Origin of the sequence: Xenorhabdus kozodoii (assembly GCF_002632875.1) — a bacterium.
Classification (GTDB): Bacteria; Pseudomonadota; Gammaproteobacteria; order Enterobacterales; family Enterobacteriaceae; genus Xenorhabdus; species Xenorhabdus kozodoii.
The window spans coordinates 1-57,671 of record NZ_NJCX01000023.1 but is presented as its reverse complement, the minus strand read 5'-3'; the positions used below and the strand labels follow the sequence as shown (position 1 = coordinate 57,671).

49 protein-coding genes, 6 tRNA genes, 1 rRNA gene and 4 pseudogenes (1 of these 60 running past the window's edge) are annotated in these 57,671 nt (G+C 44.8%); 47 read left to right on the top strand and 13 right to left on the bottom strand.

Annotated features, from left to right (window positions below; all coding sequences use genetic code 11):
- The 10 genes and pseudogenes from nagA to Xkoz_RS15055 all read left to right on the top strand — a co-directional run.
- Positions 1-70 carry the end of an N-acetylglucosamine-6-phosphate deacetylase gene (gene nagA, locus Xkoz_RS15100; RefSeq protein WP_099141536.1) on the top strand. Its footprint begins 1,088 nt before the window's first position, so 70 of the gene's 1,158 nt are visible here — the last part of the coding sequence; the start codon falls outside the window, past its left edge; its stop codon occupies positions 68-70.
- 13 nt (positions 71-83) lie between these two features.
- The gene (gene nagC / locus Xkoz_RS15095; RefSeq protein WP_099141535.1) at positions 84-1,307 is read left to right on the top strand and encodes a DNA-binding transcriptional regulator NagC; all 1,224 of its coding nucleotides are present in this window, start codon (positions 84-86) and stop codon (positions 1,305-1,307) included.
- 155 nt (positions 1,308-1,462) lie between these two features.
- A tRNA-Met gene (locus Xkoz_RS15090) sits at positions 1,463-1,539 on the top strand.
- A gap of 5 nt (positions 1,540-1,544) precedes the next feature.
- Positions 1,545-1,629, top strand: a tRNA-Leu gene (locus tag Xkoz_RS15085).
- Positions 1,630-1,698: 69 nt separating this feature from the next.
- Positions 1,699-1,773: transfer RNA gene (locus Xkoz_RS15080), tRNA-Gln, on the top strand.
- Positions 1,774-1,856: 83 nt separating this feature from the next.
- Positions 1,857-1,931 (top strand) — tRNA-Gln (locus tag Xkoz_RS15075).
- Positions 1,932-1,972: 41 nt separating this feature from the next.
- Positions 1,973-2,049: transfer RNA gene (locus Xkoz_RS15070), tRNA-Met, on the top strand.
- Between the two features lie 14 nt (positions 2,050-2,063).
- Positions 2,064-2,138, top strand: a tRNA-Gln gene (locus Xkoz_RS15065).
- Between the two features lie 249 nt (positions 2,139-2,387).
- A pseudogene (locus Xkoz_RS15060) lies at positions 2,388-2,694 on the top strand (type II toxin-antitoxin system HigB family toxin).
- A gap of 3 nt (positions 2,695-2,697) precedes the next feature.
- A complete protein-coding gene (locus tag Xkoz_RS15055) occupies positions 2,698-3,072 on the top strand; it encodes a helix-turn-helix domain-containing protein (RefSeq protein ID WP_099141534.1) in 375 nt (124 codons plus the stop codon).
- A gap of 37 nt (positions 3,073-3,109) precedes the next feature.
- Here Xkoz_RS15055 and ubiF read toward each other — a convergent pair whose 3' ends face one another.
- The gene (gene ubiF, locus Xkoz_RS15050) at positions 3,110-4,291 is read right to left on the bottom strand and encodes a 3-demethoxyubiquinol 3-hydroxylase (RefSeq protein ID WP_099141533.1); all 1,182 of its coding nucleotides are present in this window, start codon (positions 4,289-4,291) and stop codon (positions 3,110-3,112) included.
- A gap of 214 nt (positions 4,292-4,505) precedes the next feature.
- On the opposite strand from ubiF, the gene miaB reads away from it, so the two are divergent.
- The 18 genes from miaB to rlpA all read left to right on the top strand — a co-directional run bounded on the left by miaB (position 4,506) and on the right by rlpA (position 23,598).
- On the top strand, positions 4,506-5,936 hold the full coding sequence (gene miaB, locus Xkoz_RS15045) for a tRNA (N6-isopentenyl adenosine(37)-C2)-methylthiotransferase MiaB (RefSeq protein WP_099141532.1): 1,431 nt from the start codon (positions 4,506-4,508) through the stop codon (positions 5,934-5,936).
- A gap of 93 nt (positions 5,937-6,029) precedes the next feature.
- On the top strand, positions 6,030-7,007 hold the full coding sequence (locus Xkoz_RS15040) for a PhoH family protein (RefSeq protein ID WP_422646065.1): 978 nt from the start codon (positions 6,030-6,032) through the stop codon (positions 7,005-7,007).
- The gene (gene ybeY / locus Xkoz_RS15035; RefSeq protein ID WP_099141530.1) at positions 7,004-7,471 is read left to right on the top strand and encodes an rRNA maturation RNase YbeY; all 468 of its coding nucleotides are present in this window, start codon (positions 7,004-7,006) and stop codon (positions 7,469-7,471) included. Before Xkoz_RS15040 ends, ybeY begins: the two co-directional genes overlap by 4 nt.
- Positions 7,472-7,540: 69 nt before the next feature.
- The gene (corC, locus tag Xkoz_RS15030) at positions 7,541-8,419 is read left to right on the top strand and encodes a CNNM family magnesium/cobalt transport protein CorC (RefSeq protein ID WP_099141529.1); all 879 of its coding nucleotides are present in this window, start codon (positions 7,541-7,543) and stop codon (positions 8,417-8,419) included.
- Between the two features lie 10 nt (positions 8,420-8,429).
- Entirely contained in the window at positions 8,430-9,959 is a 1,530-nt protein-coding gene (gene lnt, locus Xkoz_RS15025; protein WP_099141528.1) for an apolipoprotein N-acyltransferase, read from the top strand.
- Positions 9,960-10,383: 424 nt separating this feature from the next.
- The gene (locus Xkoz_RS15020) at positions 10,384-11,271 is read left to right on the top strand and encodes an amino acid ABC transporter substrate-binding protein (RefSeq protein ID WP_141554399.1); all 888 of its coding nucleotides are present in this window, start codon (positions 10,384-10,386) and stop codon (positions 11,269-11,271) included.
- Positions 11,272-11,391: 120 nt separating this feature from the next.
- Positions 11,392-12,132, top strand: a complete 741-nt coding sequence (locus Xkoz_RS15015) for an amino acid ABC transporter permease (protein ID WP_099141526.1) — start codon at positions 11,392-11,394, stop codon at positions 12,130-12,132.
- A gap of 4 nt (positions 12,133-12,136) precedes the next feature.
- Positions 12,137-12,811 (top strand): glutamate/aspartate ABC transporter permease GltK, encoded by a 675-nt coding sequence (gene gltK / locus Xkoz_RS15010; protein WP_099141525.1) that lies wholly within the window; start codon positions 12,137-12,139, stop codon positions 12,809-12,811.
- Complete coding sequence (locus Xkoz_RS15005; RefSeq protein WP_099141524.1) at positions 12,811-13,536, top strand: amino acid ABC transporter ATP-binding protein; 726 nt, start codon at positions 12,811-12,813, stop codon at positions 13,534-13,536. The genes gltK and Xkoz_RS15005 overlap by 1 nt, the downstream gene beginning before the upstream one ends.
- 198 nt (positions 13,537-13,734) lie before the next feature.
- Positions 13,735-16,317, top strand: coding sequence for a leucine--tRNA ligase (gene leuS, locus Xkoz_RS15000; RefSeq protein ID WP_099141523.1), 2,583 nt, complete (start codon positions 13,735-13,737; stop codon positions 16,315-16,317).
- A gap of 17 nt (positions 16,318-16,334) precedes the next feature.
- A complete protein-coding gene (lptE, locus tag Xkoz_RS14995) occupies positions 16,335-16,895 on the top strand; it encodes an LPS assembly lipoprotein LptE (protein WP_244183423.1) in 561 nt (186 codons plus the stop codon).
- Positions 16,892-17,923, top strand: a complete 1,032-nt coding sequence (gene holA / locus Xkoz_RS14990) for a DNA polymerase III subunit delta (RefSeq protein WP_099141521.1) — start codon at positions 16,892-16,894, stop codon at positions 17,921-17,923. Before lptE ends, holA begins: the two co-directional genes overlap by 4 nt.
- A 28-nt stretch (positions 17,924-17,951) precedes the next feature.
- The gene (gene nadD, locus Xkoz_RS14985) at positions 17,952-18,644 is read left to right on the top strand and encodes a nicotinate-nucleotide adenylyltransferase (RefSeq protein ID WP_244183426.1); all 693 of its coding nucleotides are present in this window, start codon (positions 17,952-17,954) and stop codon (positions 18,642-18,644) included.
- A 95-nt stretch (positions 18,645-18,739) separates the two neighbouring features.
- Positions 18,740-19,066: a ribosome silencing factor gene (gene rsfS / locus Xkoz_RS14980; protein ID WP_099141549.1), complete on the top strand. Its 327-nt coding sequence runs from the start codon at positions 18,740-18,742 to the stop codon at positions 19,064-19,066.
- A gap of 2 nt (positions 19,067-19,068) precedes the next feature.
- The gene (gene rlmH / locus Xkoz_RS14975; RefSeq protein WP_099141519.1) at positions 19,069-19,539 is read left to right on the top strand and encodes a 23S rRNA (pseudouridine(1915)-N(3))-methyltransferase RlmH; all 471 of its coding nucleotides are present in this window, start codon (positions 19,069-19,071) and stop codon (positions 19,537-19,539) included.
- A 36-nt stretch (positions 19,540-19,575) separates the two neighbouring features.
- Complete coding sequence (gene mrdA, locus Xkoz_RS14970) at positions 19,576-21,498, top strand: peptidoglycan DD-transpeptidase MrdA (RefSeq protein WP_099141518.1); 1,923 nt, start codon at positions 19,576-19,578, stop codon at positions 21,496-21,498.
- 12 nt (positions 21,499-21,510) lie between these two features.
- Positions 21,511-22,623 carry a peptidoglycan glycosyltransferase MrdB gene (gene mrdB / locus Xkoz_RS14965; protein ID WP_099141517.1) on the top strand — a complete coding sequence of 371 codons (1,113 nt, stop codon included), beginning with the start codon at positions 21,511-21,513 and terminating at the stop codon, positions 22,621-22,623.
- A 12-nt stretch (positions 22,624-22,635) separates the two neighbouring features.
- A complete protein-coding gene (gene rlpA / locus Xkoz_RS14960) occupies positions 22,636-23,598 on the top strand; it encodes an endolytic peptidoglycan transglycosylase RlpA (RefSeq protein ID WP_099141516.1) in 963 nt (320 codons plus the stop codon).
- Here rlpA and Xkoz_RS24105 read toward each other — a convergent pair.
- Positions 23,582-23,716: a hypothetical protein gene (locus tag Xkoz_RS24105; protein ID WP_279627394.1), complete on the bottom strand. Its 135-nt coding sequence runs from the start codon at positions 23,714-23,716 to the stop codon at positions 23,582-23,584. The genes rlpA and Xkoz_RS24105 overlap by 17 nt on opposite strands.
- Positions 23,717-23,772: 56 nt before the next feature.
- Between Xkoz_RS24105 and dacA the strand changes: the two genes are divergently transcribed.
- Positions 23,773-24,981, top strand: a complete 1,209-nt coding sequence (gene dacA, locus Xkoz_RS14955; protein WP_099141515.1) for a D-alanyl-D-alanine carboxypeptidase DacA — start codon at positions 23,773-23,775, stop codon at positions 24,979-24,981.
- A 110-nt stretch (positions 24,982-25,091) separates the two neighbouring features.
- Positions 25,092-25,355: a DUF493 family protein YbeD gene (gene ybeD, locus Xkoz_RS14950; RefSeq protein ID WP_099141514.1), complete on the top strand. Its 264-nt coding sequence runs from the start codon at positions 25,092-25,094 to the stop codon at positions 25,353-25,355.
- 135 nt (positions 25,356-25,490) lie between these two features.
- Here ybeD and Xkoz_RS14945 read toward each other — a convergent pair whose 3' ends face one another.
- Positions 25,491-26,951, bottom strand: coding sequence for a TrkH family potassium uptake protein (locus Xkoz_RS14945; RefSeq protein WP_099141513.1), 1,461 nt, complete (start codon positions 26,949-26,951; stop codon positions 25,491-25,493).
- A 170-nt stretch (positions 26,952-27,121) separates the two neighbouring features.
- On the opposite strand from Xkoz_RS14945, the gene lipB reads away from it, so the two are divergent.
- The 3 genes from lipB to crcB all read left to right on the top strand — a co-directional run bounded on the left by lipB (position 27,122) and on the right by crcB (position 29,242).
- A complete protein-coding gene (gene lipB / locus Xkoz_RS14940; protein WP_208615222.1) occupies positions 27,122-27,769 on the top strand; it encodes a lipoyl(octanoyl) transferase LipB in 648 nt (215 codons plus the stop codon).
- Positions 27,770-27,886: 117 nt separating this feature from the next.
- Positions 27,887-28,852 (top strand): lipoyl synthase, encoded by a 966-nt coding sequence (lipA, locus tag Xkoz_RS14935; protein ID WP_099141512.1) that lies wholly within the window; start codon positions 27,887-27,889, stop codon positions 28,850-28,852.
- Positions 28,853-28,867: 15 nt separating this feature from the next.
- Positions 28,868-29,242, top strand: coding sequence for a fluoride efflux transporter CrcB (gene crcB / locus Xkoz_RS14930; protein ID WP_099141547.1), 375 nt, complete (start codon positions 28,868-28,870; stop codon positions 29,240-29,242).
- Positions 29,243-29,321: 79 nt separating this feature from the next.
- Here crcB and cspE read toward each other — a convergent pair whose 3' ends face one another.
- A complete protein-coding gene (cspE, locus tag Xkoz_RS14925; RefSeq protein ID WP_045969514.1) occupies positions 29,322-29,531 on the bottom strand; it encodes a transcription antiterminator/RNA stability regulator CspE in 210 nt (69 codons plus the stop codon).
- 179 nt (positions 29,532-29,710) lie between these two features.
- Positions 29,711-29,905: pseudogene (locus Xkoz_RS14920) on the bottom strand (methylated-DNA--[protein]-cysteine S-methyltransferase); the annotation flags it as partial.
- 703 nt (positions 29,906-30,608) lie between these two features.
- Between Xkoz_RS14920 and Xkoz_RS14915 the strand changes: the two are divergent.
- Together Xkoz_RS14915 and Xkoz_RS14905 are read left to right on the top strand one after the other, a co-directional pair.
- Positions 30,609-30,833 carry a hypothetical protein gene (locus Xkoz_RS14915; protein WP_099141511.1) on the top strand — a complete coding sequence of 75 codons (225 nt, stop codon included), beginning with the start codon at positions 30,609-30,611 and terminating at the stop codon, positions 30,831-30,833.
- A gap of 346 nt (positions 30,834-31,179) precedes the next feature.
- A complete protein-coding gene (locus Xkoz_RS14905) occupies positions 31,180-36,255 on the top strand; it encodes an RHS repeat domain-containing protein (protein WP_099141509.1) in 5,076 nt (1,691 codons plus the stop codon).
- Between the two features lie 136 nt (positions 36,256-36,391).
- Here Xkoz_RS14905 and Xkoz_RS14900 read toward each other — a convergent pair whose 3' ends face one another.
- On the bottom strand, positions 36,392-36,877 hold the full coding sequence (locus Xkoz_RS14900; RefSeq protein WP_099141508.1) for a methylated-DNA--[protein]-cysteine S-methyltransferase: 486 nt from the start codon (positions 36,875-36,877) through the stop codon (positions 36,392-36,394).
- A gap of 1,297 nt (positions 36,878-38,174) precedes the next feature.
- Here Xkoz_RS14900 and proV point away from each other — a divergent pair.
- The 8 genes from proV (at position 38,175) to emrB (ending at position 46,601) form a co-directional block, all read left to right on the top strand.
- Positions 38,175-39,377, top strand: a complete 1,203-nt coding sequence (proV, locus tag Xkoz_RS14895) for a glycine betaine/L-proline ABC transporter ATP-binding protein ProV (protein WP_099141507.1) — start codon at positions 38,175-38,177, stop codon at positions 39,375-39,377.
- Positions 39,367-40,464, top strand: coding sequence for a glycine betaine/L-proline ABC transporter permease ProW (gene proW, locus Xkoz_RS14890; RefSeq protein ID WP_099141506.1), 1,098 nt, complete (start codon positions 39,367-39,369; stop codon positions 40,462-40,464). Before proV ends, proW begins: the two co-directional genes overlap by 11 nt.
- A gap of 47 nt (positions 40,465-40,511) precedes the next feature.
- Positions 40,512-41,555, top strand: a complete 1,044-nt coding sequence (gene proX / locus Xkoz_RS14885; RefSeq protein ID WP_099141505.1) for a glycine betaine/L-proline ABC transporter substrate-binding protein ProX — start codon at positions 40,512-40,514, stop codon at positions 41,553-41,555.
- A gap of 214 nt (positions 41,556-41,769) precedes the next feature.
- On the top strand, positions 41,770-42,555 hold the full coding sequence (locus Xkoz_RS14880; RefSeq protein ID WP_099141546.1) for an AzlC family ABC transporter permease: 786 nt from the start codon (positions 41,770-41,772) through the stop codon (positions 42,553-42,555).
- Between the two features lie 24 nt (positions 42,556-42,579).
- Positions 42,580-42,915, top strand: a complete 336-nt coding sequence (gene ygaH / locus Xkoz_RS14875) for an L-valine transporter subunit YgaH (RefSeq protein ID WP_099141504.1) — start codon at positions 42,580-42,582, stop codon at positions 42,913-42,915.
- 129 nt (positions 42,916-43,044) lie between these two features.
- Entirely contained in the window at positions 43,045-43,560 is a 516-nt protein-coding gene (gene mprA / locus Xkoz_RS14870) for a transcriptional repressor MprA (RefSeq protein WP_099141503.1), read from the top strand.
- 254 nt (positions 43,561-43,814) lie between these two features.
- Positions 43,815-45,050, top strand: coding sequence for a multidrug efflux MFS transporter periplasmic adaptor subunit EmrA (emrA, locus tag Xkoz_RS14865; RefSeq protein WP_099141502.1), 1,236 nt, complete (start codon positions 43,815-43,817; stop codon positions 45,048-45,050).
- Between the two features lie 9 nt (positions 45,051-45,059).
- A complete protein-coding gene (gene emrB / locus Xkoz_RS14860; RefSeq protein WP_099141501.1) occupies positions 45,060-46,601 on the top strand; it encodes a multidrug efflux MFS transporter permease subunit EmrB in 1,542 nt (513 codons plus the stop codon).
- Positions 46,602-47,005: 404 nt separating this feature from the next.
- Here emrB and fhuF read toward each other — a convergent pair whose 3' ends face one another.
- The 6 genes and pseudogenes from fhuF to Xkoz_RS14825 form a co-directional block, all read right to left on the bottom strand.
- Positions 47,006-47,773: a siderophore-iron reductase FhuF gene (gene fhuF, locus Xkoz_RS14850; protein WP_099141500.1), complete on the bottom strand. Its 768-nt coding sequence runs from the start codon at positions 47,771-47,773 to the stop codon at positions 47,006-47,008.
- Between the two features lie 14 nt (positions 47,774-47,787).
- Complete coding sequence (locus Xkoz_RS14845; RefSeq protein ID WP_099141499.1) at positions 47,788-48,603, bottom strand: ABC transporter ATP-binding protein; 816 nt, start codon at positions 48,601-48,603, stop codon at positions 47,788-47,790.
- Positions 48,603-49,649, bottom strand: a complete 1,047-nt coding sequence (locus Xkoz_RS14840) for a FecCD family ABC transporter permease (RefSeq protein ID WP_099141545.1) — start codon at positions 49,647-49,649, stop codon at positions 48,603-48,605. The genes Xkoz_RS14845 and Xkoz_RS14840 overlap by 1 nt, the downstream gene beginning before the upstream one ends.
- Positions 49,650-49,652: 3 nt before the next feature.
- Positions 49,653-49,823: pseudogene (locus Xkoz_RS14835) on the bottom strand (iron chelate uptake ABC transporter family permease subunit); the annotation flags it as partial.
- Positions 49,824-49,907: 84 nt separating this feature from the next.
- Positions 49,908-50,150: pseudogene (locus tag Xkoz_RS14830) on the bottom strand (ferric iron reductase); the annotation flags it as partial.
- A gap of 708 nt (positions 50,151-50,858) precedes the next feature.
- Positions 50,859-51,893: a tRNA/rRNA methyltransferase gene (locus Xkoz_RS14825; protein WP_099141498.1), complete on the bottom strand. Its 1,035-nt coding sequence runs from the start codon at positions 51,891-51,893 to the stop codon at positions 50,859-50,861.
- Between the two features lie 134 nt (positions 51,894-52,027).
- Here Xkoz_RS14825 and Xkoz_RS14820 point away from each other — a divergent pair, with 134 nt between their 5' ends.
- The 4 genes from Xkoz_RS14820 (at position 52,028) to Xkoz_RS14805 (ending at position 57,513) form a co-directional block, all read left to right on the top strand.
- Entirely contained in the window at positions 52,028-52,699 is a 672-nt protein-coding gene (locus tag Xkoz_RS14820; protein WP_099141497.1) for a tRNA-uridine aminocarboxypropyltransferase, read from the top strand.
- 125 nt (positions 52,700-52,824) lie between these two features.
- A complete protein-coding gene (locus Xkoz_RS14815; protein ID WP_099141496.1) occupies positions 52,825-55,467 on the top strand; it encodes a bifunctional acetate--CoA ligase family protein/GNAT family N-acetyltransferase in 2,643 nt (880 codons plus the stop codon).
- Positions 55,468-55,673: 206 nt separating this feature from the next.
- Positions 55,674-57,029, top strand: coding sequence for a CDP-diacylglycerol--serine O-phosphatidyltransferase (pssA, locus tag Xkoz_RS14810; protein ID WP_167386566.1), 1,356 nt, complete (start codon positions 55,674-55,676; stop codon positions 57,027-57,029).
- A gap of 169 nt (positions 57,030-57,198) precedes the next feature.
- Positions 57,199-57,513, top strand: coding sequence for a YfiM family lipoprotein (locus Xkoz_RS14805; RefSeq protein WP_244183424.1), 315 nt, complete (start codon positions 57,199-57,201; stop codon positions 57,511-57,513).
- Positions 57,514-57,573: 60 nt separating this feature from the next.
- Here Xkoz_RS14805 and rrf read toward each other — a convergent pair.
- A 5S ribosomal RNA gene (gene rrf, locus Xkoz_RS14800) occupies positions 57,574-57,671 on the bottom strand; the annotation flags it as partial.

Genomic DNA, 57,671 nt, shown 5'->3' with positions numbered 1-57,671 from the left:
GACCGCATTTACTCATGATTTCAAAATCTGCAAAACCATTGTTAACGGCAATGAATTCAATCTACCGTGAGTATTAAAGACGAATGAGTAATGAAAACGCACAGAAGCAAATTGGTAATATTGATCTCGTCAAACAGTTAAACAGTGCGGTGGTCTATCGGCTGATTGATCAGCATGGGCCAATATCACGCATCCAAATTGCAGAAGAGAGCCAACTTGCTCCTGCTAGCGTAACAAAAATTACTCGCCAGTTGTTGGAGCGTGGACTGATCAAAGAAGTTGAGCATCAGGCTTCCACCGGCGGAAGGCGCGCTATCTCCATTATTACCGAAACACGCCATTTCCATACTATTGGCGTCCGGCTTGGGCGCCATGATGCAACCGTGGCGCTATTCGATCTGAGCGGCAAGATGTTAGTGGAAGCCCATTATCCTGTGCAGGAAAATAGTCAGCAAGAAGTCGAGAAACGGATTATTTGCGCCATTGAAAGTTTCATCGACAAAAACCAGCGCCGGATCCGTGAATTGATCGCCATTTCCGTGATCCTCCCTGGCTTGGTTGATCCTGAACAGGGTATCATCCGCTATATGCCACACATTAAGGTAGATAATTGGCCGCTGATTAATCATCTCAAAGCGCATTTTAAGACCTTCTGCTTTATCGGGCATGATATTCGCAGCCTTGCCTTGGCCGAAAACTATTTCGGGGCAACGCGCGATTGTGAGGATTCCATTTTAGTACGCATCCATCGCGGCACAGGCGCGGGGGTCATCGTTAACAACAACATCCTGCTCAACAAGCGCGGTAATCTGGGTGAAATAGGCCATATCCAAATCGATCCTCTGGGTGAACGCTGCCATTGCGGTAATTTTGGGTGTCTGGAGACTATCGCGTCCAATTCAGCAATAGAAGCCAAAGTGCAACATCAACTACGCCAAGGGTTCCCTAGCCAACTTTCCTTGAATAATTGTGATATCCATGCAATTTGCCTTGCAGCCAATGCGGGTGATCCTCTGGCAACAGAGGTCATCAGGCATGTCGGACTCTATTTGGGCAAGGCTATCTCTATCGCCATTAACTTGTTTAATCCCCAGAAAGTGGTCATTGCTGGAGAAATAACGCAAGCACAGCAGATATTGCTACCGACTATCAAGAGCAGCATTAATACCCAGGTATTAAAAGCATTCAGCGAAGACCTCCCGGTGGTGGTTTCTGAGCTAAATCATTGTTCAGCAATTGGTGCATTCGCATTAACAAAACGTGCAATGCTTAATGGGGTACTGTTACAACATCTTCTTGGGGGATAAATTTCACCGTTTTAGTCGACTTTGTCGACAAAATGTTTATAAGACAAACAAACAAACGATTTTGCGCATATTTCTTTAAAAAATCAGTTGACGCATTTGTCTGATATACGCATAATGCGCCCCGCACCGCCGATGAAGGCAAAGCGAAAAAAGATGGCTACGTAGCTCAGCTGGTTAGAGCACAGCACTCATAATGCTGGGGTCACAGGTTCGATTCCCGTCGTAGCCACCATCTTTGCGGGAGTGGCGAAATTGGTAGACGCACCAGATTTAGGTTCTGGCGCCGCAAGGTGTGCGAGTTCAAGTCTCGCCTCCCGCACCATTTTCTTCATTGGGTTGTACTTAGAATATGTTTTAGTGACGGTTTTAAGTTTTAGTATGTTGTTTCAGGTGGGGTATCGCCAAGCGGTAAGGCACCAGGTTTTGATCCTGGCATGCCCTGGTTCGAATCCAGGTACCCCAGCCATTTAACTGAAACAATAAGTTAAAACGATATAGTGTTGCCTAAACATTTCGAGAATAACAAAGGTTGCGTTGATAACATTCAGGTGGGGTATCGCCAAGCGGTAAGGCACCAGGTTTTGATCCTGGCATGCCCTGGTTCGAATCCAGGTACCCCAGCCATCTCTCTGGGCGTTATCATAACTCTTACGATTATCGTAAATGGCTACGTAGCTCAGCTGGTTAGAGCACAGCACTCATAATGCTGGGGTCACAGGTTCGATTCCCGTCGTAGCCACCATTTCTAAATTCTGTTGGGGTATCGCCAAGCGGTAAGGCACCGGATTCTGATTCCGGCATTCCCAGGTTCGAATCCTGGTACCCCAGCCAATATTTTCAATGTGTTACGTAAAATAACATATTGAAAAAATGCAAAAAAAGAATATACGATAAGGATATTCTTTAATGCAGAAACCACCAATCAAGGTGGTTTTTTTGTTTTATAGCCTTCAAAATTTCCTCATAAAAGCCATTTCAAAGAAAACCAAATAAATCTTCAACCCAATAGCATTAATTGGGTAAAAATAATACGCTTACTCGCCACTTGCATAAGTCCCGTATTGGGACTGGCATGACTTTATGAAAATAATATCCGTTGCATCATTAAAAACGTTTTGGGAAAAATATCCCGACGCAGAACAACCTTTAAAGGCCTGGTTTGACGAGGCAAAAAAAGCCTCTTGGAAAACACCTGCTGAAATTAAAACGCAATACCGCAATGCGAGTATTTTGAAAAACAATCGCGTAGTAAGTATTCAACATCAAGGGGAACGATTACCGCCTGATAGTTTCCATCTTTTACCCCGCAGGCTGGGTGTACATAAAATTCATCGGCACACACAAACAGTATGATGCCATAAATGCCAACATCATAGAGCCGGAGTGAACAATGAACATTAAACCTATTAGAACAGAAAGCGACTATCAAAAAGCATTAAAAGCTATTGCTCCACTGTTTGAAAATCAACCTGAAATTGGGACGCCTGAATTTGATTACATGGAAGTTATGGTGCTGCTAATTGAAGCTTATGAAGCGGAACATTACCCAATAGATCCACCAGATCCCATTGAAGCAATTAAATACAGAATGGAACAATCAGGATTAACCATTAAAGATTTAGAGTCAGCTATAGGTAAATCCAACCGTGTTTATGAAATTCTAAATCGTAAACGCAACCTGACATTACCTATGATCCGGAATCTGCACTGTATGTTCGGAATTCCTGCAGATATTCTTATAAAACCAACCAAACTAGCCCCATAAGGGGCTAGTTATTTTCAACCTAACAGGAATTAACCCATCACAGCCCCAATGCATATTTCAGTGCAAGATTTTTCACTACGCCTGAACGTTGCGCTGCCACCAATGCTAAATTTCGGACCGTTTTCAATCCCGGCAAATCATTGCTGAATGTGGTATGGAAAAAATCCATGCCCGCTTGCATCACCAAATTATCCGGCATCCTGCGACGCTGATAACGCATTAAGACCACCAAAGAATCCCATTCTTCCAACAATTCCTTAGCATCCGTCAATACCTTGAGTAAAACATCAACATCCCGATAGCCTAAATTTACTCCCTGCCCTGCCAATGGGTTGATGGTATGGGCCGCATCCCCCAGTAAAACCAACCCTTCTTGTACGTAACGACTGGCATGATGGCGGGTCAGTGGAAATGAACCCGCGGCGATCGGCGTGACTTTACCCACGCGAGGAGGAAAGGCCTGAAAAATTTCTCGTTCAAGCTGTGTCATCGTCATCGACTGTAACTGGCGAATACGGGCGGGAGAATCGTACCAAACTAATGAAGCCCATTGATCAAACAGTGGCAGGAACGCCCTGGGACCCGAAGGAAAAAATTGTTGCCATGTTATATCTTGTTGAGGCTGCTCACTCTTGACAGTGATCAGCATACACGACTGGCGATATTGCCACCCTTTACTGCCAATACCCGCCAGTTGACGAACCTGAGAACGGGCACCATCTGCGCCAATAATCAGCCGTGCATCAATTTCCGTGCCATCCACCAATGCCACCAACCACGTTTTATTCTGACGCTGCATAGATTTCAGCGCGGTGGGACAAAACAAGGTCAGATTCGGGTAACGCTCAAACTCCTGCCACAAGGCCAGTTGTAAGACATGATTTTCAACCATGTACCCTAACTCTGGCAGCCCCAAACTTTCAGCATCGAAAATAACGTTCGAATCATTTTGCTCCCATGTTTCCAGCTTCCGATAGGGGGCACTGCGCATTTGCAATACGTTTTCCCATGCTCCTAATTGTTTCAGTAAATCCACCGAAGCACAGCTAATTGCAGATATACGAACATCGGGTTCACTATCCGCATCGTAAGACGCAGGAGGTTGGTGCTCCAACAATGCAACACGCCAACCTTCCTGCGCTAATCCCAATGCTGTCGCAGCACCAATCATACCGGCGCCAACGACAACAACATCGAATTTTTGTTGTGGATTATTCATATTCATCACGTCATTAACTTATTGATTAAAATAGTGTACCGGAATTTTCCTTTTCTGGCCGTGAATATCCGTTGCAACAGTCTGGTCACTGGTGCCTCAAATGACTACAATAGCCAACAATATTATGCTAAATACACGACGTGCAATATTGTGCGATATATTGCACTTTTCAGTGTTAATGCATCATTCCACTGGAAACACCGGATACAACAAAATGTCGACGATAAAAAAACTGTATATCAAAACTTGGGGTTGTCAGATGAACGAATACGATTCATCCAAGATGGCCGACTTGCTGGAAACCACTCACGGTTATCAGTTAACCGATGTCGCCGAAGACGCAGATATCTTACTCCTGAATACTTGCTCAATCCGTGAAAAGGCTCAGGAAAAAGTCTTTCACCAACTCGGCCGCTGGAAGGGGCTGAAAGATAAAAACCCGGAAATCATTATCGGAGTGGGTGGTTGTGTTGCTTCCCAGGAAGGGGATTACATTCGCCAGCGCGCACCGAGTGTCGATATTATTTTTGGGCCACAAACCCTGCACCGCCTGCCTGAGATGATTAACCATGTAAAAGGGACTCGCAGCCCGGTCGTTGACATCAGTTTTCCTGAAATTGAAAAATTTGATCGTCTGCCAGAACCCCGTGCAGACGGCCCAACAGCTTTCGTTTCTATCATGGAAGGCTGCAATAAATACTGCACATTCTGTGTCGTGCCTTACACCCGTGGGGAAGAAGTCAGCCGTCCTAGTGATGATATTTTATTCGAAATTGCACAGCTTGCCGCGCAAGGTGTACGTGAAGTCAATCTGCTCGGCCAAAACGTTAATGCCTATCGAGGCGCTACGTTTGATGGCGATATCTGCACATTTGCGGAACTGTTACGTCTGGTTGCCGCTATTGACGGTATCGACCGCATTCGCTTCACCACCAGCCATCCTATTGAGTTTACCGACGACATCATTGCAGTCTACGAAGACACCCCTGAATTGGTGAGCTTCCTACACCTGCCCGTCCAGAGTGGTTCTGACCGTATTCTTACTTTAATGAAACGCGCCCATACTGCGCTAGAATACAAAGGTATTATTCGCCGTTTGCGTAAGGCGCGCCCTGACATTCTGATCAGCTCTGACTTCATCATCGGTTTCCCAGGTGAAACACAGGATGATTTTGAAAAAACGATGAAACTGATTGCCGATGTTAACTTCGACATGAGTTTTAGCTTTATCTATTCAGCGCGCCCAGGCACACCGGCAGCCGATTTGCCAGATGACGTCAGTGAGGAAGAGAAGAAACAGCGCTTGTACCTGCTCCAGCAGCGCATTAACCAACAAGCCATGAGCTACAGTCGCGCAATGCTTGGCAGTACACAGCGTATTCTGGTTGAAGGCCCATCACGCAAAAATATCATGGAACTCTCTGGCCGTACCGAGAATAACCGCGTGGTTAACTTTGAAGGAACGCCTGATATGATTGGTAAATTTGTCGATGTCGAAGTGGTTGACGTCTATGCCAATTCCCTGCGTGGTAAAGTCATCCGTACTGAAGATGAGATGGATCTGCGTATCCATGAGTCACCTGAATCAGTCATTGCCCGTACTCGCAAGGAAGATGAACTCGGCGTTAGCTTTTATCAGCCTTAACAGGCCCTAACATAGAGATAATCAGTGACACAAATCAACCCACAAGTAGCAACCCAAGAAATCTTTTTGGAACCCGTAGACAATCAACGTTTGATGAGTCTGTGTGGACCACTTGATGATAATCTGAAACAACTTGAGCGTCGTTTGGGCATTGAGATTAACCGCCGTGACAACCGTTTCAAACTGGTAGGTAAGCCGCTGTGTGTGAATGCAGCTGCAGAAATACTGCGTCACCTTTATGTCGAAACCGCTCCTGTACGCGGCCTGATACCCGATCTTGAGCCTGAACAGGTTCATCTTGCGATTACGGAAAGTCGGGTACTGGAACAAGCCGCAGACAGCGTTCCCGAATATGGTAAGTCCGTCAATATCAAAACTAAACGGGGTGTTGTAAAGCCCCGCACCCCTAATCAGGCACAATACATTGCTAACATCCTTGATCACGATATTACGTTCGGGGTTGGGCCTGCGGGTACAGGAAAAACGTATTTGGCTGTCGCCGCTGCCGTTGATGCACTGGAGCGTCAGGAAATCCGCCGTATCCTGTTGACTCGTCCTGCGGTTGAAGCTGGCGAAAAGTTGGGCTTTCTGCCGGGTGATCTAAGCCAGAAAGTCGACCCTTATCTGCGTCCGCTTTATGATGCCCTGTTTGAGATGATGGGATTTGAAAAAGTTGAGAAGCTGATCGAAAGAAACGTTATTGAAGTGGCGCCTCTGGCTTATATGCGTGGACGAACCCTCAATGATGCCTTTATTATTCTCGACGAGAGCCAAAACACCACCATCGAACAGATGAAAATGTTCCTGACCCGCATTGGTTTTAATTCCAAGGCAGTCATTACAGGTGATGTCACTCAGATTGACCTACCAAGAGGTCAAAAATCAGGACTGAGCCATGTAATAGAGGTTTTATCTGATGTTGATCAACTCAGTTTTAACTTTTTGCATAGCGAAGATGTTGTTCGCCATCCAGTGGTGGCAAAAGTTGTTATCGCCTATGAAGCATGGGAAGCGGCAGAGCAGGAGCGCAAAAAAGCGCTCAATGATAAACGCAAACAGGAAGCACAATGAGTTCGGTCATCTTAGATTTACAAATTGCATGTGAAAACCCCGAAGGGCTTCCCACGGAAGTCCTTTTCCAGCACTGGCTGGAAGGCGTTCTGCCACAATTTCAGGCAGAAAGTGAAGTCACTATTCGTCTGGTTGATGAGGCAGAAAGCCACGATCTAAACCTCACTTATCGTGGGAAAGATAAACCCACTAATGTGTTATCTTTCCCATTTGAAGCTCCGCCTGAAATTGAATTACCTTTACTCGGTGATTTAATTATCTGTCGTCAAGTTGTTGAAAAAGAGGCAGAGGAGCAACAAAAAACGGTCGAGGAGCACTGGGCACATATGGTGATTCACGGCAGCCTTCATCTTCTGGGATATGATCATATTGAAGATGATGAAGCGGAAGAAATGGAAGCTCTGGAAACAGAGATCCTAAAAAAAATGGGTTATCCTGATCCCTACCTCGCGGAAAAAGAATAACCCTTGCCAACATTTTTATGTTAAACATAACAGTCTATGATTTTATATGGGGATTTTTATTAAAACGCCATGAGCGACGACCATCCTTCAAGTAACGATACCCCTGACCCTAAGAAAGGCTTTTTTGCACTTCTTAATCAGCTTTTTCACGGTGAACCAAAAAACCGTGATGATTTGGTTGAACTGATCCGTGATTCTGAGCAGAACGACCTCATCGACCCCGACACCCGCGAGATGCTCGAGGGTGTCATGGATATTGCTGATCAACGCGTGCGTGACATTATGATCCCACGCTCACAGATCGTTACCTTAAAACGCAACCAATCTCTGGACGAATGTCTGGATGTTATTATCGACTCGGCCCATTCACGCTTTCCTGTGATCAGCGAAGACAAAGATCATATCGAAGGCATATTAATGGCGAAAGATCTGCTGCCTTTCATGCGTACAAATGCAGAACCTTTCAGCATTGATAAAGTCCTGCGCCAAGCTGTCGTAGTGCCGGAAAGTAAACGTGTTGACCGCCTGCTGAAAGAATTTCGTTCCCAACGCTACCATATGGCGATTGTGATCGATGAATTTGGCGGCGTTTCGGGGCTGGTCACCATTGAGGATATTCTTGAACTGATTGTCGGTGAAATAGAGGATGAATACGATGATGATGACGATAACGATATTCGTGCTTTAAGTCGCCATACCTATTCAGTGCGGGCATTGACTCAAATTGAGGATTTCAATGACGTTTTTGGCACCCATTTCAGCGATGAAGAAGTTGATACCATTGGTGGACTGGTCATGCAAGCATTTGGGCATCTGCCTTCACGTGGGGAATCCATCACCATTGATGGCTACCTGTTTAAAGTGGCAATGTCTGATAGCCGTAAGATCATTCAGGTTCATGTAAAAATACCGGATGATGCTGACGTTCCTAGCCTTGATAAACCATAATAGGATCTGGATGAACAAAGCCTCATTAATGAGTTGCCAGCGGCTACGTGCCGTTCTGGCACTTTTCTTAGGAGCCAGTGGAACGCTGGCTTTTTCACCTTTTGATTTCTGGCCTGCTGCACTTGTTTCCCTTTTCGGCCTGCAAATCCTTTCCTTGAACAGAACAACCCGTCAAGCCTGTTTTATTGGTTTATGTTGGGGGCTGGGCTTATTTGGCAGCGGCGCAAACTGGGTTTATGTCAGTATCGCTGACTTTGGTGGCATGCCAACCGCCGTCAATGTCTTTTTAGTGATCCTGCTATCTGCCTACCTTGCCCTTTATCCTGCTCTATTTGCCGGTTTATTGAACCGCTTTTTCCCGGCTGCCAATGGCATCAGGTTGGTTATAGCCAGCCCGGCGTTGTGGCAATTGACTGAATTCTTGCGTGGCTGGGTATTAACTGGGTTTCCGTGGCTACAATTTGGTTATAGCCAGATTGATGGCCCGATGAAGGCCATTGCGCCTGTCTTGGGTGTGGAAGGTATTACTTTCCTACTGATGATGATCAGCGGGTTACTGGTTTTTGCGGCCACTCAGAAAAAAATTTCCGCCGCGATCTTCGCTATTATCCTGCTGCTACTACCGTGGCCGATGAGACATTACCCGTGGTATACCCTACAGCCAGAAAAAGCCACTGATATTGCTTTGGTTCAAGGTAATATTCCCCAAGACATAAAATGGGACCCCAGCGTGCTTGGGAAGACACTGGATGTCTATTTAGATAACAGCCGCCCTTTCATTGGTAAAACGCCCATCATCATCTGGCCTGAATCTGCCATTCCTGATTATGAATATAACCAACGTGATTTCCTGACCAAATTGGATGCCGTACTGAGAAAGCACAATACCAGCTTGCTCACCGGCGTCGTAGATGCCCGTTCGACATTGGAAGGTTATAAATTTTATAACAGTATTATCGTATTGGGGGATAAAACGCCTTACCAATACCCAGCGCTAGCCCGTTACGACAAACATCACCTGGTGCCGTTTGGTGAATTTGTGCCATTGGAATCAATACTGCGTCCCCTGGCACCTTTATTCAATTTGCCTATGTCTTCCTTTAGCCGAGGTCATTACATCCAGCCCCAACTTTCTGTTGCTGGGCACAAGATTACTGCTGCGATCTGCTATGAAATTATCTTGGGTGAACAGGTGCGTGATAATTTCAAGCCTGATACAGAGTTCCTCCTGACCGTTTCTAATGATGCCTGGTTTGGACGCTCCATTGGCCCGTGGCAGCATTTTCAAATGGCTCGGATGCGTGCCCTTGAACTGGGCCGTCCTCTGCTAAGAGGAACGAATAATGGTGTTACAGCAGTCGTCAATCCAGATGGCTCCATTCAGGCTGAACTTCCACAATTTACCCGACAGGTACTGGAAGCTAACGTTACACCCGCCAACGGGGTAACACCTTATTTTCGCTTCGGGAATTGGCCAATATGGGGAGTAAGCGCCCTGTTTTTAGTCTTTTCTTTTATGAAAAAACGCCGAAAAACTTAATTTCCTATCTTTCTCATAATTGAAAATTAAAAAGAGTCCGGGCATATTATTTATGCCCGGATTTCATTTAATCATCGATTTCATCACTAAAATAGCAACAACCAATCACATATTTCACCACAAAGAACCAACCAAAACAGAATATTGCTTCAAATAGTGCAAAGTGTGAACAGCATTCAACATTATTTGCCTTTTAATCACGCATAAATGAAATTGTTCATTTATAGTGCGATGTGAGTCGCGAAACAGAAACATTATGGTTTCAAAAAAGTAACATTATGAATTATTTTTTTACGGTATATAAACAAAAAATCAGAAAATCGTTTCGACAGTCTTATTCATTTATGTAGAAACATGCAGAAACACAATTATCTGTGAGAGAGCCTCATTTCACGAAAAAAACAACCGGATATAGGAGTTGTATATGCGTAAGCTAATGTTAGCCATGATGTTACTTAGTACAGTTGGTGCTGCCCATGCCGAGGAATTGACTGGAACACTGAAAAAAATCAAAGATAATGGCGTTATCGTTGTTGGGCACCGAGAATCTTCTGTTCCGTTCTCTTACTACGATAATCAGCAAAACGTCGTGGGTTATTCCCAGGATTATTCCAACCTGATCGTTGATGCGGTCAAGAAAAAACTGGATATCCCTAATTTGCAAGTCAAGCTGCTCCCGATTACTTCCCAGAACCGCATTCCCCTACTACAAAACGGGACTTTCGATTTTGAATGCGGATCCACAACCAATAATTATGAACGGCAAAAACAAGCGGCATTCTCCAATACGATCTTTGTCGTCGGTACACGTCTGCTGACCAAAAAAGATTCAGGCGTCAAGGGATTTGATGATCTGGCAGGAAAAAATGTTGTTGTCACTTCTGGCACCACTTCTGAAATTTTGTTGAATAAGCTCAATGATGAAAAGCAAATGAAGATGCGGATCATCAGTGCCAAAGATCATGGTGATTCGTTTCGTACTCTGGAATCAGGCCGTGCTGTCGCCTTTATGATGGACGATGCCCTGCTCGCTGGTGAACGCGCCAAAGCGAAGAAACCCGATCAGTGGATTATTGTTGGCAAACCACAATCGGAAGAAGCGTACGGCTGTATGCTACGCAAAAATGATCCTCAATTTAAGCAATTGATTGATGACGTTATAGCCAAAACACAAACCTCCGGTGAAGCAGAAAAAATGTTTGATCGCTGGTTCAAAGAACCCATTCCACCTAAGAATCTGAATTTAAACTTCTCTATCTCAGATGAAATGAAAGACTTGTTTAAGGCTCCAAACGATAAAGCATTGAATTAGTTAAACAATAACCCCAATTTTATTGGCGGATCGGGTATGAGGTAGTCGTTCCCTACCTCATTTTTTCCCGAATTTAGATTTCGATGAATGACAGCTAACCCCATATCAGGGAGTTCGATTATGTCCGTTAATTGGGATTGGGGCATCTTTTTACAAGCTGCCCCTTTTGGTAATACCACCTATCTGGGGTGGCTTATTTCTGGTTTTCAGGTGACGGTGGCACTTTCCGCCTGCGCTTGGATCATTGCATTCGTTGTCGGTTCGTTGTTCGGTATTCTCCGTACAGTGCCGAATAAATTCCTTTCTGGGCTTGGAGCCTGTTATGTTGAGTTATTTCGCAACGTCCCTCTCATTGTCCAATTTTTTACCTGGTATCTGGTGGTCCCCGAATTTCTGCCCAAAAACCTAAGCGATTGGTTCAAAATGGATCTTGACCCCAATATCCAATTTTTTATCTCCTCAGTGGTTTGCTTAGGGTTATTCACGGCTGCCCGTGTCTGCGAACAAGTTCGTGCGGCAATCCAGTCACTCCCAAGAGGGCAAAAAGCCGCAGGGCTGGCAATGGGCTTAACGTTGCCACAAACCTATCGCTATGTTCTGTTGCCAAATGCCTACCGAGTGATCATTCCCCCAATGACCTCGGAAATGCTCAATTTGGTGAAGAACTCAGCCATTGCCTCCACAATCGGCTTAGTCGATATGGCAGCTCAGGCCAGTAAATTGCTGGATTATTCCGCACACGCCTATGAATCATTTACCGCGATCACATTGGCCTATGTCGGTATCAACCTCGTGATTATGCTTGCCATGAGCATATTGGAGAAAAAAGTACGTTTATCGGGCAACATAGGAGGGCAATAAAGCAATGTATCAATTTGACTGGAGTTCAATTATACCGAGTTTGCCCTTTCTTCTGAATGGGTTATTGATAACGGCAAAAATTACTGTGACCGCCATTATCATCGGTATTGTCTGGGGAACCATTCTGGCAATTATGCGCCTCTCATCCATCAAGGCATTGAGTTGGTTTGCCGCCCTCTATGTTAACCTTTTCCGCTCAGTACCACTGGTGATGGTATTACTGTGGTTTTATCTGATTGTGCCTAACTTATTACAAAATATTCTAGGCATATCGCCAAAAACTGATATCCGTTTAATTTCTGCAATGGTAGCGTTTTCGCTCTTTGAAGCAGCTTACTACTCCGAAATCATTCGGGCAGGCATCCAGAGCATTTCTCGCGGGCAATCTTCTGCGGCGCTGGCGTTGGGAATGACCCATATGCAAAGCATGCGGCTAGTCATACTGCCACAAGCCTTTCGGGCGATGATCCCATTGCTGCTGACACAAGGCATTGTATTATTCCAGGATACTTCTCTGGTATATGTATTGAGTCTGGCGGATTTTTTCCGTACAGCAACGAATATTGGTGAGCGTGATGGAACCCAAATTGAAATGGTTCTGTTTGCCGGCTTTGTTTATTTTGTGATTAGTTTTTCCGCTTCTATGCTGGTTAACTATTTGAAGAAAAGGACTGTTTGATGATTTCCCTGAAAAATATATCCAAGTGGTATGGCCAATTTCAGGTTCTTACTGACTGCTCGACTGAAGTCAAAAAAGGCGAAGTGGTCGTGGTCTGTGGGCCTTCCGGTTCCGGCAAATCCACACTGATAAAAACGGTCAATGGCCTTGAACCTGTCCAGCAAGGTGAAATTCGAGTAAACGACACAAAAGTCAATGACAAGAACACCAATCTGGCACAACTGCGTTCCAAAGTCGGCATGGTGTTTCAGCATTTTGAACTTTTTCCGCACCTGTCGATTATTGAAAACCTGACACTGGCCCAGATTAAAGTGTTAAAACGGGATAAGAAAGAAGCGACTGAAAAAGGATTAAAGCTGCTGGAGCGAGTTGGGTTAACCAGCCATGCAGATAAATTCCCATCACAACTCTCTGGTGGTCAGCAACAACGGGTTGCCATTGCCAGGGCGCTCTGTATGGATCCTATTGCGATGCTGTTTGATGAACCCACTTCCGCACTTGATCCTGAAATGATTAATGAAGTGCTGGATGTCATGGTGAAACTGGCAAACGAAGGTATGACTATGATGGTTGTCACCCATGAGATGGGATTTGCCAAAAAGGTAGCGCACCGTGTTATTTTCATGGATGAAGGCAAGATTGTCGAAGACAGTAAGAAAGAAGATTTCTTTGCCAACCCAAAATCAGAGCGTGCCCGCGATTTTCTGGCGAAAATTCTGCACTGATTTGTCCTTGTCGGCGGAGGGCAAAGCTGCCGCCGACCTTAAATTTCCCCTAAAAATAAGTCATTTTCCTCAATCCACCTTTAACAAGAGTTGTTGCCTCCATCCCTTATCAGCTATGCTATGGGATCTTAGATTTCATAAATAAACCAAACACGCTAAACGCGTCGCTTTATTACTCACCATAGGATTATCGGTGCCATGCAAGAACAATATCGTCCAGAAGACATAGAACAACAAGTCCAGCTTCATTGGCAAGAGAAGCAAACGTTCAAAGTGACAGAAGACAACAGCAAAGAAAAATATTATTGCCTGTCCATGCTACCTTACCCTTCTGGCCGACTACATATGGGCCATGTCCGTAATTACACTATTGGTGATGTCATTTCCCGTTATCAGCGCATGTTAGGTAAAAATGTACTGCAACCTATCGGTTGGGATGCCTTTGGCCTGCCAGCAGAAGGGGCTGCGGTCAAAAATAATACCGCTCCTGCCCCATGGACTTATTCCAACATTGAATACATGAAAAACCAGTTAAAAAAACTGGGTTTTGGCTATGACTGGGATCGTGAAGTGACGACCTGTACGCCAGAGTACTACCGTTGGGAACAGTGGTTCTTCACCCAATTGTACGAAAAGGGTCTGGTATACAAAAAAACGTCTGCCGTTAACTGGTGTCCACATGACCAGACAGTCCTCGCTAATGAGCAGGTTATTGATGGCTGTTGCTGGCGTTGTGATAGCCAGGTTGAGCGTAAAGAGATCCCGCAATGGTTCATTAAGATCACCGCTTACGCAGAAGAGCTGCTAAACGATCTGGATAAACTGGAAGATTGGCCTGAACAGGTCAAGACCATGCAACGCAACTGGATTGGTCGTTCTGAGGGTGTGGAAATCACATTTAATGTTGCTGACAGCCAGGAAAAACTCACCGTTTACACCACTCGCCCGGATACATTCATGGGTGCAACTTATGTTGCTGTCGCAGCGGCTCACCCTCTGGCAAAACAAGCGGCAGAAAATAATCCTGAACTGGCAACATTCATCGATGAATGTCGGAATACCAAAGTGGCTGAAGCTGATATGGCAACGATGGAGAAAAAAGGCATGTCAACAGGCATGTTTGTCATTCATCCATTGACTAATGAAAAAATCGCTATCTGGGTTGCCAACTTTGTCTTGATGGAATACGGCACGGGTGCGGTTATGGCTGTTCCGGCGCACGACCAACGGGATTGGGAATTTGCCACCAAATACAACCTGCCAATGAAAGCCGTTATTCTTGACAATGATGGCAATGTACCAAACGTGCAAGAAGCGGTGATGACTGACAAAAATGCATTGGTCAATTCCGGTGAATTCAGCGGATTGAGTCATGAAGAAGGCTTCAATGCTATCGCTGACAAGCTGGTTGCCATGGGCGGCGGACAACGTAAAGTCAATTACCGCCTGCGTGACTGGGGAGTTTCCCGTCAACGTTATTGGGGTGCTCCAATTCCAATGGCAACCCTGGAAGATGGCACGGTTGCCTCTGTTCCAGAAGATCAATTGCCGGTCATCTTGCCAGAAGATGTCGTGATGGATGGTATCACCAGTCCAATCAAAGCTGATCCAACATGGGCAAAAACAACCATCAACGGTCAGCCTGCTCTGCTCGAAACGGATACCTTTGATACCTTTATGGAATCTTCATGGTATTACGCCCGTTATACCTGCCCAGATTATGATAAAGGTATGCTCGATCCGGCTGCGGCTAACTATTGGTTACCCGTGGATCAATACATCGGTGGTATTGAACACGCTATCATGCATCTGATGTATTTCCGCTTCTTCCACAAATTGATGCGCGATTCCGGCATGGTCAACTCTGATGAACCCGCCAAGCGTCTGCTGTGCCAGGGCATGGTTCTGGCCGACGCTTTCTACTATGTCGGCAACAACGGCGAAAAAATTTGGGTATCGCCAGCCGATGTCATTGTTGAACACGATGAGAAAGGCCGTACCGTAAAAGCGATAGATAATGACGGTCATGAACTGGTTTATACTGGCATGAGCAAAATGTCGAAATCCAAGAACAATGGTATCGATCCGCAAATTATGGTCGATAAATACGGCGCTGATACCGTTCGTCTGTTTATGATGTTCGCCGCACCACCAGAACTGACTTTGGAATGGCAAGAATCTGGTGTGGAAGGCGCTAATCGCTTCCTGAAACGCATTTGGCGTCTGGTTCATGAGCACAGTAATAAAGGGGCAACCCAGCCGCTGGATATCAGCAAGCTGACCGAAGAACAAAAAGATCTGCGCCGTGACTTGCATAAAACCATCGCGAAGGTCACTGATGATATTGGTCGCCGCCAGGCGTTCAACACCGCGATAGCCGCTATCATGGAGTTTATGAATAAGCTGACTCGCGCACCACAGGAAACTGAGCAAGATCGCGCATTGATGCAAGAAGCAGTAACAGCGGTTGTACGTATGCTTTCACCTATCACGCCACACGCTTGTTTCGTCATGTGGAAAGCACTTGGCAATGAGGACGACATTGACACTGCGGCATGGCCACAAGCTGATGAGCAGGCAATGGTAGACGATACTAAGCTGGTCATTATCCAAATTAACGGTAAAGTTCGTGGCCGCATTACTGTACCGGCAGATGCGACAAAAGAGTATGTCCAAGAGATGGCAACACAAGAATACAGTGTGAAGAAATATCTTGAAGACGTTAGTATCCGCAAAGTCATCTACGTGCCAGGTAAGTTACTGAACCTGGTTGTAGGCTGATAAAGGAGAGCCTATTTGTGGTAGAAAATAATCTACGACACGCTATTTTCACGTTGTTACTTGGGTTAGCGGTGCTGGTCACCGCTGGCTGTGGTTTCCATCTTCGGGGCACAACCCAAGTACCCAAGGAGCTGCAAACATTGCAATTAAGTTCTGGAGACCCTTATGGGCCGCTGGCACGGGCAGTACGTCAGCAACTTCGGTTAAACGATGTCAAAATTGTTGAAAATGGTAATGCTTCAATACCGATCCTGAAACTTGTTGGCTCCAGTGAAAACAAAGAGACAGTTTCTATCTTTCAGGATGGTAAATCGGCTGAACGTCAGTTGGTTCTGAATGTTGATGCTCAAATTCTGATGCCGGATGGCAGCACCTATCCATTGCAGGCAAGGGTTGATCGTTCGTTCTTTGATAACCCATTGGAAGCATTGGCGAAGGATGCGGAAAATGAGCTGGTTCAACAAGAAATGCGTGAACAAGCGGCCCGTCAGCTTATGCGCCAATTGCTGACTGTTCATAGTGCAGAACTCCTGAAAGCGCAAGCAAAACAGAAAGCTGCGGCTACACAGAAGCAATGATCCGACTGTATCCTGAACAACTTCTCTCGCAGCTCAATGAAGGGCTGCGAGGCAACTATCTGTTGTGGGGCAACGAGCCATTATTATTGCAGGAAAGTCAGGACAGCATCCGTAAAGTGGCTGAACAACATGGCTTTATGGAACATTTCACTTTCTCATTGGATAACCATACCGATTGGGATGAAATATTCAGCCTGTGTCAGTCACTTAGCCTGTTTGCCAGCCGCCAGTCTCTCACCCTGCTACTTCCAGAAAATGGCCCCAATGCCGCTATGGCAGAGCGACTGACCAAACTATCGGGGTTGTTGCATTCAGATATCTTGCTGATATTGCGTGGACACAAGCTCACCAAAGCACAAGAAAATAGCCCGTGGTTCAAAGTCATTGGACAAAATGGGATATACGTCAGTTGCTTGACCCCTGAGCAAAATCGCCTGCCGCAATGGGTGGCACAAAGAGCCAAAAACCTGGGGCTAATACTGGAAAATGAAGCCAACCAACTACTGTGCTATTGCTATGAAGGAAACTTATTGGCATTGTCCCAGGCGCTGGAACGTCTTTCCCTGCTCTATCCTGATAATCGACTGACACTTCCTCGTGTAGAAGAAGCCGTCAACGATGCGGCTCACTTTTCCCCCTACCATTGGGTTGATGCTTTACTGGCAGGCAAAATAAAGCGGGCATGGCATATATTGAAACAGCTTCGGCACGAAGATATTGAGACGGTTATTTTGCTTCGTACTATACAGAGAGAACTCATGCTGCTTTTGGTACTTAAGCGTCAATATACGACTGTTCCTTTGAAAGCGTTGTTTGATCAACATAAAGTTTGGCAAAATCGCAGGGCATTGCTGTCAACCGCTTTACAGCGTCTATCGCAGAGAGAACTGCAATCTGCCATACATTTGTTGACCCAGATAGAACTGCGTGTCAAACAGGATTATAGCCAATCCATTTGGTCTGACCTGGAAACGCTCTCCATGTTGTTATGCGGAAAACCATTACCAGAGAGTTTCCTGAATGCTTGACTCTATTAACCCAATCAGTATTGATTCAATGAATACGGCTAAAGTCGATACCCTTAATTCTGCAACCAATGGGAATTCTCCGGTTATTCAGGCGCTATTCGGTGGCACATTCGATCCCATTCATTATGGTCATTTGCGGCCTGTGGAAGCCTTGGCTCAATTAGTGGGACTCAAGCAGGTGATCTTATTACCGAATCACGTTCCTCCGCATCGCCCTCAACCTGAGGCAACGGCTCAGCAACGGCTGGAAATGGTTCGTCTGGTGGTGCGGGATAACCCTCTGTTTACCGTAGATACCCGCGAACTGGAACGGCAATCACCCTCTTACACTGTCGAAACCCTGAAATCTTTTCGTCAGGAAATGGGTGAGCAACACCCATTGGCGTTTATCATTGGGCAGGATTCATTGCAAACTATCCATACCTGGTATAAGTGGGAAGCGTTGCTCGATATTTGCCATCTGTTGGTCTGCTCCCGTCCGGGTTATCAAAGCCAACTTTCGGCGCCAGGCATGCAGTCATGGCTTGAAAAGCATCAAATTGACTCTCCATTCCTATTGAGCCAAAAACCACACGGTTGTATTTATCTGGCAGCCACTCCGTTATTAAACATTTCAGCAACGGATATTCGCCAACGTCACCAGCAAGGGGGTAATTGCGATGATTTGCTGCCTCCATCAATACAAAATTATATCGATTCACAGGGGCTATATAAGAAATAGCGGAACCATGCAGTGATTTGCAGCTAACTCGCTTACTTTTATGGAGATTGGCATGTTATTATTCTGCATTACTCAACCCATTTTATGAAATAAAGGTGATCCTTTTGCAAGGCACAGAACTACAACAATTTGTTATTGATAAACTTGAAGATTCCAAAGCTCAAGATATTGTTTCTATAGATGTCCGTGGAAAATCCAGCATTACTGACTGCATGGTTATCTGTACCGGCACATCAAGCCGCCACCTGATGTCTGTAGCCGATAATCTCGTGGATGACTGCCGCCAAGCCGGTATCATGCCTCTCGGTGTTGAAGGACAAGGCATTTCAGACTGGGTAGTCATCGATCTCGGCGAAATCATGGTTCATGTTATGCAAGAAGACAGCCGCCGTATGTATGAACTGGAAAAACTCTGGAGCTGAGTTTGAAGTTACAATTGGTCGCTGTAGGAACAAAAATGCCGGACTGGGTACAGACCGGCTTCATAGATTATTTGAATCGTTTTCCCAAGGATATGCCTTTTGAGCTTATTGAAATTCCAGCGGGGAAACGGGGCAAAAATGCGGATATCAAGCGCATTCTGGAAAAAGAAGGCGAACAAATGCTGGCCGCGGTGGGTAAAGGCAACCGTATTGTGACCCTGGATATTCCTGGCTCTCGTTGGGATACGCCGCAATTGGCACAACAGCTTGAACGTTGGAAGCTGGATGGCAGAAATGTCAGTTTGTTAATTGGTGGCCCTGAAGGTTTAGCCCCTGCCTGCAAAGCAGCCGCGGAACAAAGCTGGTCACTTTCTCCTTTAACTATGCCACATCCTCTTGTACGGGTTCTGGTTGCTGAGAGCCTTTATCGAGCATGGAGCATCACGACTAACCACCCTTATCATCGGGAATAAATTGGGTAATCTGACACTGTGAATTCTGGCAATGGGATGAAGAATCAACGAACCCCTTTTCGCGATCATTCGGCTGAATTGGCCTTATTTATACGCCGCGCATTCGTGGCGTTTATAGGCATTATTATTTTGACAGGCATCCTCATTGCCAATCTCTATCATCTCCAGATCACACGCCACGAAGATTACCAGACCCGTTCAAACGGGAATCGCATTAAGCTCGTTCCCATAGCCCCAAGCAGGGGCATTATTTATGATCGCAATGGTACACCACTGGCAACTAATCGAACCATTTATCAGTTAGAGATCGTGCCACAAAAAGTTGCAGACCTTGATAAGACATTAAATGAGTTACGCTCCGTCGTTGGGCTGACTGATGAAGATATTGAAAACTTCAAAAAAGAGCGTCAACGCGCACGCCGTTTTGCGCCTATTGCGCTAAAAACCTCATTGAACCCCGTCCAGGTTGCGCGGTTCTCCGTCAATCAATATCGCTTTACCGGGCTGGAAATCAAGGGTTACCAACGCCGCTATTACCCGTATGGCTCCGCTCTCACCCATGTGATCGGCTACGTTGCCAAAATCAACGATAAAGATGTAGAACGATTAGAAAAAGAAGGCATTTTTGCAGACTATTCAGCCACCCATGATATCGGTAAATTGGGTATTGAACGCTATTATGAATCCATCTTGCATGGCAAACCCGGTTATGAAGAAGTCGAAGTCAACAACCGTGGTAAAGTTATCCGCCAACTACACGAACAGCCGCCACAGGCCGGCAAAGACATTTACCTGTCAATCGACTTAGAACTACAAACCTATATTGAAGAGATACTGACGACTAGCCGTGCGGGTGTTGTGGTTACCGATCCCCGGACAGGGGAAGTTTTGGCTATGGTGTCCAACCCAAGCTATGATCCGAATCTGTTTGTCGATGGTATTTCGAGCCAGGACTATAAGTCTCTGCTCAATGATCCCGATCGCCCCTTAATTAACCGTGCCACACAAGGTGCTTATCCACCCGCATCGACAGTGAAGCCGTTTATTGCCGTTGCAGCCCTCACGAGTGATGTCATTACAAAGAACACCACCATCAATGATCCTGGTTGGTGGGTGCTGCCCGGATCAGAAAAACGTTACCGTGATTGGCGGCGTTGGGGACATGGCAAACTCAATGTACATAAATCGATTGTCGAATCAGCGGATACCTTTTTCTATCAAGTCGCCTATGATATGGGTATCGATAAGTTGTCTGAATGGATGACAAAATTTGGTTATGGTCAATTTACAGGCATTGATTTGAAGGAAGAAAACCCCGGTAATATGCCGACCCGTGAATGGAAACTCAAACGCTATAAAAAGCCGTGGTATCAAGGCGATACCATTTCCGTTGGTATCGGCCAAGGATATTGGACGGCAACGCCGATGCAGATGGTAAAAGCCTTAATGATCTTAATTAACGATGGTGAAGTAAAAACGCCTCATTTCTTGATGAATACTCGCGTCAATGGCGAAATGCAGCCTTACCAACCGCCGGTCAGTGAACCTATTGGGGACATTCATTCTGGGTATTGGGAAATTGCTAAAGATGGCATGCTTGGGGTTGCCAATGCCCCAAATGGCACAGCACGGAGGTTCTTTGCGGGTACACCCTATAAAGCAGCCGTCAAATCAGGTACTGCCCAGGTTTTCAGTTATGAAACCTACAATGCCAGTAAACTTGCTGAACATTTGCGCGACCATAAGCTGATGATTGCCTTTGCCCCTTATGACAACCCGAAGGTTGCCGTTTCCATCATTCTTGAAAATGGTGGCTCTGGGCCGCCGGTTGGCACTATCGTTCGCCAAATTCTGGATCATATTTTACTCAGGAATAACCAAAATACCGCTCCTGCCGGCACCGCTGCTAAAACAGGGGTCAGTACGACCAAGACACCCGCTACTCAGAGCAGAAACTAATTGAGTAACACTATGACAGACTCATCAAACAAGGTTCCTTTTTGGACCCGACTACATATCGATATTCCGCTACTGCTGTGCGTTTTGGCATTGCTGATCTACAGCCTGTTTATTATGTGGAGCGCCAGTGGGCAAGATATCGACATGATGGAGCGAAAAATAGGCCAGGTCATCATGGGGCTTATCGTGATGATTGCCTTAGCTCAAATTCCTCCACGCATATACGAAAATTGGGCGCCTTATCTTTATATTGCCTGTGTCATTTTGCTCATCTTCGTTGATGTTTTTGGGCAGATTAGTAAGGGGGCGCAGCGCTGGCTGGATCTGGGCATTGTGCGCTTTCAGCCATCAGAAATTGCCAAAATCGCTGTGCCTTTGATGGTGGCTCGCTTTATGAATCGAGATCTGTGTCCACCTTCGCTGAAAAATACGGGCATTGCACTGGTCTTGACCTTTGTTCCTACTCTGCTGGTCGCAGCGCAACCCGATTTAGGCACCTCTATACTGATTGCGGCCTCTGGGATATTCATCCTCTTTTTGGCGGGAATGAATTGGAAGTTAATTGGCGTTGCCGTTTTACTGCTTGCCTGTTTCATCCCAATATTGTGGTTCTTCCTGATGCATGATTACCAACGCGCCCGCGTTATGATGCTATTAGACCCGGAAAGTGATCCATTGGGCAAAGGCTACCATATCATCCAATCCAAAATTGCGATTGGCTCAGGGGGAATATTTGGAAAAGGCTGGCTACAAGGCACTCAATCGCAACTGGAATTCCTGCCGGAGCGACATACCGACTTTATTTTCGCCGTTTTATCTGAAGAGTTAGGGTTAATTGGCGTTTTGGTTTTGCTCGGACTTTATTTGCTCGTCATTATACGTGGTTTGTTTATAGCCACCCAAGCGCAAAACACCTTTGGCCGGGTCATGGTCGGAGGATTAATACTGATTTTCTTTGTCTATATCTTTGTCAATATCGGCATGGTAAGCGGTATCCTGCCGGTAGTCGGTGTCCCCCTGCCGTTGATTAGTTATGGGGGATCGGCATTGATTGTCCTGATGGCGGGGTTCGGCATTATCATGTCGATACATACACATCGTAAGTTATTGTCCAAAAGTCTATGAGGAAGAAGTTTCATGCGTCAACAGTGGCTTATACTTAGCATCGTTACAGTACTACTATCAGGCTGTAACCTAACCGGTAGCGATCAGACATCTTCCCTTCCCGCAGTTCCGACTCGTGATGTTTTGGGTGCTGAGCCTCTCTATGAGCCTTACCATCCAAGCGCTAATCGAGATTATCAACGGGATGGGCAAACCTATCACATCGTGCAAGATCCGGCTCATTTTACCCAAACCGGTTATGCCAGTTGGTTCGGTGAAGGGTCCAATGGAAAACTGACGGCAATTGGTGAACGGGCCAGCCCCTATGCGTTAGAGGCAGCACATCCGACGTTACCGATTCCCAGTTATGTTCGTGTGACCAACTTAAGCAATGGGCGCATGATGATTGTCAGGATCAATGATCGCGGTCCTTACAATAAGCCGGGAAAAATCATTGAATTATCTCGTGCCGCAGCAGAACGGCTCAATTTAATGCCACAGAGCAAAGTGAAATTGGATGGTATCCTCGTTTCACCTGATGGCTCACTTTCCGGTTTAGGCACTGCAGGATCGACGTTCGTTAAGCAGAGCTTTGCTTTACCTGAAAGGCCTAATCTGGGTTCCCCGTCATCAACGCCGCCTGCGGTGACAGATGATCCTGCTGACAAAAAGACTGTGCAGCCGTTAGCAACAGAGCAAGCGCCGGCTGAAAATACAGCCGGCCAATCGGTTACTCCTCCGTCGGTGGCAACCCCTTCAGCGCCAGAATCAGCAAGCGGTTTTATGGTGCAAGTCGGCGCAGTCAGTACTGAACAAAAAGCCAAAGACTGGCAACAATCGTTGAGCCAGCGCTTTGATGTCCAAGGGCGTATTATCCAATTTGGTAACGTCTTTCGCGTCCAACTGGGGCCATTCAATAGCCGCCAGCAAGCGCTGGAGCTACAAAAAAAATTGACGGATCAGATGCATCAATCCTCGTTTATTGTTGCGCCCTGAACCCTGAACCCTGAATCCGAATGGCGATAAATAGCATCACCGCCTGCTGATATTTTCCTGTCAGCAGGCAGATAAAATCGGCGGCATCAATTTTGTTTAATGTCAGCTTTTTTTTCATTTGTTATTATGTCACTTATTATCAATCCTTCTCTCACGGATGTTATCTAATCAATCATGAAATACATCGTTACTTCCCGTCTTATTAAAAATGCCACGTTAGGCATTGCCCTCGCTGCCAGTGTTTCCGTATCTGCCAACGCGGATGATAATTTCAAAACCATGATCCCAGGCGTGCCAGAACTGGATTCAGAGGCCTATATTCTGATTGATTACAACTCAGGAAAGGTATTGGCCGAAAAGAGTGCAGATGTCCGCCGCGATCCCGCAAGTCTGACCAAAATGATGACCAGCTATGTCATTGGCCAGGCCATCAAATCAGGCAAAATCAAACCGGATGATATCGTGACTGTCGGTAAAGATGCCTGGGCAACGGGTAATCCGATATTTAAAGGTTCGTCCCTGATGTTTTTAAAACCGGGTGATCAGGTTTCTGTCGCTATGCTCTCCCGTGGTATCAACCTGCAATCGGGCAACGATGCGTGTGTCGCGATGGCAGACTATGTGGCAGGCAGCCAAGATGCATTCGTCAGTTTGATGAATCAATATGTGCAAAGTTTGGGGCTGAAAAATACACATTTTCAAACCGTTCACGGTCTGGATGCCAACGGGCAATACAGCTCCGCCCATGATATGGCATTGATTGGTCGAGCCTTAATCCGCGATGTGCCGGATGAATACGCTATCTACAAAGAAAAAGATTTTACTTACAACAACATCCACCAGCCTAATCGCAATGGTTTGCTGTGGGATAAGAGCCTGAGTGTTGACGGTATTAAAACAGGCCACACCAGCGGCGCAGGATATAACCTGGTTGCTTCGGCTACCGAAGGCAATATGCGCCTGATTTCGGCTGTGATGGGCAGCCCAACCTCCAGAGGACGTGAAACCGACAGCAAAAAACTGCTGACGTGGGGCTTCCGTTTCTTCGAAACCGTTTCACCACTGCAAGTCGGTAAGGAATTTGCGTCAGAGCCAATCTGGTTTGGTGATACGGATAAGGTCCAACTGGGCGTTGAACAAGATGTTTACCTGACTATCCCTCGTGGTCGTTTGAAAGACCTGAAAGCCAGCTATGTATTGGACAATACCGAACTGCATGCACCACTCGCCAAAAATCAAGTTGTTGGAACCATCAACTTCCAGCTTGATGGTAAAACCATTGAACAACGCCCATTAGTCGTGATGCAGGAAGTCAAAGAGGGTGGTTTCTTTAGCCGCCTAATCGACTATATCCGACTGATGTTCCATCATTGGTTCGGTTAATCCCTTGAAAGGCGATTATTGAGCCTTATATTAATGACATATCGTTATAAAATTATCACGCCACGGTAGATCAATCACTATGCCGTGGCAAATCTCTTTTAGGAGCGCCCATGAAAACGAAATTAAATGAACTGCTTGAGTTCCCTTGCTCATTCACCTACAAAGTGATGGGATTAGCTCAACCTGAGCTGCTGGATCAAGTAATTGAAGTCGTTCAGCGCCATGCACCGGGCGATTACTCCCCAATCGTGAAACCAAGCAGCAAAGGCAATTACCATTCTGTCTCCATTACCATCAATGCGACCCATATTGAGCAAGTTGAAACCTTGTATGAAGAGTTAGGTAAGCTGGAGTTGGTTCGCGTAGTGCTGTGATGGTGCAATCGTACTGTTAAAAAGGCTTACGCGATTTTGCAAAACACCATGTACTGCCATCCGGTACAGGCAGCAGTACATGATAACCTTTTAAATATATTGGCACATATCAACTTATTTATGGCTAAAGGCTGCTCAAAAACGCCAAAACGCTTTTGAACATAAAATCAGTATTGGGTAAATTTCCAACCGTCCCAACAACATGGCCGCACACATCATCCATTTTGCTATGGGATCAAGATCTCCGAAGCCTTGCGCCGTCGTGCCATATCCTATCCCCATATTATTGATGCATGCGGCAGTAGTCGCAAATGAAGTGACCAAATCATAACCGAGCAAGTTCAAAGCCCAGACAAAGAAACAACTAAAAAAGACATAGAGGAAGAAGAACCCCCAGACAGAACGCAGCACTCTTTCCTGAACCGCAGATTGACCAATTTTAATCGTTGAGATGGCATTTGGATGAATGAGCTGGTTAATTTCACTGAAGCTCTGTTTTGCCAGGATCATAAAACGGAGGGCTTTTATGCCTCCACACGTTGATCCCACGCAGCCACCAAAAAAACTGACAGCAAGCAACAATAATATCGTATGGGGAGGCCACTGGGCATAATCAGAAGTCGCCAAGCCATTATCCGTCATCATGGAACTGGTCATGAAAAAGCCATGAACAAAGGCTTCTTTCACGCCATACATGCCGGAACGGTATAATTCCAGCCAGATAATGGCAACGATCGCCGCCAATACCAGCAAGAAAAATTGCAGTTCAGCATTTTTTAGTAGTGGTTTTAAGCTCCTGCGCGTCAAGGCGATAAAATAGAGCGTAAAGTTGACCGCTGACAGGACCGAAAAAACCCCCCCCACCATTTCAATGGCGGCGCTGTCGTAATAACCCAGGCTTTCATTACGGGTAGAAAATCCCCCCAAGGAAACCGTTGAGATCCCATGGCAGATAGCATCAAACCACGACATACCTGCCGCCCAGAAGCTGACTGAACAAATCCCTCCCAGCAACAAATACACAACCCATAGGCTCTTAGCACTGTCTGCAAGCCGTGGCGTCAAGCGTTCTTCTTTAAAAGGGCCGGGCATTTCTGATTGATACAGTTTGGCGCCACCAATTCCCAGTAAAGGCAAAATAGCAACAGCCAGGACGATGACACCTAAGCCGCCGATAAAATTGAGCTGGGCACGGTAATAGAGCATGGATTTGGGCAGGGCTGAAACATCATTCAATACCGTGGCACCGGTGGTCGTGATGCCAGATATTCCTTCGAACATCGCATCCACCAGATTGATATTTAAGCTATTGTCGAGCAAAAAAGGCAAGGCACTGAGCAACGAAAAGAGCAACCAGAAGAGTACAATGATAAGAAATCCATCTTGCGTACTGGGCTGCGCCTTAGTTTTACGGGTAAAGTACCAGCCTACTCCGCCGGTAACCAAGCCAATGACAAATGTTTCAAAAAAAGCAAAAACACTTTTTTCTTGATAAAACAAAGCCACAGAAAAAGGCAGCAACATTGAGAGGCTATAAAGGAGCACCAGAAAACTACAAAGATGCCCAACAATGAGAAGTTGGTTTTTTTTGACCATCTGTTAGCTCAAAAAGGAGATTAAAGAGAAAATTACCAAAATATATAACCATGATAATATAAAATAAAAATATATTCTTCTAATGAACAATATTATTACATTAAGTCATTCTCAAACTGGTGGGAATCCTCTTACAGCGTTATACTGACGGGCACTTTTGTTAACGAATGATGAAATTTCCATTGCAACATAACACCGTTATTTTACGCCAGTTAGGTATTCAGCCCTACGAACCGGTTTCTGATGCCATGCACCAATTCACCGAACAACGTACGGCAGAAACACCGGATGAAATCTGGCTTGTCCAACACGAAAAAGTCTTTACGCAAGGTCAGGCCGGCAAAACTGAGCATATACTTGCACCTGGTGATATCCCTGTTGTCCAGTCAGACAGGGGAGGACAAGTCACTTATCATGGTCCCGGACAGCAGGTCATGTATGTTTTGATTGACTTGAAACGGGCAAAAATCGGGGTGCGTCAATTGGTCACTTCAATCGAAAATACCGTGATTGAAACGCTGGCACATTTTGGTGTGGAAGCCTATGCCCGTCCGGATGCACCAGGCGTTTATGTTGCAGGTAACAAAATATGCTCCCTTGGTTTGCGTATCCGCAAAGGATGCTCTTTCCATGGTCTGGCACTGAATATTGCAATGGACTTACAGCCATTTTTACGCATCAACCCTTGTGGTTATGCAGGCATGCAGATGATCCAACTCAGTGACCTCGTCACCGGAGTAACGATTAAAGATGTACAACCCGTTCTGGTGGAAAAATTCTGTCAGATCTTGGGATTTCAACTCATCAATGAAAGATGATATAATTTTTTAACATTTTTCAAAAAAATTTGAATGGACTTATTGCCTCGATATTTTTCTCATCACCACCAGGCAGTAAGTCAAAATCTGAAGAATATAACTGGAACCAGCACGATTATGAGTAAACCAATTCAGATGGAACGTGGTGTCAAATACCGCGACGCAGACAAGATGGCTTTGATCCCGGTGAAAACAATCGCCACAGAACGTGAAGCACTCTTGCGTAAACCTGAGTGGATGAAAATCAAACTTCCTGCGGATTCCAGCCGCATTCAGGGTATCAAAGCGGCAATGCGCAAAAATGGGTTGCATTCCGTCTGTGAAGAAGCCTCCTGCCCTAACCTTGCGGAGTGCTTTAACCACGGAACCGCCACTTTTATGATCCTCGGCGCCATCTGTACTCGTCGCTGTCCATTCTGTGACGTCGCTCATGGTCGCCCAAATGCACCTGATGCCAATGAACCTATCAAGCTCGCGCAGACTATCCAGGATATGAAGCTGCGTTATGTCGTTATCACCTCTGTTGACCGTGATGATTTGCGTGATGGTGGTGCCCAGCATTTTGCTGACTGTATCGCAGCTATTCGTGAAAAAAACCCATCAATTAAGATCGAAACTTTGGTGCCGGATTTCCGCGGCCGTATGGATCGTGCCCTGGAAATTCTGACTGCAACCCCGCCTGATGTGTTCAACCATAATTTGGAAAACGTGCCACGGGTTTATCGTCAAGTTCGTCCGGGCGCTAACTATGACTGGTCGTTGAAACTATTGGAAAAATTCAAGGCAGCGCATCCAGATATCCCAACTAAATCAGGCTTAATGGTGGGATTAGGCGAAACCAACGAAGAAATTTTAGAGGTGATGCGCGATTTACGCAGACACGGTGTCACCATGCTGACTTTGGGGCAATATTTACAACCAAGCCGCCATCACTTACCGGTGCAGCGTTATGTCAGCCCCGCTGAATTTGATGAAATGAAAGAAGCCGCGTTAGAGATGGGCTTTACTCATGCTGCCTGTGGCCCGTTTGTTCGCTCTTCTTACCATGCTGACTTGCAGGCCAAGGGCATCGAAATCAAATAAGTGGTTTCCACCATCATAATGAATATTGTGTTTGCTGTATTTATTGGTGGTGGTCTGGGGAGCGTACTGCGCTGGCTCATCAGCCTCCGCCTGAACAGTCCTTCCTCCCCCATTGCCGTTGGTACACTGGCGGCTAATTGTATTGGCGCATTTATCATTGGGTTAGGTTTGGCCTACTTTAACAAAGCCACACACCTCGATCCGGTTTGGAAGCTAATGCTAACGACAGGTTTTTGCGGAGGGTTAACCACCTTTTCCACTTTTTCTGTCGAAGTGGTTTATCTCTTACAGGCAGGAAAAATAGGTTGGGCGCTAGCCAGTCTCTTGATGAATGTGATTGGTTCATTGTTGATGACAACATTGGCTTTTGCACTCATGAACAAACTGTAATGATCTGATAACCCTCTAAAAACCCATAAGATAAAAAAACCCGTTATCAAAACGGGTTTTCAAAATATGGGATTCGAAATTAGATTGCGACAACGTTTGCAGCAGATGGACCTTTCGCACCCTCAGTAATTTCAAACTCTACTTTTTGGCCTTCGGCCAGAGTCTTAAATCCGTTAGACTGAATGGCTGAAAAGTGTACAAAAACATCCTTACTACCATCTTCCGGAGTGATAAAACCGAACCCTTTGGATTCATTAAACCACTTAACGTTACCTTTAATTTTTGACATTAAAACTTACCTTTAATAAACAAGACACGAACTCAGCGTCACGACGTACAGTACAGCAAATAATATAGTCCACTGTCTGCAACATAGATCACGAAACATATAACCGAATGTAAAAAAACAGACTTTTTGTTTAATTACATTGATTGATTTTATACGTCAATGGTGGTTTCACAAATAAATTAGCGTTTTATTTTACTTCTGTTTACTTTTCTGCTCTTTTCATGAGCCAGTAACCACCTTTTGATCGCCAGCCCACCGGTATAGCCGACCAATTTACCATCATGTCCAATCACCCGATGACAAGGCACGATTAATGAAATAGGATTGCGTGAATTTGCCATACTGACCACACAACAATAATTGACCGAACCCAACATTCGCCCAAAATACGCCTGCTGAGAATGTGAAAAAAACTTCCAGGACAACCATCAAACTGTCTCCAATGCCCGGCAGGAAGCATGGCTGTTCAGCCCGCCCGCGGGGCACAGGCCAGTGCCGGATCTGGAAAAGAGCAAAAAGCAAGGTGGTTATTCGCTGGCGCTTACCTTCAAATAGACAATAAAATTATTTAAATAAACTCACATCATAAAATAGTCTTATAAAAAAGAGTTCAATAAAAATAATTTGTTATTATTTCCACGAGGATTTCCATCTTTTATTTATATAAACTTAATTAATGAAATATTTATTTTTATTATTTTATTGGAAATGTTTTAATGCGTAGTCTAATATTTATATATGTCAATATTAATTATAGAATGTCGTTGTCGTTTTTTAATTGAATCCCGTTCGTCGTATTGGGCGTACATTTTATCTCATTAAATAATATTATATTTTCATGGAACTATTCCTAGTATAGTTCCGTTTGCATTTTAGAAAAATAAAAAAACCCTCAAGATAATCACTACATCTATGCCACTGATAATTATCAATTTTCTATTCATGATGTTGATATTAAAAATACTATAAAACGATAACGACACTTTTAGATATGATTACCGAAGGTTTACTCATCACACAACAGATAGTCATCTTTATCTTTGGTTTCTGTGGGGGAAATATCAGGCTAGGAGAATAGTGGGCGCTGATTATCAGTCTAAAAAATATTATTTTCCTGATTCTGGTAGCACTATAACTAGGGAAGCGACTCCACAAGTCAAAATAGACACAACACCACGTACTGATGTGGTTAGTTTGAGTCGACTTTATTTCAAAAAACCAATAGACAATTTTTGGGTTGATGAAGCGAACCAAGTGCCACAATTTAAATTTCGTGATGTTTATGGCAATGAATCAGTCTAGCTAAAAATTATCATGGATGTCACGGGCAATGATAACGAATTTCACCTACAGGAAGGGTAAAACAGTCTATACCCTATGGATTTCAAGATGCAGCGCGGCGGCAAGGGAATGAACCCCCAGGAGCATAGATAACTCTGTGACTGGGGTGAATGAGCGCAGCCAACAAAGCGGCAACTTGAAAGACGACGGGTATATACCAATCTAACTTCAAGTTGCCGTTTGCAAACCAACGAGAGTGTTTATATCTCCCCGCTTCGCGGGGAGATATAAGACGCATCTTGAAAGGCGATTGGTATATCGCGTTTTAACGACCACAATATTCTGCTCTCAAAGACAGGTGATTAAGATGAGTGATAATTTTTTCTCCCAGGCCGCTAATTTTCAGAGCACAGCAACGGGCCAAGTCGATCCGCGTACCGGGTTATTTAATTACGCGATGCCGCTGGCACACCTTATCGGCAATAACCAGCTTGGGCCAGAGCAGACTTTCGCACTGTCTTATAGCCCGCTCAATTCGGGCAATATTGGTTTTGGCATCGGTTTTTCGCTGGGGCTCACGCACTATAATGCGGAACACCGGTTGTTAATGCTTTCAACCGGCGAACAGTATAAAGTCTTTGAAACCGATGAGCGGGTCTTTTTGAAACAATACAAGCAGGATGTGATTCGGTTTGAAAAAGATGTCGAACAAAATGTTTACCGGGTCATCCATAAATCCGGTCAGGTGGAAATACTGACCGGTCCCCGGAATCTTTATGATCTCAAAGTCCCCACTCACATTATCAACCCACTGGGATGTACTCTGACACTGGATTGGGATTATGGGGGGAAGCCAATCCCCCGCCTTGTTTCAGTCTCAGACGAAAGTCAGGTGCTGTTAAAAATCCAGTATCATACGGCTATCTATACCCGGATTATGGTCTGGCCCGACACACCGGAATCTTATGTTATCCGATTAAACTTTGAGAATGACCGGGTGACTCAGATCCATAATGAGTCGGGTGACCAAACGTTAAGCTGGAAACTGGGGTATGACTCAGGCAGCGGATTCTTAACCCGGATTTCATCACCGACCGGCATGACTGAATTTGTGAATTACGATTTGGAGGGGCATGACTTCCCCAGTGACGCCCACCTGCCACCGTTGCCTTATGTCACCCGGCACACTCAACAAATCAAGCCAGGTTCTGACATCATCAGGGACTATGAATATACCGAATATAATTTTCTGGGGTACGGCAGTCATGGGAGCTGGAATGAGAATGATGACTATCTCTACGGGGTCCTGACAAATTATCACTACGGCTCAACCGAGCATTGGAATAATGGCACAGAACAGCGGCATATTACCCGGCGTTACAATAATTACCACCTGCTGATTTCAGAAAACGCACAGCAAAACAGTTGTCAGCGTCAGCACAAGACAAAATATTATGCCCACATTGGACAAAGTTTTGATAACCAGCCGCCGCAGTTCCAGTTACCGCAATCCGCGACAGTGCGTTTTATCAGTGACAGTGGCCAGCGGGAAGAAGTGACGCAGACTGAATTTGATGCGGCGGGCAACCCGACCGTTCAGGTCGCCCCGGATGGCACCCGTACTGAATGGGTATATTACCCCGCAGAAGGGGAAACCGATCAGTGTCCGGCGGACCCCCACGGGTTTGTGCGTTACGTTAAATCTAAAACTGTGACGCCAGCACCGACAGCGGGCTATAACGATGCGCCGGTGCATCACGTGCGCTATCGTTATGAAACCTTATCCACCCGTTCCGGCAGCCCGAACACCTATGCCGTGGTGTGTACCCGGCAAGAAATGTACAGCGGCAGCCAGTTACTGCAAGCCAGCCAAACCCATTATGTGGATCAGCCGGATCAGCCCCACCACGGGCGGGTGGCATTGATTGAAGAAACGGTCTACAGCGCGCCGGATAACAGGTCAACGGACACCTTGCCGCACTGGACCAGCCAGACGCGCTTCAGCTACAGCCTGACAGACGGAGAGCTGCAAAATACCGTGCAGTGGTGCGGACATGACGGGCTGACCGTCAGTGGCCTCCAGGTGACATCGTGTGTCAGCGGCAAACTCTTGCGGGGACAAGACCCACTGAATTGTACGGCACACTATACCTATGATGCACTGGGACGCCTGCTGAAACAGGAGGATAATGCCGGCACGGATTACGCCCGCGATATTCAGTTTACTTATACCATTGAAGAAAATAACGTGCCCACCACCACCCAACAGGATGTTTGGGGCAATCAGACACGCACCCGGTTTAACGGAAAAGGACAGCCTTATCAAAAGGAAATACTGGCGAAAGGGCAGGAAGCGGCGGGCTGGCGTCAAGTGTCGGGCATCGAGCGGGACAGCTGGGGCCGGGCTATCACGAAAACCTACCATGACTGGTTACCAACGGAAACAGATCCGGAAAAAGAGGCACAGGTCAGGCAGGTTTCCGTTCGCCAGCAAACCACTTACAACAACTGGGGTCAACCCTGCCTGGTCACGGATGACACCGGAAAACGGTTGCGGCAGGAGTATGATCCGGTCACGCTGACAACCCGGCATCAGATGGAAGCGGATGGCCTGTCGTTCAGTTATACAGAAACCGTCTACGACCTGCGGCACCAGCCGTTGACCGTAACGCAATATGACAGTCAGGGACAACCGGCCAGCCAGCAACAAAACGATTATGACGGACTGGGGCGATTACGCGCCACGGTGGATGCGCTGGGGCAGAAGACCGAGTACGGTTATGATGCCTTTAACCGGGTATCGGTGATCCAGTACAGCGATGGCACCGTGGTGCGCAAAAGTTATGCGCCGTTCAGCGTCGGGGCGTTACTGACACAGATAGAAGCCGACGGAAAAGTGCTGGGTATCCGTGAGTTTGACAGCCTGCACCGGGTGATATCCACCACGGTTAGCGACCGTACCCACCGGGCGACCTATCAGGCCAATAATCCGGCACCGATAGCGGTCACCGATGCGCAGGGGCAGACATCGCAGCAACAACATGAACCCCGGCTGGGCAACGCGTTGCTCCAGATGATCACCACGGGTATCCAGCAAAACTTTACCTATGAGGCTAAAACCGGCGCGATGGTCCGGGCGGTGACGGCACAGCAGGCTGTTCAGCAACTCAATTATACCCCGGACGGGCAGTTACAGCAGGAAAGTGTGCGTTTTGACGATACCGGTGCAGGCGCGGCCCGGAACGCAGAATACCGTTACTCGCCAGCGGGCAGGCTGACAGAATACCGGGGATTTTCAACGGCGGAAAACCGAACCCAGCGGCTGCGTTTTGATACGCTGGGGCGGCCGGTTGAAATGGCTGACGAGGCTCTCAGTGTGACCTTTTCCTATGATGCCGCCAGCCGGCTTAACCGCTGGACGGTACAGGATAAAAAAACAACGCAGCAACTGATGACTACGCTGAAGTGGGATGATTTTGGCCGGGAAACGGAACGCCGGATTGAAAGCGACACCGACATACTGACGCTGACGCAGACCTATACCGTTATCGGTCAGATAGCGAGCCGGGCGACCCACTCACAACAGGCCGGATTGTTACGGCAGGAAAGCTACACTTACGACCCTGCCCGCCGCTGGCTGACGGATTATCAGTGCACGGGGAGCGAGTGCCCACGGGATGCTTATGGTATGACGCTGACCCGCCAGCAGTTCACTTATGATCGGCTGGGTAATATCCTGACTTGTATCACCACGCTGGCGGATGGCAGCAGTGATACGGCGACGTTCAGTTACAGCCCGTCCGATGCCTGCCAGTTACAGCGTATTACTCATACCCATCCGGGCTATCCGGCGGAAATTACGCTGGCTTACGATAAAAACGGGCGGCTGATCCGGGATGAGGCCGGGCGAGAGCTTACCTACGATGCGCTGGGCCAGCTCACCTCCGCCACGCTGAACGAAAACACCTGTGGTTACGGGTACGATGCGGCGGGTCGGCTGGCACTGCAACGACTGAACGATACACAGACGCAGGAACTGTATTATTGGGGCAACATACGGGTGATGGAAGTATTGCGGGAAAGCGGGACAGAAACCCACCGGGTACAGGCGAACGGCGTGCCGGCGGCAACCGTCACCGACAGTGGCACGCATTTACTGGGTACTGACCAGCAAGGCAGTGTGCTGGTGAGCCTACAGCATCCCGATACCCTGACCCGCTATCGCTACACGCCGTATGGGCAGCAGGCAACAAACGAACAGGATCCCGCTCAGCCCGCGTATACCGGGGAAGCCTTCGATCCGGTGGGCGGCGGTTATCATCTGGGCAATGGCTACCGGACCTACAATCCGGTACTCATGCGGTTTACTGCCCCGGATAGCTTAAGCCCGTTTGGTGCCGGGGGGCTGAACCCCTATGCATACTGTTTGGGTGATCCGATAAACCGGAGCGATCCCAGCGGGCATATAAGCCTGGGCAGTATTCTGGGCATTGTCTTTGGGACAATAGGTCTGGTCATTGGGCTGGCAATGGCGATCCCGACGGGAGGTGCGTCTCTGACAATTAGCGGCGCGATTTTAGCGGGGATCGGCTTTTTGGGCGATGCGACCGGAATTACCAGTGCGGCGATGGAAGAGAGCAACCCGCAGGCATCAGCGGTGCTGGGCTGGGTATCCCTCTCCCTGGGAGCATTAAGTTTAGGCAGCGGGCTGCTGGGCGGGCTGGCGCGGGGAATGCGGCAAACCGGTGAAAGGTTAACCGAGAGTTTTTCTCATGGCCTGAGTGGCAGGGGGGCAGAGGTGGCGGGAAGTAGCCATAGCTACACTACGGCTGGCTCTCTGACTGTAAGAGAAACAGAGTATGTACGCAGTTTCAGGCAGATTAAGAACCAGGCTGGCCGAGATATTGTGGAAACTATAGGCAATAGCCAGATAAATAATATCGAAATTAATTTGGATAATCTGAGTAGGAGTATAGCTAATCCTTACGAGTATCAATCAACTTATGGAAAGGTTTTAAAATTAGGTTTTTGGGAAACTTCCAGTGGAAGTAATATATGGAGAATAGATAATTCTGTTTCAGTAAAACTTTTTACTGAACAAAGTACTCATGTGAATATTACAGACAGTATTTATTTAAGATTATATGCGCAATTTATTACTGATGATACTGCTGTAACACACGTTACCAATACTAATACAATACGTTCACTCATTGATTATAATTTTACACATCAAACACCTTTTGATGAGATAAGAATGTCACAAATACTACAACTGTGGGGGATGAACAACTATAGAGGAATGTTTAAAGATTGGGCTGCGGCTGATTTATTACTTAGATTTCCTCATAAAGAACAAATAATACAAGAAGTAACAGGTGTTATTTCTCTTAATGACCCATTATCTTATGCTTTATTATATAATATTCTTTTTCCAAATTAAATTTCATAATGATTTTGAGGTTATGATTGTGAAATATGCATCAGATATCTCCCCGCTTCGCGGGGAAATATCAACACTTACATTTAATTGATTTTATACACCAATAGTGGTTTCACAAATAAATTAGCGTTTTATTTTAATTCTGTTTACTTTTCACCTTTCTGCTCTTTTCATGTTCCAGTAGCCACCTTTTGATATCCAGCCCACCGGTATAGCCAACCAATTTACCATCATGTCCAATCACCCGATGACAAGGCACAATTAATGAAACAGGATTGCGTGAATTTGCCATGCCGACCGCACGACAATAATTGACCGAACCTAACGTGAGTGCCAGTTTTTTATAACTCCACATTTCTCCATAAGGAATTTTGCAAAGCTGCTGCCAAACGCGCTTTTGGAATTCAGTGCCCTGCATGCTTAAAGGAACGGTAAACGTTAGCCGTTTCCCTTTAAAATATTCCTGTAACTCTTTCGCGCACTGTTTGGTCATCCCATTTTTTGATTCTAATTCTTTCTTTTCATTGACGAAATAGATACTACTTACTCCTTCATCGTCCGCAGTGATATGTACATAAGGCTTGGGAAATCCTTCTGGAGTATTCAGGTAATGATGATACATAAACTAACCTCCATTTAATTTATTATTAAAAATTTCTGTACTAGCCTAAAGCGCCCATTCATCACTTTGCAATGATGAATTCGATTACACATCTGACAATTTGATAAAGAAACCATCGCGCCCTCTGACAATTAAAATTATGGCTCTGCCAATAAGTTATGACACTTTATTTTTAATGTCACCTATTTAAAAAAGATCAAAACACCACATGTAGACAAAAAATCAAAACAGATAACTATATATAGCTCTAATTTCACAATTAAATTATCTCAATATAATACACATGTGTTCGTTTTTATTATTATTAAATAATATACCACCCCTAAATTTTGCTAAAAGTGTTATCCTTTATGACACACAGAGGCATATCATTGGTCTATTCTAGGTTAGAAAACGACAATTGGGGGAAATTCCCCTAAAAGAGATACACTACACTGCAACCAATGCACTCAATGGTGTGAAAAAGCCAGTTATCCCCAAGCATTAAAAGCGTTAACTGATAAACTGTGATAAAGATCATCTCCCAATCACTCAAGCATCTGACTTTTTTCTGAACAAGACCCCTTTTCTATCCTTAGCACAGTGAAATAATGAACGATAACCAATGAATTTAAATTAATTATTTCACCCAGCCTTAAGTATTACATTTCATATCTGTTAACATTCTGTTTAATATAAAAAACTCACTGAAAAATTAGCCATAAACACTCCAAGAATAGAAAAAACAAAATAAACATTTAGCTACTTAATTTCAATTCCATTCAATATGGTTAATAAATAACAAAAAACAACAAATATAAACAACATACTCTTTTGTTATATCCTCACTTATATCCCAAAAAACTCCATTTTAAAGCCTTAAACATAGAATCATATTCAACAACCCCATAAATATTAAATATATCGCGATGATAATTTTATCCCATCACTTTTTTATGGATTTTTATGCAATGATAACCCCCACACTGATAACCAAAAAATAAAGAATAAAAAACCAAGAAAATGTAAAAAATCAAAATAATACCCTAAACATATAAATAAATTAATTTTATACAGGATAATAATCTTTCATTGTTTTCTGAAATTCAATTCATTTATTGAGCTGAATTTCTCTAAATAATTATCCAAAAATCCATTTTCTCACCCCCATATTATGCCATAGGAAACATAACCATTGTATTAATGATGTTAAATAAGGGGTTGTCAGCGTATTTTAATATGTTAGGGTATATGTTGGTAAAATAGCGCTGGAGTAATCAACCTCAACATATCATCAATAATAGGAAATATTTATTCCATGAGCATTAAACTTGAAGTTAAGAACCTCTATAAAATATTTGGCAATAATCCTGAGACTGCATTTAAGTTATTAGCGTCGGGTCTCAGCAAAGAGCAAATATTTGAAAAAACAGGTCTTACCGTCGGTGTCCAGGATGTCAATCTGGCCATTGAAGAAGGCGAAGTATTTGTGATTATGGGATTATCTGGTTCAGGTAAATCCACTCTAGTACGTCTTCTCAATCGTCTGATAGAGCCTACCAAAGGCCATGTACTTATCGACGGTGAAGATATTTCCACCATCACCGAAACCCAGTTACGGAATGTTAGACGTAGCAAAATCAGCATGGTTTTCCAGTCATTTGCGCTTATGCCGCATTTGAATATTCTGGATAATACCGCGTTTGGTATGGATCTTGCGGGCATTCCTAAAGACGAGCGCCATCAAAAAGCCTTTGAAACGCTGAAACAAGTCAATCTCGAAAGCTACGCCCTATCCTATCCTGATGAACTGTCCGGGGGTATGCAACAACGGGTTGGCTTAGCCAGAGCGTTGGCTAACAATCCCGATATTCTGTTAATGGATGAAGCCTTCTCGGCCCTTGATCCCCTAATCCGTGCCGAAATGCAAGATGAGTTACTACGTTTGCAAGGGGAGCATCAACGTACCGTTGTGTTTATTTCCCACGATTTGGATGAAGCTATGCGCATCGGTGATCGCATTGCCATCATGCAGGATGGTATTGTCGTCCAGGTCGGAACACCTGATGAAATCATGAATAGCCCCGCTAATGATTATGTCAAAACTTTCTTCCGTGGTGTGGATGTCGGCCATGTTTTCTCAGCCAAAGATATTGCCCGCCGTCGACCAGCAACATTGCTCCATGCCGCTGCCGGCTTTGGCCCGCGCTCGGCATTAAAAGTGCTGGATAATGAGGACAGGAACTATGGCTATTTGATCGAAAAAGGCCAAAAATTTATTGGAGTGGTCTCTGTCAACTCCCTGCAACAGGCGTTGGCAGAAAAGAAATCCATTGAACATGCCATATTGGAAACACCCATCGCCGTTTCGGCAGATATTCCGTTGAATGAATTGATATCGACTGTCGCGCAATCTCCCTGCGCGGTGCCTGTCGTAGGTGACAATAGTCGTTATTTAGGTGTCATTTCCAAAGGAATATTGCTACAGGCCTTAGATAAGGAGGCACCCAATGGACAATAACTCTCCACAAACAGTCACTGATCCCAACATCAATAGTGATCCCTGGATGGACAGTGGAGCCACTTCTCCACCAGAAAACCCTGATTGGCTGAATACATCGCCAACCGACATCCCTGCTGAACACTTTAATCTCATGTCACCTTTTCAGCACAAACTCATTCCGTTTGACTCATGGGTAACTCATATTGTCGATTGGGTTGTCATACATTTTCGCCCTGTTTTTCAGGTGATCCGTGTGCCGGTCGATTTTGTCCTCAGCGGTTTTGAACAATTCCTGATGACATTGCCCCCACCCATTACCATTTTATTTTTTGCCTTGCTGGCCTGGCAACTTGCCGGAGCAGGAATCGGTGTGCTCTCTTTCATTTCACTGATCATGATCGGTGCCATTGGAGCCTGGTCAGAAGCCATGGTAACCATGGCTCTGGTGCTGACAGCCCTGCTATTCTGCCTTATCATTGGGCTTCCTCTCGGTATTGGGTTGGCGCGTAATGAGCGGCTGGCCAAGATTGTTCGCCCCTTGCTGGATGCTATGCAAACCACGCCGGCTTTTGTTTATCTGGTTCCCATCGTCATGCTGTTTGGCATAGGTAATGTCCCTGGCGTCATCGTTACTATCATTTTTGCGTTACCTCCCATTATTCGCCTGACCATTCTGGGAATAAAGCAAGTTCCATCAGATTTAATTGAAGCCGCCAGATCATTTGGAGCAAGCCCAAGGCAGATGTTGTTCAAAGTTCAACTGCCGCTAGCGATGCCGACGATTATGGCTGGTGTGAACCAAACATTGATGTTAGCGCTTTCCATGGTCGTCATAGCTTCCATGATTGCGGTTGGCGGCTTGGGATTAATGGTATTGCGTGGTATTGGCCGCCTTGACATAGGATTGGCCGCCGTTGGCGGTACGGGCATTGTCCTTCTTGCCATTATCCTTGATCGCCTGACGCAATCCCTGGGCAAGAATCATCGAGCCAGAGGGGGACACTGGTATCACTCTGGGCCAATAGGATTGCTTCGCCTACTTTTTCTCTCAATTCACGCAATTAAGAAAAAAAACCATCTATCAAAATCGCGCCAGTCAAAATAATACGTCCAAAACAACATCCGATCTGGCAACAAAAGGAGGAAATCACCATGCGCATAATCACCTTATGCAAAGAGATCATCAATAAGGGGATAATTTCTGGAACGCTCCTGATAATATTCACGAGCCTCTCCTTAACATCCACAGCATTTGCTGCGACTGAATTTCCCGGCAAAGGCATTAGTGTGCAACCACTACAAAGTACAATCAGCGAAGAAACATTTCAGACGTTGATTGTCTGCAAAGCGTTGGAAAAACTTGGCTATGATGTCAAACCGATCAAGGAAGTTGATTATAACGTCGCTTACACTTCCATTGCTTCTGGTGATGCCACATTTATGACCGTCAATTGGGTTCCACTCCATGATGCCCCATACAAAGCTGCTGGAGGAGATAATGTCTTCTATCGCAAGGGAAATTATGTCGTCAATGCGGCTCAGGGATATCTGATTGATAAAAAAACCGCAGAAAAATATCACATCACCAATATTGCTCAATTAAAAGATCCTAAACTTGCCAAGTTGTTTGATAGTAATGGCGATGGAAAAGCAGATTTGACAGGTTGTAACCCTGGATGGGGATGTGAAAGCGCAATCAACCATCACTTAGCGGCTTATAGATTAAAAAATACGGTGGAACAAAACCAAGGCAATTATGCCGCCATGATGGCTGATACTATTGCCCGTTATCGGGCTGGTAAGCCTATCCTTTATTATACCTGGACACCTTACTGGGTGAGTGATGTCCTGAAACCCGGAAAAGATGTCATCTGGCTGCAAGTCCCCTTCTCTGCTACCGGTGAGGGAGAAACTATCGATACTCAGTTGCCTAACGGCCGTAACTATGGTTTTCCTCCCAGTACCATGCACATCGTGGCAAACAAAGCGTGGGCAGAAAAGAACCCCGCTGCGGCGAAACTGTTTGCTGTAATGACCTTGCCTATTGCGGATATTAGTGCTCAAAATCGGCTTATGCATAGTGCTAAAACGTCAGAAGCTGATATTGAACGCCAGGCTGAATATTGGATCAAATCACATCAGGCAACGGTAGATCGTTGGCTAAAAGCAGCCAGAGAAGCCGCTGATAAAGCATAAATTAACTTTTCTTTTACGCTGTGTAGTAACCTATGTAGCCGTGAAAACATTAACAAAAATTCACGGCTACTCCGTATCTATTCCTCTACGACCACCAATCCCATTGTTCTGAATGACATTATTTAAATAATTTATATATTTTATATTTTCACTTTCATCATATTTTGTTAAGGTTGTTTTATCTGTTAACAAAAAAACAAAATACTCCATGTCAATGCTTGAGAAATCTGCACCTGATACATCAGCCTCTGATACATCAGAACCTGGGAAGCCTCTACCAAACAAGGTTTCTTCATTTAAAGAAGGTATTTTTGATAGTCTTCCAATCGCTATTGGCTATATTCCCATCTCTTTTGCATTTGGTTTAAGCGCCACTAAACTGGGATTTACTCCCATAGAGGCCATATTTTTTTCATGTGTCATTTATGCCGGAGCCAGCCAGTTTGTGATTACTGCCTTATTGAGCGCCGGAATGTCGCTGTGGGTTTCTGCACTGACAGTAATGGCAATGGATATCCGCCATATTTTGTATGGCCCTGCCTTACGCTATCGCATTAAACAAAAACTCTCGGAAAAGAAAACCGTGATTTGGGCCTTTGGCCTGACTGATGAAGTTTTTGCCGCAGCAACAACCAAACTCATTAAAGACCAGCGAAGTTGGAGTGAAAACTGGATGATGGCCATTGCAATATGCTCCTGGCTCTCTTGGGTATTGGGTACTGTAGCAGGAGCCATCCTGGGTAATGGTTATCTGAATTCTTATCCCGCCGTTGAAGCGGCCATGACATTTATGCTTCCGGCTCTGTTTTTAAGTTTTTTATTAGCCTCTTTCCAAAAGCAGCATACTTACTGTATTACCGCTTCCTTATTGGGCGCTTTAGTAGGCATTACATTTTTTTCAATCCCTATCGCCATTCTTGCGGGGATCATGGGTGGATGCTTAGCCGCACTGTTGCAAACTAAAAACACACAATCGAATGCCAATACCTTGCATGATTAATGCATTACATGACTATAAAATTATATGATTGATAATAAAATACTTTTTATTGGACTTATTGTAGGCGCTGCCAATTTTCTATTCCGCTATCTTCCTCTGCGTTTAGGAGCCAATCACTCACCGGCAGGAAAAAAAGGGAAAATGGGAGTCATACTCGACAGCATTGGTATCGCATCAATTTGCTCACTCCTCATCGTCTCAAGCATTCCAGACGCCATGAAAGAGCACAGCAAACTTTTTCCGACGTTAATGGGTTGCCTAACTATCTGCTTTTTCTTCTATAAAACACGAAGCATCATCATTTCCACACTATCTGGTGCCTTAATCTTTGGGATAGCATTCAAAGTATTTATGAATTAGGTATCAATATTAAAAGAAATATGATGATAATAAATAACTACAATTGCTAAATTTAACTTTTAATATAGTATTTGTATGGTTTTTAACAAAAGTTACTTTACCGGTTGAAACTAATAAGGTATCTAAACAATGGAAAGTTCATTCACTCCCACAGAAGAGTTACTTAATTGCCGTGTATCACAGCAAAAAAGTTTGCCCTACCAAGAGATATTACTCACTCGCTTATCCATGCATGTCCAGAATAAACTTCTGGAAAATCGCAACAACATGCTGAAAGCACAAGGAATCAATGAAACCTTGTTTATGGCTCTGATGATTCTGGATACCAAAGAAAGTCGTAGCATTCAGCCATCAGAACTTAGCGCTGCATTAGGCTCTTCCCGTACAAATGCAACCCGAATTGCAGATGAATTAGAAAAGCAAGGTTGGATAGAGAGGAAGGAGAGCCACAACGACCGCCGTTGTCTTCATCTTCATCTTACAGAAAAAGGTTCAATTTTTTTGAATAGTTTACTGCCACCACAGCATGAGTGCCTAATTAAACTTTGGTCTATTCTTGATTCCGAGGAGAAAAAACAGTTAGAAAAACTGATGAGAAAAATCTTGGGGCAATTAGATAATATTGGGGATTGTTTAAGTAAGTGATTGTCTGTCCGTTTTCTGAGCAGTCTTAGATCAACAAAACAGAAAACACGTTATAGCAACATAATCTAAAAAAACTTTTCTGCTAGCCTGTATCATCGGATACTTCGTATGGCTGGCTATTATCTTCAGGTAATAATTAAATCCATATCGTTTGCCCCTTCCAGTAGTGTAAATGCACACTACTGGAATCGTGTTTTTTTCCAATCGGGGCCATACAATTAATTATAAGTTAAGAACAAATACGGAGACTCTCCATGAGTATTAGTGAGAAAGCACCACTTCCGTCTAACGAAAGCACGCTATCCTCAAGCGAAAGGCAATCTTCTTCAAAGGTAAAAATAAAAAATGATCTCAAAAAACAGAAACGTCGCCGTACCATTACGTTATTGACGTTGTTCTTCCTTTTGCTTGGGGCCGGTTATACCGTTTATTGGTTTCTCACTTTACGTCACCATGAGGAAACTGATAATGCCTATGTTACGGGTAATCAGATCCAAATAATGTCGCAAATTGCAGGCAGCGTCGTGACTGTCAATTTTGACAATACTGATTTTGTGAAAAGTGGTCAGCCTCTTGTCCAACTCGATCCCCGTGACGCCGAATTAGCGTTGGAAAGCGCTAAAAATGAATTAGCCAATACTGTCCGGATCACCCATCAGCACATGATCGACAGTAAAAGATACCAAGCTATCATTGAGCTGAAAAAAATTGCCCTCAGAAAAGCCCAACATGATCTTAACCGAAGGGAAATATTGGGGACTCAGGAGCTGATTGGTAAAGAAGAGTTGCAACATATGCGAGAAGCTGTCTCTACTGCTCAAGCTGATCTGGATGTCGCGATAGCCCAATATAAAAGCAATCAAGCCATTATTCTGGATACTCCACTGGAAAAACAGCCAGCCGTCGAAAAAGCGGCCTCTGGCGTTCGTGATGCCTGGCTCGCCTTACAGAGAACCCATGTTGTCAGCCCGGTTGATGGTTATGTTGCTCGCCGCAGCGTGCAGGTAGGCTCTCGTATCAATTCAGGAACCCCCTTAATGGCGATTGTACCGGCCAACAATATGTGGATTGAGTCCAATTTCAAAGAAACCCAACTGGCAAACATGCGGATTGGGCAGCCCGCTACCGTCATCAGCGATTTCTATGGTGATGATGTTGTCTATACCGGTAAGGTCGCGGGGATTAATATGGGAACCGGCAGTGCCTTTTCTCTGTTACCAGCGCAAAATGCCAGCGGCAACTGGATTAAGGTTGTACAACGCCTGCCAGTCCGTATTGAACTTGATCCTGAACAAGTAAAGCAACATCCCTTGCGAATTGGGTTATCAACAAAAGTTACCGTGGACACCGCGAACACCGATGGAACGGTATTAGCAACCACTGAACGTACGCTTCCGGCCTATCAGACCAATGCCTTAACGATAGATATGGCTCCTGCAAACAAAATAGTTACTGACATTATTAATAGTAACTCAGGGAACCAAATTTAAGGGGGGTTCATGGTAACAAGAGAACCGCTTACAGGTGCGAAACTCGCCTTTTTGACCATTGCACTTTCAATGGCAACTTTCATGCTTGTTCTCGACTCTACCATTGCCAACGTCGCCATACCGACGATTGCTGGTAATCTAGGGGCATCAATCTCGCAAGGAACATGGGTGATTACCTCCTTCGGTGTCGCAAACGCCATTTCCATTCCCATTACCGGTTGGCTAGCGAAGCGCTTTGGCGAGGTGAAATTGTTCCTCTGGTCTACCGCAATTTTTACCCTTTCATCCTGGCTGTGCGGTCTTTCCAACAGCCTCAGCATGCTAATTTTCTTCCGTGTCATGCAAGGGTTAGCCGCAGGCCCTGTACTCCCCCTTTGCCAAAGTTTATTGCTAAATAACTATCCATCGGCGAAACGAAATATGGCATTGGCGCTATGGTCGATAATGATTGTTGTTGCCCCCATTTGTGGGCCTATCCTCGGCGGTTACATCAGTGATAACTACCATTGGGGATGGATTTTTTACATCAATATCCCCTTTGGTATCGCAATTATCTTTGCCATCATGCAGTTATTGCGGGGCAGGGAAACAAAAACAGAAATTCGCCCTATCGACATTATTGGGCTGTTTTTGCTGGTGATTGGTATTGGCAGCCTGCAAATTATGCTGGATCAAGGCAAGGAACTTGATTGGTTTAACTCCACCGAGATTATTACCCTGACTATTACGGCGATCATCGCACTTATTTTCCTGATCATCTGGGAACTGACTGATGATCATCCGATAATCGATCTGTCTTTGTTTAAGCTACGCAATTTTTCCATTGGCACTCTGAGCATTAGCCTCGGCTTCATGATGTACTTCGGTTCGATTGTTTTGCTGCCACAGCTATTGCAAGAAGTCTACGGCTATACCGCAACCTGGGCTGGCTTTGCGGCCGCACCGGTAGGATTGCTGCCGCTATTGCTGTCCCCCGTCATTGGCAAGTTTGGCCATAAGATAGACTTGCGTTATATAGTGACATTTAGTTTCATCACTTATGCTATTTGCTTCTATTGGCGGGCATACACTTTTGAACCAGGCATGGATTTCGCTGCCACTGCCTGGCCTCAGTTTGTTCAAGGGCTTGCGATGGCATGTTTCTTTATGCCATTGACCACCATTACCCTATCAGGGTTAGCACCAGAACGAATGGCCTCCGCTTCCAGCCTGTCAAACTTTACCCGTATATTATCGGGTTCAATAGGGACATCTCTCACCACCACAATGTGGACACAACGAGAATCGATGCATCACTCGAACCTGACAGAGTACATCAATCCATATAACCCTAATTATCAGCAAATACATCAGCAATTGGCTCAATTGGGTATGAATGATGAACAAATATCCGCTTATCTGGCAAAACAGATCACTCATCAAGGGCTAATTATTTCTGCCAATGAGATCTTCTGGTTTTCCGCCGGCGTATTCCTTTTCTTGACGTTATTGATCTGGCTGGCAAAACCACCTTTTTCTGCCGGAGGCAAAGACCACGGGGGAGCGCATTAAATTAATAGGATCTTAGCGGGAGTAGTTGCTCCCGCTATGAAAAATATCCCTGCCCTGAATAGGTTTTCATGATAGCGATATACTCAAACTATCAGGTTTTCTGACTCCTCGCGCCGCGAGGAGTCAGGAAGTAACCTACAAATAGAGGGTTCGGGAAATAATTGTCCAATTACCTCATCGTTTCAGGTTTGTTAGCAAACTGGGCAATGGGATTCACCAGATTATCCGCAAACTTAAAACTCTGCGCGGGATCAGACAAATCAAGCATCTGGCGATTGTTGGCAATTTGTAATCGATTCAAACAACAACGTTTAATTTCTGGCGTAAACAGGTCATAACGCTCAAATTGGCTGCTTTATCCTCAATCCATGACGATTTTTTATTTTTAAAATAAATGAAATTATCTATGTAGTCGATTCAAGAGGACAATCGTGACAATTCCCTACTCCTGGTAGTTTATTTCTCTGACAGCAACAGCGACGCTGTATGACATTATTTCTCATAATCACTGTGCGATAAAGCGGGTTATCCCTGCCATCAGGCAGAGTTTGTGTAAAGAAAAGATCCTGTATTAATGTATCATACTGATCTGCATCCATTCTTTCCTTGAAATTATTTAAGTACCAATGCATAACATAGCCAATGTTATTCCACAATAAACGTCCATTTATTCCTCGATAGGATTCAATCTTCTCACACACAGGTATAATATGTCTATCCAACATAGAGTGATAACGCTCCAATAAAGATATTGATTCGTCTAACCACGTTAACCGGTAATAAACAACATTTGGCCTGCCCGTTTCATGGAACTCAACCTGAAAAAGATTATAATCTGTATTAACCGCCTGAGGATATTCCAATAGCATTAACATCATTGGCGGAACAATTAAACCAAAGTACCACTGTGCCCATAAAGAATAAAGTCCTTTTTGATTGGGTTTTAATTCATTGTCACTATAATATGAATCTTGGTAGCTTTTTATCAATAATGGAAATGTTTCATCACTCGACCATTGATAAAACCCCATACTTTCCGATGGGATTTTATCTGAATTTATTTTTATTGATGAATTAAAATGGCTAAATGCCCCATCAAATAGGTTTGTGATATCTTCAATCGTTATTTCAGATATCGATTTAATAGGGCCTTGATTATTCTCATTTGCCATTCAACATTCTCCTATCACCCAATAGTTTTATATTTAGGAATAATCAACGGTGTGTTAGATTCAGGATCGCGAATAATTCGGCAAGCCAAGCCAAATACATCAGCAATATTCTGTACTGTCACAATTTCCTCAGGGATACCCTCAGCATAAATCTGCCCCTCTTTCATCATAATCAGACGAGAGGCATAACGCAGTGCCAGATTAATATCATGCAAAACCAACACCAATGTTTTGCCTTGTCGGTGCAAGCTCTGGCAAAGATCAAGCAATTCAATCTGGTGAGCAATATCCAAATAAGTGGTCGGTTCATCCAACAAAATAATCGGCGTCTGCTGAGCCAATGTCATGGCAAACCAAGCACGCTGGCGCTGTCCTCCCGACAATTCGCTCATCAATTTTTGCGACATATCCCATAAATCCACGGCCTTCAGCGCTTCATTGACGACCCTCTCATCTTCCGCCGACCATTGGCGCAGGAAAGACTGGTAAGGGTAGCGCCCACGAGAAACGAGATCATAAACCGTCAGTGCCTCAGTGATGGCTGCACCTTGTGTCAGCAAGGATAATTCACGCGCCACTAATTTAGGTTTATAACGATGGATGTTGCTTCCATCCAGCAAAACTTCACCACGTTGGGGAGGCATACTGCGACTGATAGCCCTCAACAACGTCGATTTTCCACAACCATTCGGGCCGATAATGACACTAAACTCACCATCGTGGATCGCGAGGTTAACACCATCAATAATAGTTCTTTTACCATATGCCAGTGAAAGATCATGGGCTTTCAATCGTGAAGCCACTTCAAGGGAATAAGCATCCGATGGCATTATCGTGTCCTCCTTAATTCGGCATACAGCAAATACATCAAATAAACGCCACCCATTACCGCTGTAATAACCCCTACAGGTAAACGAGCAAAGGTGGGTAATAGCAAGGTAATGAAATCAGAAGCCAGCATCAGTAAAGCCCCCACCAGCGCAGTGCAAAACAGGGCAGAACCTTTATTTCGCACCAAGCGTCGGGCAATTTGTGGGGCAGACAAGGCGATAAATGCAACAGGCCCAACAACCAATACCGACAGGGTGGCAAACGTCACTGCCAGTAAGATGCTGGCTATCTGAATAAGGTGTACAGGCACCCCAAGGGTATTGGCAATATCATTGCCAAAATGGGTGTAATTCAATTGCCTGCCTAGCCAAAATAAAACCGGGATGAACAACACCATTCCACTGATCAATGCGACATTTTGCCAGTTTTGACTGGCAAGACTGCCTCTCAGTAATGATTTCAGTTGTTGGGCTTGCTCAAGGCGAATATTCGCAGAGGCAAATTCAACAAATGCCATGCACAATGCCGCAATCGCAATTCCCGAAATAATGATCTTATTCGCCGGCATATTCCCAACGCCTGCACCATTACCGAGATAGACCAACAATACGGCAATGATGGCACCCAATAGCGCGCCTAATGGAACGGGTAATATTTCCGGCCACACAACCATTGCCACGACGATCCCAACCGCCGCACCACCGTTAACACCGATGATATCCGGGCTGCCAAGTGCATTACGAGTCATAAGCTGGAACAGGGAACCAGAAAGTGCCAATGTTATTCCCGCCCCGATTGCCACCAATGCTCTCGGTAAACGGATCTCCGTTAAGATAAAGGCTTGATAAGGTGTTTCTGTCAGTAAAAAAGGATTATCCATCCCTTCCCTGCCCATTGCTAAGGACAGGTAAAAAAGCACGACAATCAGCAATAAAATGGAACAAACTACCCGGATAATCTGCCACTCTGGCGTCATAAAAACGACATTGCCTATCTTAACTGTTTTAATGTTGGGCTGTCTCATGGGTGAATGAATCAATGTCATCATTTACTCCGCCATCATCTTTTGGGAGCGGCTTTTCGCCACCAGATAAAGCAGCGGTGCACCAATACTCGCCGTAATAATACCAACCATGATTTCTTCGGGGGATATCAGCAATCGCGCAACAATATCCGATATTAGCAGCAAGCAAGAGCCCGCAAGCAGGCAATAAGGTAAATGATTGTGTTGCAAAGTTGAATTCTTCACTCTATTTATCTCGTTACCAAAATGATTTGTATTATGTTTGTCTTGATATTTCCATCACTTATCTGTCGCAAATACGACAGAATATCCTTCCCGCAAGGCGTAAAGAGGATTCATTAACGTTCCGGCAAATTTCAGATTCTTCTCACGATCATCAAGGTCGATCATCTGTTGGTTATTCGCCATTTGCAGACGGTTCAGACAGGTACGCACAAAATCGTGCTTAAATAGATCAAATTTGCGGAATTTTTCTATCTGATCCCGATGTTGTGGTTGATAACTATGAATACAGTAGGCAACCCATTTTCCCTGGTTAAATGGGAGGTTTGATGATTCCAATGAGTATTTAACGAACGCATTTATAAAGCCCTTTATTCATATCCTGTACCCACCTGTTTCCATACATAAACACTGCTGACAGGGTGATACATCTCTATATAAACTTCTGAATATTGCTATCCAATGAGTGGGGTCTTAATTCTGGCTCACGAAAATTAGGGTTATTCTCTTTTTATTTCATAGAATGATAATGAAAATTATTATGATTAACAACCATAAAAAAGTAGCCTATTTAGCGAAATTGACTGACTTGTTTAATAGAACCGACTAATAATAGGGTTAAACTATAAATGGCATAAATTTTATGTAGATTATTTAATGAGCTATTTTAGTTAAAAAATCCAATTAAATACTTTCAATGAAAATAATAACAAATGTTTTTATTTATATTTGTACGATGTTTTTTTATTGAAATAATAAAAACAAGTTCAATAAATGAGGGAAAAAATAAAGCCCTGACTATTTAGCCAGGGCTTTATCGATAATAAAAATTAAACTATCTCTTTCTATCTTCAAATCACTATTCTTTTACAAAATAGCAACTTGAGATCTATACCAATCGCCTTTCAAGATGCGTCTTATATCTCCCCGCGTAGCGGGGAGATATAAACACTCTCGTTGGTTTGCAAACGGCAACTTGAAGTTAGATTGGTATCTTTCAGGGATAAATTAAATCTTATTCTGACGCCACCACTCCGCCAGCATAATACCTGTTGCAACAGAAACATTCAGGCTTTCTACCCAACCCGTTCCACCAATAGAAAGACGAATGTCTCCATCTTCCCAAGTGCTGTCACTTAATCCGTCACTTTCCTGACCCAATACCAAGACCATTTTTTCTGGTAAGGTTGCTTGTGCCAACGCGGTGCTACCTTTATGGCTTGATGTAGTCACAATTGTGTAGCCTTGGTTGCGGAATTTATCCAGTGTAGCCGTGAACCCATCGGCATCAATGCCTTTAATGTGTTCAGCGCCGCCTTCTGCGGTGCGAACAGCCGCGCCTGATTCCAGCATCGCGGTATCCTGCAAAATCACACCTTGTACGCCAAAATGCGCACAACTACGGATAATTGCACCAAGATTATGTGGATTACCTACGTTTTCCAATGCCAAAACGCAATCTTTGGCAGGGGCCTTCTGCAAATAGGTTTCTGCATCCAGGCCATTACGTTTCTTAATCAGGAAACAGACACCACCGTGGTGCTCTGTGCCCGATGCCTTGGATAGTTCTTCATTATCAACCACATGGTAAGCCTTGCGATTGGCCGCCATCCATTTCAGAGTCTCGCGAAAACGTGGAGTGACGGTTTGAACAAACCAAGCCCGAACGATCGCATCAGGGCGGTTCTGGAACATTGCCTGACACGCATTTTCTCCATAAATGCGGGTTTCTTCTAACCGCTGACGACGAAGCTGTTCCGGATCAATGTTACTTTTTCCACTGATGCCATTGTGTTCTGGCTGGAGAGAAGATTCTCCCTCTGGCCGAGAGATCGTTTTCCATGGAGAGCGATCGTCTGAGCGTTCATTGCTACGACGGCGATCACCCTGCTCACGTCCTCTACCAAACGGACGGTTATCATTTTTACGGCTGTCACTATTCTTACGACGATCTCCGCCCTTGCGACTATCGTTATTGTCCTCACTATTTCGGACATACATGACTTTGACTTTGCCGTTCTTACCACTATAGGAATCGTTCATTTATTTCTCCAACTGCGTTATGGCGCGAAGATTACCCGATGTACGCTCCCGAAGCTACCTCTGGTAACGACAATCCATTAAAATATCCGCTAATTTTCTACTGGTCTTATCCACGAACCTGTTTGAGTTCTTAAATGAGAAATAACAACGCCGTTTATCAGCTTCGCCAGCGACGCCTTGCCCGTTCTACCCGACCTTTTCAGGCAAGGGGATGTCGCGTGCAGCGTTGCCTGCATTGTTTATTACCCCAAAAAAAATGTCTGTGTGAAATGATTTCACCTGCCAATGCGGCAAGCCGCTTTTGTCTCATCATGTTTGATACTGAACCAATGAAACCCAGTAATACCGGAAAGCTGATTGCAGATATCCTGCCCGATACACAGGCTTTTCTCTGGTCCAGAACCGAGCCTGATCAACAACTGCTTGAAGTATTGCGCGATCCAACCCGGCAACCCTATCTGATCTTCCCAGACAGTTATGCGATACCTCCTCGCACAGTGTATCGGGAGATCCCTGATACCCTGAAACCACCGCTGTTCATTATATTGGATGGTACTTGGCCTGAGGCAAGAAAAATGTTTCGTAAAAGCCCTTATTTGGATGATATTCCTCTATTGTCCATGAATAATATTGCCAAAATAGACTATTTACTTCGGGTGCCTTCCAGAACAGAGCAACATTGTACTGCCGAAGTCGCAGCGGTAGCATTAGAATTGGCTGGGGATATTGAAGCGTCACAATCATTATTGAACCATTTTAACCACTTTCGTGAACAATATCTGGCCGGAAAATCTAATCATCTGTAGGAATAACTCACAGTAATGCTTGACAATCCGCGCTAAAGTCACTGATGGTGGCTAAAGTTATTCATGGTAATTGTTTAATCAACAGTGATTGTTTATTGATGTGATAACGGATAAGGAACCCAGAAATGAGCCAGCGCGGACTTGAAGCATTGTTACGCCCTAAATCTATCGCCGTTATTGGTGCTTCTGAAAAACCAGAAAAAGCCAGTTCAATGTTGATGCGAAATTTGTTAATGGGCGGGTTTACTGGACCTATTCTTCCCGTCACACCAAACAAATATGCCGTTCTGGGGGTGTTAGCCTATCCTTCTATTGATAAATTACCATTGACTCCTGATCTGGCTGTGATTTGCACCCATCACAGTCGCAATTTGTCCTTATTAGAGCAACTGGCTCAACACGGATGCAAAACCGTTATTATTTTATCCTCTCCGCCATCACAATTTACTGAATTGAAACAGTGCAGCCAAAAACATCATATCCGAATTCTCGGACCCAATAGCCTTGGCATCTTAGCACCTTGGATCGGGTTGAATGCCAGTTTTTCCCCGATCCCTATCCTTAAAGGTAAACTGGCTTTTATCTCACAATCCGCCGCAATATCAAACACCATTCTGGACTGGGCCAATCACCGTAATATTGGTTTCTCGTATTTTATTGCCTTGGGTGACAGTGTTGATATTGATATCGATGATCTGCTTGATTTTCTGGCAAGAGACAGTAAAACCAGTGCCATTTTGTTGCATCTTGAACATATCAGTGATGCCCGACGTTTTCTTTCGGCTTCCCGAAGCGCCTCACGTAATAAGCCTATTCTGGTCGTGAAAAGCAGTCGCACCCGAAAAGCTCAGCAGTTACTGGGAGAACAACAAAATTTCGATGCGGCTTATGATGCAGCCATTCAACGTGCCGGATTATTGCGGGTACAGGACACACATGAAATGTTCTCCGCAGTGGAAACGTTAAGTTTTATGCGACCATTACGTGGGGAACGTCTATTAATCGTCAGTAATGGTGCAGCACCAGCGGCAATGGCGCTGGATGAGCTATTCAGAAGAACGGGCAAGCTCGCCATATTAAGTGAGGAAACGATGACTGGGTTGTCTGGCATACTTCCAGACACGCTCCTTTTACGTAATCCATTAGATGTCGGTGATGACGCCTCAACAGAGCGGTACATTGCTGCACTCAAGCTGCTTTTGGATAGCCATGATTATGATGCCTTACTCTTAATCCACTCTCCTTGTGCCATATCCCACAGCCAAACTACAGCGGTTCAGGTTATACGAACCATTAAAGAACATCCGCGCGGTAAATGGCTCACCATTTTCACTAATTGGTGCGGAGAATATTCTTCACTGGAAGCCCGACGTCTGTTCAGTGAAGCAGGTATTCCAACTTATCGGACACCAGAAGGTGCCATTACCGCTTTCATGCACATGGTGGAATACCAGCGAAACCAAAAACAACTAAAAGAAACCCCTTCTTTGCCAATCGGCATTACCTCAAATACCGCCAGAGCCCATGAGTGTATCCAGAAGGCGCTTGATAACGGGAATGTCCGATTAGATACTCATGAAGTACAACCTATTCTTGATGCTTACGGTCTGAATACCTTACCAACCTGGATCGCTCATACCAGTGATGATGCAGTGAATATCGCAGAAAAGATTGGCTACCCCGTCGCATTAAAACTCCGCTCACCTGATATTCCACATAAGTCAGAAGTTCAGGGAGTGATGCTTTATTTGCGCAATGCCGATGAAGTCAAGGCCGCGACACAAGCGATTATTGAACGTGTAAAACAAAACTTTCCACAAGCCAGAATTCATGGCTTGTTAGTCCAGAGCATGGCTAATCGGGCTGGCACACAAGAGCTGAGAATTGCGATTGAGCAAGATGAAATATTTGGCCCCTTAATCATGCTAGGCGAGGGAGGTGTTGATTGGGTGCATGAAACACAGGCTGCTGTTGCCCTCCTTCCCCTTAATATGGCATTAGCCCGTTATCTGGTTATCCAGGCAATTAAAAGTGGCAAAATCAAATCTGGCGGTTCGCTTTTGCCGCTGGACATTCTTGCCCTCAGCCAGTTATTGGTCAGAGTATCTAACCTTCTGATCGATTGTCCCCAAATCATTCGAATGAATATCCATCCACTGCTTGCATCAGGTAATGAGTTCGCTTTATTGGATGTGACAATGGAGTTAACACCAGTAACCGGCGATCCCCACAAAAGACTGGCTATCCGGCCTTATCCTAATGAGCTGGAAGAAACTATCTATATCAAAGATGATTTTAAATGTTTGCTACGACCAATCCTGCCAGAAGACGAACCCTTGCTGAAAGCATTTATCGGCCAAGTCACAAAGGAAGATCTGTATTATCGCTATTTCAGTGAAATTAACGAATTTACTCATGATGATCTTGCAAACATGACCCAAATTGACTACGACCGAGAAATGGCATTCGTGGCCATCCGCCATCCAACTACAGCACCTGAAATTATTGGGGTCGCTCGGGCCATGGCTGATCCCGATAATATCGAGGCAGAATTTGCGATATTAGTGCGATCAGATCTCAAGGGGATGACGCTAGGCTATCAGCTTATGACGAAACTGATTAACTACACAAGAGAACATGGTATCCAGACACTAACAGCCATCACTATGCCTGAAAACCGTAACATGATCCAACTTGCGAAAAAACTTGGGTTTACCATCGACATACAGTTAGAAGATGGGATTGTTAATCTTAGGTTAAGCCTATAGCCAAAAATAAATTCAACATGTATCGCATGATGAATAGAAAAAAACCTCACTTCGTGATAGATCGCACAGACTTAAAGCAATCAGCTCATAGGAGTTAATTCATACTCACAATGAGCCAAACTAATGGTATTATCACCGGATCATTTTGATTCATACACCTTATGATGGTATTGATTCCATCTAGACTAAGAGAAAAACGCACTGTGATGTTGTCCAAATTTAAACAAGCAAAACACCAACAACACCTTGCACAACTGCCTAAGCTACCGCAATCAGTTGCTGACATTGAAACACTTTATGAATCTAAAGTGTTTCGCAGCACTTTATTGGAACGTATAGCAAACGCCCAAAGGCATATTTATATTGCCGCATTATATTTAGAAAACGACGATGCAGGGCGGGATATTCTGACTGCGTTATATGTAGCCAAACAAAAACGCCCTGAGCTGGACATAAAAGTCCTGGTTGATTGGCATCGTGCCCAACGTGGCCGTATTGGTGTAGAAGCAGCGGCAACAAATGCAGACTGGTATTGTTCCATGGCTGAAAGCTACCCTGGTGTCAACGTTTCCATCCTGGGTGTTCCAGTGAATACACGTGAAGCATTGGGAGTTTTACATCTAAAAGGCTTTATTTTTGATGATACGGTTATTTACAGCGGAGCCAGCATTAATGATGTCTATCTGCACCGCCATGAAAAATATCGTTATGACCGTTATCACTTGCTGCATAATGCAAAACTTGCCGCAACCATGAAGCAGTTTATCGATGACAATATTATTAGCGCTGACGCCGTAAAAAACTTGGCCTGCTATAACCGTCCTCGCAGCCTTGAAATTAAAAATTTGATCCGTCAATTTCGTGCTTCACTGAGAAATGCCGAATATCACTTTGAAAACCAAGCATCAAATGAAGAATTGGCGGTAACTCCCCTTGTTGGATTGGGTAAAAAGAATCAGCTGAATAAAACAATTTGCCATCTCATTTCTTGCACCGATACCAAATTGGTTATTTGTACACCTTATTTCAATTTACCGGCAGTATTGGTGCGTGCAATATCCCGATTACTCCGTCAGGGAAAGCAAGTTGAGATCATCATTGGAGATAAAACAGCCAACGATTTTTATATTCCACCCGAAGAACCATTTAGGATCATCGGTGCATTGCCTTATCTGTATGAAATTAACTTACGTCGATTCACTAGTCGGCTGCAAAAGTTTATTGATAGCCAGCAATTAACTATTCGGTTATGGAAAGATCAAGATAATACTTATCACTTAAAAGGGGTTTGGATTGATAATAAATGGCAATTAATTACTGGTAATAATCTTAATCCTCGTGCGTGGGGATTGGATCTGGAAAATGCCATTCTTATTCACGACCCCCAACAAGAGATGAAAGAACAACGTGCAATGGAATTGGATTGCATCCGTACTCATACAAAAATCATCCACGATTATCAAGAGCTGGAAAGTATCCAACTCTACCCTGTTAAGGTGCGCAAACTGATACGACGCTTGCGCCGTATTCGGGTAGATCGATTGATCAGCAGGATACTGTAGAATAGATAACCCACTTATAAAATATTATCGTTTTTTTAATCCCCTTTGACTATTGTCTGAGGGGATTTTTTTGTATCTTATTTATCAAACAGCTATGATTTTAAAAAGAATAAATCATGGCGTAACTTACATGAAAAAAAGCATCATCACTCTGATAAGAAATATATTAATGATTTCTCCTATCCTATTGAATACGGCTTGCTCCAATATCCGTCAAGCAAATGACAACTGGACAGGAAAAGATAAAGCGCAGCATTTCTTGTTTTCTGCCATTGTCACTGCAGCAGGCAATGCTTATGGTGATCGTCAACATTGGCGTCACCGTGAAAGTGCGCAATTTGGTGTATTGCTATCAGTTGGCATTGGTGCAGCCAAAGAACTTTATGATAGTCGACCATCAGGAACCGGCTGGAGTTGGCATGATATTGCTTATGATATAGCCGGGGCGATAGCAGGTTATAGCCTATATCAAACTATGAAGTAATTAAATTCCTAAACGCAAAAAAGCCATCCGGTGAAGAATGGCTTCTCTGTCTGAAGTGATGTCTGGCAGTGCCCTACTCTCGCATGGGGAGGCCCCACACTACCATCGGCGCGACGGCGTTTCACTGCTGAGTTCGGCATGGATTCAGGTGGTCCCAC

Excerpts from the sequence above, each read along its gene's own strand:
- nagC (WP_099141535.1), top strand. The coding sequence starts at position 84 with ATGAGTAATGAAAACGCACAGAAGCAAATTGGTAATATTGATCTCGTC.
- Xkoz_RS15055 (WP_099141534.1), top strand. The coding sequence starts at position 2,698 with ATGAACATTAAACCTATTAGAACAGAAAGCGACTATCAAAAAGCATTA.
- ubiF (WP_099141533.1), bottom strand. The coding sequence starts at position 4,291 with ATGAATAATCCACAACAAAAATTCGATGTTGTTGTCGTTGGCGCCGGT.
- miaB (WP_099141532.1), top strand. The coding sequence starts at position 4,506 with ATGTCGACGATAAAAAAACTGTATATCAAAACTTGGGGTTGTCAGATG.
- Xkoz_RS15040 (WP_422646065.1), top strand. The coding sequence starts at position 6,030 with ATGAGTCTGTGTGGACCACTTGATGATAATCTGAAACAACTTGAGCGT.
- ybeY (WP_099141530.1), top strand. The coding sequence starts at position 7,004 with ATGAGTTCGGTCATCTTAGATTTACAAATTGCATGTGAAAACCCCGAA.
- corC (WP_099141529.1), top strand. The coding sequence starts at position 7,541 with ATGAGCGACGACCATCCTTCAAGTAACGATACCCCTGACCCTAAGAAA.
- lnt (WP_099141528.1), top strand. The coding sequence starts at position 8,430 with ATGAACAAAGCCTCATTAATGAGTTGCCAGCGGCTACGTGCCGTTCTG.
- Xkoz_RS15020 (WP_141554399.1), top strand. The coding sequence starts at position 10,384 with ATGCGTAAGCTAATGTTAGCCATGATGTTACTTAGTACAGTTGGTGCT.
- Xkoz_RS15015 (WP_099141526.1), top strand. The coding sequence starts at position 11,392 with ATGTCCGTTAATTGGGATTGGGGCATCTTTTTACAAGCTGCCCCTTTT.
- gltK (WP_099141525.1), top strand. The coding sequence starts at position 12,137 with ATGTATCAATTTGACTGGAGTTCAATTATACCGAGTTTGCCCTTTCTT.
- Xkoz_RS15005 (WP_099141524.1), top strand. The coding sequence starts at position 12,811 with ATGATTTCCCTGAAAAATATATCCAAGTGGTATGGCCAATTTCAGGTT.
- leuS (WP_099141523.1), top strand. The coding sequence starts at position 13,735 with ATGCAAGAACAATATCGTCCAGAAGACATAGAACAACAAGTCCAGCTT.
- holA (WP_099141521.1), top strand. The coding sequence starts at position 16,892 with ATGATCCGACTGTATCCTGAACAACTTCTCTCGCAGCTCAATGAAGGG.
- nadD (WP_244183426.1), top strand. The coding sequence starts at position 17,952 with ATGAATACGGCTAAAGTCGATACCCTTAATTCTGCAACCAATGGGAAT.
- mrdA (WP_099141518.1), top strand. The coding sequence starts at position 19,576 with ATGAAGAATCAACGAACCCCTTTTCGCGATCATTCGGCTGAATTGGCC.
- mrdB (WP_099141517.1), top strand. The coding sequence starts at position 21,511 with ATGACAGACTCATCAAACAAGGTTCCTTTTTGGACCCGACTACATATC.
- rlpA (WP_099141516.1), top strand. The coding sequence starts at position 22,636 with ATGCGTCAACAGTGGCTTATACTTAGCATCGTTACAGTACTACTATCA.
- Xkoz_RS24105 (WP_279627394.1), bottom strand. The coding sequence starts at position 23,716 with ATGAAAAAAAAGCTGACATTAAACAAAATTGATGCCGCCGATTTTATC.
- dacA (WP_099141515.1), top strand. The coding sequence starts at position 23,773 with ATGAAATACATCGTTACTTCCCGTCTTATTAAAAATGCCACGTTAGGC.
- ybeD (WP_099141514.1), top strand. The coding sequence starts at position 25,092 with ATGAAAACGAAATTAAATGAACTGCTTGAGTTCCCTTGCTCATTCACC.
- Xkoz_RS14945 (WP_099141513.1), bottom strand. The coding sequence starts at position 26,951 with ATGGTCAAAAAAAACCAACTTCTCATTGTTGGGCATCTTTGTAGTTTT.
- lipB (WP_208615222.1), top strand. The coding sequence starts at position 27,122 with ATGAAATTTCCATTGCAACATAACACCGTTATTTTACGCCAGTTAGGT.
- lipA (WP_099141512.1), top strand. The coding sequence starts at position 27,887 with ATGAGTAAACCAATTCAGATGGAACGTGGTGTCAAATACCGCGACGCA.
- cspE (WP_045969514.1), bottom strand. The coding sequence starts at position 29,531 with ATGTCAAAAATTAAAGGTAACGTTAAGTGGTTTAATGAATCCAAAGGG.
- Xkoz_RS14905 (WP_099141509.1), top strand. The coding sequence starts at position 31,180 with ATGAGTGATAATTTTTTCTCCCAGGCCGCTAATTTTCAGAGCACAGCA.
- Xkoz_RS14900 (WP_099141508.1), bottom strand. The coding sequence starts at position 36,877 with ATGTATCATCATTACCTGAATACTCCAGAAGGATTTCCCAAGCCTTAT.
- proV (WP_099141507.1), top strand. The coding sequence starts at position 38,175 with ATGAGCATTAAACTTGAAGTTAAGAACCTCTATAAAATATTTGGCAAT.
- proW (WP_099141506.1), top strand. The coding sequence starts at position 39,367 with ATGGACAATAACTCTCCACAAACAGTCACTGATCCCAACATCAATAGT.
- proX (WP_099141505.1), top strand. The coding sequence starts at position 40,512 with ATGCGCATAATCACCTTATGCAAAGAGATCATCAATAAGGGGATAATT.
- Xkoz_RS14880 (WP_099141546.1), top strand. The coding sequence starts at position 41,770 with ATGCTTGAGAAATCTGCACCTGATACATCAGCCTCTGATACATCAGAA.
- ygaH (WP_099141504.1), top strand. The coding sequence starts at position 42,580 with ATGATTGATAATAAAATACTTTTTATTGGACTTATTGTAGGCGCTGCC.
- mprA (WP_099141503.1), top strand. The coding sequence starts at position 43,045 with ATGGAAAGTTCATTCACTCCCACAGAAGAGTTACTTAATTGCCGTGTA.
- emrA (WP_099141502.1), top strand. The coding sequence starts at position 43,815 with ATGAGTATTAGTGAGAAAGCACCACTTCCGTCTAACGAAAGCACGCTA.
- emrB (WP_099141501.1), top strand. The coding sequence starts at position 45,060 with ATGGTAACAAGAGAACCGCTTACAGGTGCGAAACTCGCCTTTTTGACC.
- fhuF (WP_099141500.1), bottom strand. The coding sequence starts at position 47,773 with ATGGCAAATGAGAATAATCAAGGCCCTATTAAATCGATATCTGAAATA.
- Xkoz_RS14845 (WP_099141499.1), bottom strand. The coding sequence starts at position 48,603 with ATGCCATCGGATGCTTATTCCCTTGAAGTGGCTTCACGATTGAAAGCC.
- Xkoz_RS14840 (WP_099141545.1), bottom strand. The coding sequence starts at position 49,649 with ATGACATTGATTCATTCACCCATGAGACAGCCCAACATTAAAACAGTT.
- Xkoz_RS14825 (WP_099141498.1), bottom strand. The coding sequence starts at position 51,893 with ATGAACGATTCCTATAGTGGTAAGAACGGCAAAGTCAAAGTCATGTAT.
- Xkoz_RS14820 (WP_099141497.1), top strand. The coding sequence starts at position 52,028 with ATGAGAAATAACAACGCCGTTTATCAGCTTCGCCAGCGACGCCTTGCC.
- Xkoz_RS14815 (WP_099141496.1), top strand. The coding sequence starts at position 52,825 with ATGAGCCAGCGCGGACTTGAAGCATTGTTACGCCCTAAATCTATCGCC.
- pssA (WP_167386566.1), top strand. The coding sequence starts at position 55,674 with ATGTTGTCCAAATTTAAACAAGCAAAACACCAACAACACCTTGCACAA.
- Xkoz_RS14805 (WP_244183424.1), top strand. The coding sequence starts at position 57,199 with ATGATTTCTCCTATCCTATTGAATACGGCTTGCTCCAATATCCGTCAA.